The organism is Ruegeria hyattellae (assembly GCF_041537925.1).
Classification (GTDB): domain Bacteria; phylum Pseudomonadota; class Alphaproteobacteria; order Rhodobacterales; family Rhodobacteraceae; genus Ruegeria_C.
The window spans coordinates 398,447-454,256 of the sequence record NZ_JBGOSH010000002.1 but is presented as its reverse complement, the minus strand read 5'-3'; the positions used below and the strand labels follow the sequence as shown (position 1 = coordinate 454,256).

55 protein-coding genes (2 of these 55 cut by a window edge) are annotated in these 55,810 nt (G+C 59.5%); 26 read left to right on the top strand and 29 right to left on the bottom strand.

What is annotated here, in order from left to right; all coding sequences use genetic code 11:
- The 4 genes in view from AB1E33_RS06100 to AB1E33_RS06085 are tightly spaced (at most 4 nt apart) and all read left to right on the top strand, a layout consistent with a single transcriptional unit that may run on beyond the window.
- Positions 1 to 592: the 3' portion of a formate dehydrogenase subunit gamma gene (locus AB1E33_RS06100; RefSeq protein ID WP_372576366.1), read on the top strand. The gene continues 590 nt to the left of window position 1, outside the view; the window shows 592 of its 1,182 coding nt (coding positions 591-1,182); the start codon falls outside the window, past its left edge; it ends in the stop codon at positions 590 to 592.
- A complete protein-coding gene (locus AB1E33_RS06095) occupies positions 573 to 1,889 on the top strand; it encodes a c-type cytochrome (protein WP_372576365.1) in 1,317 nt (438 codons plus the stop codon). Before AB1E33_RS06100 ends, AB1E33_RS06095 begins: the two co-directional genes overlap by 20 nt.
- A 2-nt stretch (positions 1,890 to 1,891) precedes the next feature.
- On the top strand, positions 1,892 to 2,017 hold the full coding sequence (locus tag AB1E33_RS06090; protein ID WP_372576364.1) for a hypothetical protein: 126 nt from the start codon (positions 1,892 to 1,894) through the stop codon (positions 2,015 to 2,017).
- A 4-nt stretch (positions 2,018 to 2,021) separates the two neighbouring features.
- Complete coding sequence (locus AB1E33_RS06085; RefSeq protein ID WP_372576363.1) at positions 2,022 to 3,371, top strand: sigma-54-dependent transcriptional regulator; 1,350 nt, start codon at positions 2,022 to 2,024, stop codon at positions 3,369 to 3,371.
- 159 nt (positions 3,372 to 3,530) lie between these two features.
- On the opposite strand, the gene AB1E33_RS06080 is transcribed toward AB1E33_RS06085, so the two are convergent.
- Together AB1E33_RS06080 and AB1E33_RS06075 are read right to left on the bottom strand one after the other, a co-directional pair.
- On the bottom strand, positions 3,531 to 4,283 hold the full coding sequence (locus AB1E33_RS06080) for an amino acid ABC transporter permease (RefSeq protein ID WP_372576362.1): 753 nt from the start codon (positions 4,281 to 4,283) through the stop codon (positions 3,531 to 3,533).
- A gap of 17 nt (positions 4,284 to 4,300) precedes the next feature.
- Positions 4,301 to 5,047 (bottom strand): amino acid ABC transporter ATP-binding protein, encoded by a 747-nt coding sequence (locus AB1E33_RS06075; protein WP_372576361.1) that lies wholly within the window; start codon positions 5,045 to 5,047, stop codon positions 4,301 to 4,303.
- A gap of 110 nt (positions 5,048 to 5,157) precedes the next feature.
- On the opposite strand from AB1E33_RS06075, the gene AB1E33_RS06070 reads away from it, so the two are divergent.
- Both AB1E33_RS06070 and AB1E33_RS06065 read left to right on the top strand, forming a co-directional pair.
- The gene (locus AB1E33_RS06070; RefSeq protein WP_372576360.1) at positions 5,158 to 5,934 is read left to right on the top strand and encodes a transporter substrate-binding domain-containing protein; all 777 of its coding nucleotides are present in this window, start codon (positions 5,158 to 5,160) and stop codon (positions 5,932 to 5,934) included.
- A gap of 70 nt (positions 5,935 to 6,004) precedes the next feature.
- Positions 6,005 to 6,652, top strand: coding sequence for a glutathione S-transferase family protein (locus AB1E33_RS06065; RefSeq protein WP_372576359.1), 648 nt, complete (start codon positions 6,005 to 6,007; stop codon positions 6,650 to 6,652).
- 56 nt (positions 6,653 to 6,708) lie between these two features.
- Here AB1E33_RS06065 and AB1E33_RS06060 read toward each other — a convergent pair whose 3' ends face one another.
- From AB1E33_RS06060 to AB1E33_RS06025, 8 genes are all read right to left on the bottom strand, one after another.
- A complete protein-coding gene (locus AB1E33_RS06060) occupies positions 6,709 to 7,944 on the bottom strand; it encodes an MFS transporter (RefSeq protein WP_372576358.1) in 1,236 nt (411 codons plus the stop codon).
- A 2-nt stretch (positions 7,945 to 7,946) separates the two neighbouring features.
- Complete coding sequence (locus tag AB1E33_RS06055; protein ID WP_372576357.1) at positions 7,947 to 8,228, bottom strand: hypothetical protein; 282 nt, start codon at positions 8,226 to 8,228, stop codon at positions 7,947 to 7,949.
- A complete protein-coding gene (locus tag AB1E33_RS06050; RefSeq protein ID WP_372576356.1) occupies positions 8,225 to 11,821 on the bottom strand; it encodes a choice-of-anchor D domain-containing protein in 3,597 nt (1,198 codons plus the stop codon). Before AB1E33_RS06050 ends, AB1E33_RS06055 begins: the two co-directional genes overlap by 4 nt.
- Positions 11,818 to 12,159 (bottom strand): hypothetical protein, encoded by a 342-nt coding sequence (locus AB1E33_RS06045; RefSeq protein ID WP_372576355.1) that lies wholly within the window; start codon positions 12,157 to 12,159, stop codon positions 11,818 to 11,820. Before AB1E33_RS06045 ends, AB1E33_RS06050 begins: the two co-directional genes overlap by 4 nt.
- 643 nt (positions 12,160 to 12,802) lie before the next feature.
- Positions 12,803 to 13,453 carry a nucleoside/nucleotide kinase family protein gene (locus AB1E33_RS06040; protein WP_372576354.1) on the bottom strand — a complete coding sequence of 217 codons (651 nt, stop codon included), beginning with the start codon at positions 13,451 to 13,453 and terminating at the stop codon, positions 12,803 to 12,805.
- Positions 13,450 to 14,217, bottom strand: a complete 768-nt coding sequence (locus AB1E33_RS06035) for an ATP-binding cassette domain-containing protein (RefSeq protein ID WP_372576353.1) — start codon at positions 14,215 to 14,217, stop codon at positions 13,450 to 13,452. Before AB1E33_RS06035 ends, AB1E33_RS06040 begins: the two co-directional genes overlap by 4 nt.
- Positions 14,217 to 15,278 carry an ABC transporter permease gene (locus AB1E33_RS06030; RefSeq protein ID WP_372576352.1) on the bottom strand — a complete coding sequence of 354 codons (1,062 nt, stop codon included), beginning with the start codon at positions 15,276 to 15,278 and terminating at the stop codon, positions 14,217 to 14,219. The genes AB1E33_RS06035 and AB1E33_RS06030 overlap by 1 nt, the downstream gene beginning before the upstream one ends.
- 95 nt (positions 15,279 to 15,373) lie before the next feature.
- Entirely contained in the window at positions 15,374 to 16,387 is a 1,014-nt protein-coding gene (locus AB1E33_RS06025) for a sugar ABC transporter substrate-binding protein (RefSeq protein WP_372576351.1), read from the bottom strand.
- 190 nt (positions 16,388 to 16,577) lie between these two features.
- Here AB1E33_RS06025 and AB1E33_RS06020 point away from each other — a divergent pair, with 190 nt between their 5' ends.
- Both AB1E33_RS06020 and AB1E33_RS06015 read left to right on the top strand, forming a co-directional pair.
- Complete coding sequence (locus tag AB1E33_RS06020; RefSeq protein WP_372576625.1) at positions 16,578 to 17,777, top strand: ROK family transcriptional regulator; 1,200 nt, start codon at positions 16,578 to 16,580, stop codon at positions 17,775 to 17,777.
- A 436-nt stretch (positions 17,778 to 18,213) separates the two neighbouring features.
- Positions 18,214 to 18,366 carry a hypothetical protein gene (locus AB1E33_RS06015; protein WP_372576350.1) on the top strand — a complete coding sequence of 51 codons (153 nt, stop codon included), beginning with the start codon at positions 18,214 to 18,216 and terminating at the stop codon, positions 18,364 to 18,366.
- 28 nt (positions 18,367 to 18,394) lie between these two features.
- Here the strand turns inward: AB1E33_RS06015 and AB1E33_RS06010 are convergent, their stop codons facing one another.
- Positions 18,395 to 20,197: an NAD(P)-binding domain-containing protein gene (locus AB1E33_RS06010; RefSeq protein WP_372576349.1), complete on the bottom strand. Its 1,803-nt coding sequence runs from the start codon at positions 20,195 to 20,197 to the stop codon at positions 18,395 to 18,397.
- Positions 20,198 to 20,521: 324 nt separating this feature from the next.
- Here AB1E33_RS06010 and AB1E33_RS06005 point away from each other — a divergent pair, with 324 nt between their 5' ends.
- From AB1E33_RS06005 to AB1E33_RS05990, 4 genes are read left to right on the top strand one after another with little or no spacing between them, the layout of a single operon-like run.
- Entirely contained in the window at positions 20,522 to 20,974 is a 453-nt protein-coding gene (locus AB1E33_RS06005) for a c-type cytochrome (RefSeq protein ID WP_372576348.1), read from the top strand.
- A gap of 15 nt (positions 20,975 to 20,989) precedes the next feature.
- Positions 20,990 to 22,357: a cbb3-type cytochrome c oxidase subunit I gene (locus tag AB1E33_RS06000; protein ID WP_372576347.1), complete on the top strand. Its 1,368-nt coding sequence runs from the start codon at positions 20,990 to 20,992 to the stop codon at positions 22,355 to 22,357.
- On the top strand, positions 22,357 to 23,172 hold the full coding sequence (locus AB1E33_RS05995) for a CbbQ/NirQ/NorQ/GpvN family protein (protein ID WP_372576346.1): 816 nt from the start codon (positions 22,357 to 22,359) through the stop codon (positions 23,170 to 23,172). The genes AB1E33_RS06000 and AB1E33_RS05995 overlap by 1 nt, the downstream gene beginning before the upstream one ends.
- Positions 23,173 to 23,181: 9 nt before the next feature.
- Positions 23,182 to 25,095 carry a nitric oxide reductase activation protein NorD gene (locus AB1E33_RS05990; RefSeq protein ID WP_372576345.1) on the top strand — a complete coding sequence of 638 codons (1,914 nt, stop codon included), beginning with the start codon at positions 23,182 to 23,184 and terminating at the stop codon, positions 25,093 to 25,095.
- Between the two features lies 1 nt (position 25,096).
- Here the strand turns inward: AB1E33_RS05990 and AB1E33_RS05985 are convergent, their stop codons facing one another.
- Positions 25,097 to 25,801, bottom strand: a complete 705-nt coding sequence (locus AB1E33_RS05985; RefSeq protein ID WP_372576624.1) for a Crp/Fnr family transcriptional regulator — start codon at positions 25,799 to 25,801, stop codon at positions 25,097 to 25,099.
- A 168-nt stretch (positions 25,802 to 25,969) separates the two neighbouring features.
- Between AB1E33_RS05985 and AB1E33_RS05980 the strand changes: the two genes are divergently transcribed.
- Genes AB1E33_RS05980 through AB1E33_RS05945 form a run of 8 tightly spaced genes read left to right on the top strand, consistent with a single transcriptional unit; the run spans position 25,970 to position 34,884 of the window.
- Positions 25,970 to 26,422 (top strand): hypothetical protein, encoded by a 453-nt coding sequence (locus AB1E33_RS05980; protein WP_372576344.1) that lies wholly within the window; start codon positions 25,970 to 25,972, stop codon positions 26,420 to 26,422.
- Entirely contained in the window at positions 26,413 to 28,590 is a 2,178-nt protein-coding gene (locus AB1E33_RS05975; RefSeq protein WP_372576343.1) for a 4Fe-4S binding protein, read from the top strand. Before AB1E33_RS05980 ends, AB1E33_RS05975 begins: the two co-directional genes overlap by 10 nt.
- A gap of 14 nt (positions 28,591 to 28,604) precedes the next feature.
- Entirely contained in the window at positions 28,605 to 30,512 is a 1,908-nt protein-coding gene (nosZ, locus tag AB1E33_RS05970; RefSeq protein WP_372576342.1) for a TAT-dependent nitrous-oxide reductase, read from the top strand.
- Positions 30,513 to 30,515: 3 nt separating this feature from the next.
- Positions 30,516 to 31,769, top strand: coding sequence for a nitrous oxide reductase family maturation protein NosD (locus AB1E33_RS05965; protein ID WP_372576341.1), 1,254 nt, complete (start codon positions 30,516 to 30,518; stop codon positions 31,767 to 31,769).
- Positions 31,762 to 32,655, top strand: a complete 894-nt coding sequence (locus AB1E33_RS05960) for an ABC transporter ATP-binding protein (RefSeq protein WP_372576340.1) — start codon at positions 31,762 to 31,764, stop codon at positions 32,653 to 32,655. The genes AB1E33_RS05965 and AB1E33_RS05960 overlap by 8 nt, the downstream gene beginning before the upstream one ends.
- Entirely contained in the window at positions 32,652 to 33,473 is an 822-nt protein-coding gene (locus AB1E33_RS05955; protein WP_372576339.1) for an ABC transporter permease, read from the top strand. The genes AB1E33_RS05960 and AB1E33_RS05955 overlap by 4 nt, the downstream gene beginning before the upstream one ends.
- Entirely contained in the window at positions 33,470 to 33,988 is a 519-nt protein-coding gene (locus AB1E33_RS05950; protein ID WP_372576338.1) for a nitrous oxide reductase accessory protein NosL, read from the top strand. Before AB1E33_RS05955 ends, AB1E33_RS05950 begins: the two co-directional genes overlap by 4 nt.
- Positions 33,985 to 34,884: an FAD:protein FMN transferase gene (locus AB1E33_RS05945; protein WP_372576337.1), complete on the top strand. Its 900-nt coding sequence runs from the start codon at positions 33,985 to 33,987 to the stop codon at positions 34,882 to 34,884. Before AB1E33_RS05950 ends, AB1E33_RS05945 begins: the two co-directional genes overlap by 4 nt.
- A gap of 20 nt (positions 34,885 to 34,904) precedes the next feature.
- Here AB1E33_RS05945 and AB1E33_RS05940 read toward each other — a convergent pair whose 3' ends face one another.
- From AB1E33_RS05940 to AB1E33_RS05895, 10 genes are all read right to left on the bottom strand, one after another.
- Positions 34,905 to 35,168 (bottom strand): hypothetical protein, encoded by a 264-nt coding sequence (locus AB1E33_RS05940; RefSeq protein WP_372576336.1) that lies wholly within the window; start codon positions 35,166 to 35,168, stop codon positions 34,905 to 34,907.
- Positions 35,125 to 36,717, bottom strand: coding sequence for a cytochrome D1 domain-containing protein (locus AB1E33_RS05935; protein WP_372576335.1), 1,593 nt, complete (start codon positions 36,715 to 36,717; stop codon positions 35,125 to 35,127). The genes AB1E33_RS05940 and AB1E33_RS05935 overlap by 44 nt, the downstream gene beginning before the upstream one ends.
- The gene (gene nirJ, locus AB1E33_RS05930; RefSeq protein WP_372576334.1) at positions 36,692 to 37,906 is read right to left on the bottom strand and encodes a heme d1 biosynthesis radical SAM protein NirJ; all 1,215 of its coding nucleotides are present in this window, start codon (positions 37,904 to 37,906) and stop codon (positions 36,692 to 36,694) included. Before nirJ ends, AB1E33_RS05935 begins: the two co-directional genes overlap by 26 nt.
- A 1-nt stretch (position 37,907) precedes the next feature.
- Positions 37,908 to 38,393: a siroheme decarboxylase subunit beta gene (gene ahbB, locus AB1E33_RS05925; RefSeq protein WP_372576333.1), complete on the bottom strand. Its 486-nt coding sequence runs from the start codon at positions 38,391 to 38,393 to the stop codon at positions 37,908 to 37,910.
- The gene (locus tag AB1E33_RS05920) at positions 38,390 to 38,842 is read right to left on the bottom strand and encodes an Lrp/AsnC family transcriptional regulator (protein WP_372576332.1); all 453 of its coding nucleotides are present in this window, start codon (positions 38,840 to 38,842) and stop codon (positions 38,390 to 38,392) included. Before AB1E33_RS05920 ends, ahbB (AB1E33_RS05925) begins: the two co-directional genes overlap by 4 nt.
- Complete coding sequence (gene ahbB / locus AB1E33_RS05915; protein ID WP_372576331.1) at positions 38,839 to 39,828, bottom strand: siroheme decarboxylase subunit beta; 990 nt, start codon at positions 39,826 to 39,828, stop codon at positions 38,839 to 38,841. Before ahbB (AB1E33_RS05915) ends, AB1E33_RS05920 begins: the two co-directional genes overlap by 4 nt.
- A 3-nt stretch (positions 39,829 to 39,831) precedes the next feature.
- Entirely contained in the window at positions 39,832 to 40,977 is a 1,146-nt protein-coding gene (locus AB1E33_RS05910) for a cytochrome D1 domain-containing protein (protein ID WP_372576330.1), read from the bottom strand.
- Complete coding sequence (locus tag AB1E33_RS05905; RefSeq protein ID WP_372576329.1) at positions 40,974 to 41,315, bottom strand: c-type cytochrome; 342 nt, start codon at positions 41,313 to 41,315, stop codon at positions 40,974 to 40,976. Before AB1E33_RS05905 ends, AB1E33_RS05910 begins: the two co-directional genes overlap by 4 nt.
- Positions 41,308 to 42,081 carry a uroporphyrinogen-III C-methyltransferase gene (cobA, locus tag AB1E33_RS05900; RefSeq protein WP_372576328.1) on the bottom strand — a complete coding sequence of 258 codons (774 nt, stop codon included), beginning with the start codon at positions 42,079 to 42,081 and terminating at the stop codon, positions 41,308 to 41,310. Before cobA ends, AB1E33_RS05905 begins: the two co-directional genes overlap by 8 nt.
- Positions 42,082 to 42,172: 91 nt before the next feature.
- A complete protein-coding gene (locus AB1E33_RS05895; RefSeq protein WP_372576327.1) occupies positions 42,173 to 43,921 on the bottom strand; it encodes a cytochrome D1 domain-containing protein in 1,749 nt (582 codons plus the stop codon).
- Positions 43,922 to 44,089: 168 nt separating this feature from the next.
- Between AB1E33_RS05895 and AB1E33_RS05890 the strand changes: the two genes are divergently transcribed.
- Positions 44,090 to 45,271, top strand: a complete 1,182-nt coding sequence (locus tag AB1E33_RS05890) for an NnrS family protein (RefSeq protein ID WP_372576326.1) — start codon at positions 44,090 to 44,092, stop codon at positions 45,269 to 45,271.
- 152 nt (positions 45,272 to 45,423) lie between these two features.
- Positions 45,424 to 45,654, top strand: coding sequence for a hypothetical protein (locus AB1E33_RS05885; RefSeq protein WP_372576325.1), 231 nt, complete (start codon positions 45,424 to 45,426; stop codon positions 45,652 to 45,654).
- 17 nt (positions 45,655 to 45,671) lie between these two features.
- Here AB1E33_RS05885 and AB1E33_RS05880 read toward each other — a convergent pair whose 3' ends face one another.
- From AB1E33_RS05880 to msrP, 4 genes are all read right to left on the bottom strand, one after another.
- On the bottom strand, positions 45,672 to 45,815 hold the full coding sequence (locus AB1E33_RS05880) for a hypothetical protein (RefSeq protein ID WP_372576324.1): 144 nt from the start codon (positions 45,813 to 45,815) through the stop codon (positions 45,672 to 45,674).
- Between the two features lie 80 nt (positions 45,816 to 45,895).
- On the bottom strand, positions 45,896 to 46,189 hold the full coding sequence (locus AB1E33_RS05875; RefSeq protein ID WP_372576323.1) for a TetR/AcrR family transcriptional regulator: 294 nt from the start codon (positions 46,187 to 46,189) through the stop codon (positions 45,896 to 45,898).
- 157 nt (positions 46,190 to 46,346) lie between these two features.
- Entirely contained in the window at positions 46,347 to 46,976 is a 630-nt protein-coding gene (gene msrQ, locus AB1E33_RS05870) for a protein-methionine-sulfoxide reductase heme-binding subunit MsrQ (RefSeq protein ID WP_372576623.1), read from the bottom strand.
- A 4-nt stretch (positions 46,977 to 46,980) separates the two neighbouring features.
- On the bottom strand, positions 46,981 to 47,880 hold the full coding sequence (gene msrP / locus AB1E33_RS05865; protein WP_372576322.1) for a protein-methionine-sulfoxide reductase catalytic subunit MsrP: 900 nt from the start codon (positions 47,878 to 47,880) through the stop codon (positions 46,981 to 46,983).
- Positions 47,881 to 48,065: 185 nt separating this feature from the next.
- On the opposite strand from msrP, the gene ggt reads away from it, so the two are divergent.
- Positions 48,066 to 49,889: a gamma-glutamyltransferase gene (gene ggt, locus AB1E33_RS05860; RefSeq protein WP_372576321.1), complete on the top strand. Its 1,824-nt coding sequence runs from the start codon at positions 48,066 to 48,068 to the stop codon at positions 49,887 to 49,889.
- Positions 49,890 to 49,893: 4 nt separating this feature from the next.
- Here the strand turns inward: ggt and AB1E33_RS05855 are convergent, their stop codons facing one another.
- Positions 49,894 to 50,712: a sulfotransferase family protein gene (locus tag AB1E33_RS05855; protein WP_372576320.1), complete on the bottom strand. Its 819-nt coding sequence runs from the start codon at positions 50,710 to 50,712 to the stop codon at positions 49,894 to 49,896.
- 143 nt (positions 50,713 to 50,855) lie between these two features.
- On the opposite strand from AB1E33_RS05855, the gene AB1E33_RS05850 reads away from it, so the two are divergent.
- The gene (locus AB1E33_RS05850) at positions 50,856 to 52,433 is read left to right on the top strand and encodes a DUF5928 domain-containing protein (protein WP_372576319.1); all 1,578 of its coding nucleotides are present in this window, start codon (positions 50,856 to 50,858) and stop codon (positions 52,431 to 52,433) included.
- A gap of 482 nt (positions 52,434 to 52,915) precedes the next feature.
- Entirely contained in the window at positions 52,916 to 53,383 is a 468-nt protein-coding gene (locus tag AB1E33_RS05845) for a class I SAM-dependent methyltransferase (protein WP_372576318.1), read from the top strand.
- A 129-nt stretch (positions 53,384 to 53,512) separates the two neighbouring features.
- Here AB1E33_RS05845 and AB1E33_RS05840 read toward each other — a convergent pair whose 3' ends face one another.
- Both AB1E33_RS05840 and AB1E33_RS05835 read right to left on the bottom strand, forming a co-directional pair.
- Positions 53,513 to 54,148: a DUF1523 family protein gene (locus AB1E33_RS05840; RefSeq protein ID WP_372576317.1), complete on the bottom strand. Its 636-nt coding sequence runs from the start codon at positions 54,146 to 54,148 to the stop codon at positions 53,513 to 53,515.
- 9 nt (positions 54,149 to 54,157) lie between these two features.
- A complete protein-coding gene (locus AB1E33_RS05835; RefSeq protein WP_372576316.1) occupies positions 54,158 to 54,424 on the bottom strand; it encodes a hypothetical protein in 267 nt (88 codons plus the stop codon).
- A 209-nt stretch (positions 54,425 to 54,633) separates the two neighbouring features.
- On the opposite strand from AB1E33_RS05835, the gene AB1E33_RS05830 reads away from it, so the two are divergent.
- Positions 54,634 to 55,810 carry the 5' portion of an NAD-dependent succinate-semialdehyde dehydrogenase gene (locus tag AB1E33_RS05830; protein ID WP_372576315.1) on the top strand. 299 nt of this gene lie beyond the right edge of the window, so the window shows 1,177 of its 1,476 coding nt (coding positions 1-1,177); the start codon lies at positions 54,634 to 54,636; its stop codon lies beyond the right edge, outside the window.

Sequence of the window (55,810 nt, the reverse complement as noted above, 5' to 3'; positions counted from 1 at the left end):
AACACTGCTGATGGGGTCGAAACTCATCCACAACAATGTGGCTTGGGCCTTTATCGTTGCTCTGGTCACCGTGTTCTTCCTATGGGTCTGGCACAACATTCCCAACCGTACAGACCTGACCTGGTTTGCCCAGGCCGGTGGCATCGTCGGGTCCAACCACCCGCCCGCAAAGAAGTTCAATGGCGGGCAGAAGATCATCTTCTGGAGCGTGATCCTGCTGGGGGCGTCGATCGCGCTTTCGGGCGTGTCGCTGCTGTTTCCCTTCGAATTCCCGATGTTTCTGAAGACCTTCGACATTCTGCGCAGTGTCGGGATCACCGAACTGCCGATCTATGGCCCGCTGCCCACCGCCCTCGCCCCGCAGGAAGAGATGCAATATGCTCAGGCCTGGCACGCCATCGTCGCCTTTGTCCTGATGGCGATCATCATTGCCCATATCTATATCGGTTCAATCGGGATGGAGGGCGCCTATGACGCCATGGGGTCCGGCGAGGTGGACGAGGCCTGGGCCCGGCAGCACCATTCACTGTGGTTGGAAGAGCTGGAAGAAGAAGGCAAAGCGGCACCCAAAGATGCGACGCCTGCTGAATAGCCTGTGCCTGTGCCTGGCGCTGCCCGCGGCAGCACAGGACTTTACCACTTACAAGGGTCATGGTGGGCCGATCATGGCGCTTGACGTGTCTCCCGAGGGGCGGCTTGCGTCGGCAAGTTTTGACAACTCGTTAGGACTTTGGCCGGGGCCGGAATGGTTGGAGGGCCACGATGCGGCGGTGACTGCCCTGAATTACGACGCTGCACCTGTGTTGCTGTCGGGGGGCGATGACTTTCGTGTTCTTCTCTGGCATCCTCAGCTGAGCGACCCTTTCGAGGTAACAGAACTCAAGGGCAAGATCAGCGCCATCGCCATTCACGCCGATCCCGATTCCGATCGTATTGCAGTCGCGAGCTGGGATGGATCTATTCGCCTGCTGCACTTTGTTGATCTGCTGCGCACGAATGCGTCGGACCCTTTGACCTTTGTGAACTCTGACTTACTGGACCACCGTTCAAACGTGACGGATGTCGCGTTCTCGCCGGATGGCACTCTTTATTCGTCTTCATCAGATGGGACGCTGCGGGTTTGGGAGGGATCGGACAGCCAGTTGACCTCGCGCGTGATCGCCAATCACGGCTTTGGGATCAACCGGGTTGTCGTGCACGATGACTGGATCGCCTATGGCGCTGTTGACGGCGCCACGCGCGTGATCGACCCAGAGACGGGTGTGCAACTGGCCGACTATACGCTTGATCGCCGCCCGATCCTGTCGATGGAGCACCACCCGCAGACCGGCCAGCTTGCCATCGGCGATGGCCAGGGACATATCATGATCGTGGACACCAACAACTGGCAGATCACCCGCGATTTCCGCGCCATGCGCGAGGGGCCGGTCTGGGCGCTGGCCTTTTCCACCGACGGCACCGTGATTCATGCGGGCGGGATCGACGACGTGATCTATGCTTGGCCCGTCGCGTTACTGGGCTCTTACGACCCTGCCGCAGGCGGGAGTCGCAGCTTCCTGCGCGATGTTTCCACCATGGGCAACGGCGAGCGGCAATTCATGCGCAAATGTTCAATCTGCCACAGTCTAAATGCTGGTCCATCACGCAAGGCGGGGCCGACGCTGCACGGGCTGTTTGGGCGCAGGGCCGGGAACGTGCCGGGCTATCGCTACTCGCCAAGTCTCAATGGCTCTGCGATTATCTGGGGCGACACAACCATCGACTCGCTGTTTGACGAGGGACCGGACCACTATATTCCCGGCTCGAAGATGCCGATGCAGGTGATTGCCGGTGCGCAAGACAGGGCCGACCTGATCGCGTTCTTGCGCCGCGCGACAAAGGAGGACTGACCATGAAGGCCATGATGATGGGCTTTGCCGCGTTGATCGTCATTTCGGTGGGCGCGTATTTCGGCTTGCAGGAATTGGGCTATGCGACCGAGGCGCGCAGATCGGGCGACACTGTGAGGCTTGATTGATATTATGAACGCGCCGCCAAGCCACTCGCTGGACATGTACGGCACCTCGCTGGCGGGGGCGTCGATCCTGGTGATTGATGACGAGCCGGGGATGCGCCACTTTCTGACAAAAACGCTGGAGACACGGGTAAAGCGCGTGGATGCCGTGGGCTCGCCGGCACAGGCGACCAAAGCGCTGGATGAGGCGCAGTATGACCTGGTGATCCTCGATAACCTGATGCCGGGAGGGACGGGCCTCGATTGGTTGACCGAGCAGAAGCGCAAGGGGTTCTTTGCCGACGCAATTCTGATCACCGCCTATGCCGATCTGGAAACGGCCATCGCTGCGCTGCGGGCGGGGGTGAGTGACTTTGTCCTTAAACCCTTCCGCGCGAACCAGATCCTGAGCGCCGTCGCCCGGACGCTCGACCGCAAGTACCTGGAACGCGACAACACGCTGCTGCGGCGCGAACTGTCCTCGGGAAGCGGGCATGGGAAGTTGTTGGGCAATTCCGAACCGATGGAAGAGGTTCGTGCCATGCTGGCGCGCCTTGCGCCGCTGCCCACGTCGGTTCTGTTCACAGGTGGCAGCGGCACCGGCAAGGAGCTGGCCGCGCGGCATTTGCATGACGCCTCAGACCGGGCCGTGGCACCCTTTGTCCCGGTCAACTGCGCCACGATCCAGCCCGACCGCTTTGCCGAAGAACTGTTCGGTATCGTCGGTGCCGAGGACCGGCTGAAGCCGGGCCTGTTGCTGCTGGCTGATCGCGGGACGCTGCTGCTGGATGAGATCGCGCAGATGCCCGAAACGGTTCAGGCAGCGCTTTTGCGTGTGCTCGAGGACAAGAAAGTGCGCCCGGTGGGGGCCGAGCGTGAGATACCGCTGAATGTCCGCTTCCTGTTTGCTACCAATGACGACATCGAAGCTGCTGTCTCGGCTGGGCGCTTTCGCGCCGATCTCTATCATCGCATCCATGTGGTGAAGATCGACATGCCGCCGCTCAGGGACCGGATGGATGATATCGTCGAACTTGCCGCCTATTTCATGGCGCAGTTTTCGGCGGCCCTTGCCATGCCGTCGCTAGAACTGGACGAAGAGACGTTGCTGAAGCTGCGCCGCTATGACTGGCCAGGAAACGTGCGAGAGTTGCGCAACCTGATCGAACGATCTGTGATTCTGGGCGGCTTCCCAGAGGAGTTTTCCGGTGGCGGTAGTGTCATCGGGACACAGGCGATTGAAAATCTGGATCTCGTTGTGCAGCGGCATATCCTGCGCATGCTTGACTTGTGCGGCGGAAACCGCGCCGAAGCAGCCCGCCGTTTGGGCGTGTCCCGCAAGACCATCGACCGCAAGATGCAGGCTTGGTCTGAGTGACCGGTATGTTGCAACAGTTGCAACACAACGAGTCACAGGGTTTCGCCCTGTTCCTGGCCTTGTAATGACGTAATTTCGATTCTCCGAGGATTGTCTTACCTTAGCAACTCGACCTTCCTGCTGATCCAGTCTTGTTGATGTCACAGTGGTCATTGTTCATTAACGCTCATCTGTCTTCATCCTTCGCTCCAACCAACGGACACCGGCGGATACGATCAGGATCAGAACCAGGTATTCCAGCACGAGAATCGTATAGATCTCCAGGGGTCTGTATTCGGACACAACCAACTCGTTTGCTTTGCGGGTCAGTTCCTGCATCCCAATCACGGAGACCAGAGAGGACATCTTCAGCATATAGACCAGTTGATTGCCCAATGCAGGCAGAATGCGTTTGATCGCCTGCGGCAGGATCACAAATCGCATCATGTCGGTATAGCTCAACGAGATGCTGTGCGAGGCCTCATATTGCCCCTTGTCGATGGATTGGATGCCAGCCCGGAAAATCTCGGCCTGAAAGGCACTGTCGGACAATGCGAGTGCAATCACCCCGGCCCAAAACACCCCGATGGACAAGCCGGTTACCTGTGGTAAGCCATAATAGACCCACAAGATCAGAACCAGAATGGGGATCGCGCGGACCAGTTCGACATAGACCCTATTGATCCGTCGCAAATAGGTCTTTTGTGACAGTCCTGGCAGGGCGATCAACAGGCCCACAAAAACCGAAATCAAGATCGCAATCAGCGAGAGGGAAACCGTATAGTAAAGCCCGCTGAGCAGAAACTTAAGGTTGGTCAGACCGGTTTTGGTTGTCGGATTGACCACGTACCAACCCCAGTCCGCAGCACAGCCAGACAGCAGAACCGGAAGCAGCAAGACCAGGATTATGTTTAACGGGCGCTTCACCAACATCCCAATCTCCAATGCAGTCAGTGTTGCAGGATTTTTTCCAGAAAGTCCTGGCAGCGTTGACTTTCCGGGGCCGCGAAGAACTTCTTGGGCGTTGCTTCCTCGACAATTTCGCCATGATCCATGAAGACCATCTTGTCCGCGACCTTCTTGGCAAAGCCCATCTCATGGGTCACGCAGATCATTGTCATCCCGCTGTCTGCAAGTTCAACCATCACATCCAGGACCTCATTGATCATCTCGGGATCAAGCGCGGAGGTCGGCTCGTCGAATAGCAGTATCTCCGGCTCCATGCACAAAGAGCGCGCGATCGCAACGCGCTGCTGCTGACCGCCGGACAATTGTCGCGGGTACTTGTCCGCCTGTTCGGGAATCCGCACGCGCCCCAGATATGTCAGGGCAGTTTCACGTGCCTTGTCAGAGGACAGCTTTCGCGCCCGGACCGGTCCCAGCATCAGGTTTTCCAGAACGGTCAGGTGTGGAAATAGATTGAACTGCTGAAAGACCATCCCAACCTTGGACCTGATCTTTCTCATGTTTTGCGGATTTTCATCTAGCTCGATGCCATCAATGACAATTGTGCCGCTTTCGTGTGCTTCCAGGCTGTTCACGCAACGGATCAGCGTGGATTTCCCGGACCCGGACGGCCCGCAGATCACAACCTTTTCACCGCGCTTCACCTCAAGCGACACTTGTTTCAGCGCCTGGAACTCTCCAAAGTGCTTCGAAACGGCGTCCAGCTTGATAAGTGGGCTAGCGGACTGCATGCCTGCGACCTCCTCCTGCTAAAGATAGGGGTAGTAATTTGTTGACCTAAATGCAATAAATTAATCTTGAAGCAATGCTTTCTCAGGCAGGTGTACGGGAGGACCCAATAATGAAACGCATTAAGCCGCTCCTTGGATTTGTTCTGCTGATGTTGTTCGCGGTGCCGGCAACAGCGCAATCCGCTTTGAATGATATCCTGAGTACTGGGGTCTTGAAGGTCGGCACAACGGGTGACTGGAACCCGATGACAATGAAAGATCCGGCGACCAACAGCTACACCGGCTATGATATCGACGTGATGACAGCGCTTGCCGCCGATCTGGGGGTTGAGGTGGAGTTCGTTCCGACCGATTGGAAAACGCTGGTCAACGGCGTCAGCTCGGGTAAATACCACATTACGGGCTCTGCGTCGGTTTCGGCGGCACGGGCCAAGGCGGCAGGGTATTCCGACAGCTATTTCTCGCTCGCCACGGTTCCGTTGATCCTGTCCAAGAACGCCGATCGCTTCGCGGGTTGGGCCGATTTGAACACGCCGGAAACAACTGTGGCCGCCACACTTGGCACCACTCAGGAAAAGCAGGTCAAACAGTATTTCCCAGATGCCAAGCACCAGATCGTGGAGGCACCAGCACGAGATTTCCAGGAAGTGCTTTCTGGCCGCGCTGACGCCCATATCACCTCCAATGTCGAGGCCATCAAGCTGGTCGAAAAATACCCGCAGATGATGATCGTGCCTGTATCGGAGCCGCGCTCGCCAACGCCAATTGCCATGTTGTTGCCGCAGTCGGACCAGGTGTGGATCAACTATGTGAACACTTGGATCGCGCTGAAATCAGAGCAAGATTTATTTGAAGATCTTGCCCTGAAATGGAAACTTACCCAGTAGGATATGGTTCACGATTTGAGATCTGACTGCCAGTCAAGACGGGTGTTCAGACGGTTTGACGGTTGGATGAATGCTGACGATCTACGCGATTCCTCACAGTCTGTACTGCGCAAAGCTGCGCATAGCCCTGCGGCACAAGCAGCTGGATTGGAAAGAGGAGCCGCCACCGAGCGGTGTCGGTTCTGACAAATACAGGTCAATCATCCCTTCCGGCAACCTGCCGACACTGAAAGACGGCGAGTTTGTCCTGGGAGATTCCGAGGCGATCATCGAATATCTGGAAGAGGCTTATCCAGACAATCCGCTGATGCCGGAAAACCCGCGACAACGGGCCAGGTATCGTGAGATGAGCAGGTTTCACGATACCCGCCTGGAGCCCGCGCTCAGGCAGTTCTTTCCCTTGGTCGATCCGGCCACAAGAGATCATGACATTATTGGCGCCGCGATCATTGCTATGAATGCCAGACTCGAACAACTCGGAACGATGCTCTCGGGGTTTGACAATGGGCAATTGCGGCTGTTCGACTGCGGCTACCCGATTACCTTTATTTGGCTGCGTGTCATCACGGACCGGCTTGGAACGGCAGTTCAATGGCCCGAGAACGTTGTTGCCTATGACAACTGGCTCAGCAGCACCCCCTCTGTTGCAGAAGAAATCGCGCATTACATGCCACATGTCGAAGCTTGGTTGGCGACCAAGCTCGGGACGACGCAATAGAACTGTCTGTGCTGCAATATAGACAGAAACACCGCGTGCTGTTTTTGGACTGCGCTCTAGCGCCCTCTCCGGGGTGCCTTCACCCTTTGGACGCGCATGGCCTCACTGGCAGGTATCGCCAACGAGGTTCCGGATAGACACAGTATCCACAGCGCGATCATCAAGGGAATCGCCGCGATGCTTGCGAATGAGGCCTGGTAGGACATCGTGCTGACCAGCGCACCGGCCACGATCGGGCCGGCGATCTTGCCCGCGTTCCGGATGGCGCCGATGCTGCCAAAGGCAAGGCCGAGATGCTGCACCGGTGTCGCGCCCGCGACAAGCGACAATGTTGCCGGGCCGAACGCGCCCTGTCCCCCCCCGATGAGCAGCGCTGCCGTCAGCATTGCGAACCGAGTTGGACCCATAGCCGACAGCACCAGCAGCCCTGCGGCAAGGGCTCCAAGACCAAGCAGAAGCGGCACAACGGGGCGGGTTCGATCGGCGAGCCGCCCCATGGGCGGGCGCAACACGGCATTTGCAGCCTCCTGGATCGCAAGGAATGTGCCAATCTCGAGAGGCTGGTGACCGGCAACAAGGGCCATGACAGGCATGAAGGCCTTGACCGCGTAGATCGCCACGTAGGTCGTACCCTCGATCACGGCCAGAACGATGAGTGGGCGGCTGGACGAGATTGACCGTACAGCGCCAGTCACCGACCACGTTTGCGGGATCGCGATGTGATCCGCGTTTCTTAGGTACAATGTCGGAATGAATGCAAGCGCGGAAAGGAAACAGGTCGCAGCATAGATCGTTTCAGGCGCAGCGAACGTCAAGGCGACACCACCGACAAGCGGGCCAAGGATGTAGGACGCGGTGCGCGCCAGCCCGAACCAGCCAAAGGCTTCGGCCGCTTTTTCGCTGCGCCAGGCGGCGATATAGGCCATGGTCACCGGACCATAGATTGCCGTCGAAAGCCCGTGCACCAACCGCAACATGAACAGGTCCGAGGGTCGTTCGACAAACAGGTAAAGGCATGGGATGACAGTAAACAGAGTGGTTCCTGTCAGCAGCCAGATCCACCGACCGCGATAATCCGAAAGCAGCCCGAAAAGGGGTTTGAGAAATAGCCCGGTTGCGGTCGATACCGATATGATGGCGCCGAGCAGCAACGGCGAGGCACCAAGACCGTGCGCAAGGACCGGCAGCACTGGCGCCTTGCCGATCTGATAGCTTGTCCGCACGATAAGGTCGGCGAGAAACAGCGCGACAAGCGCTGCCCCTCCGGCCGGGACGTTCTCACGGGGCAGCAAACTTAACCTCTGCCCGTGTCATGAGGCGCCCGCCGCCGGGTCGGACCGCGACGGCGAACAAGCAAATGCCTGCCAAATCCGAAGGCAAACATACCCAGAACCAACACTATGATTGCCAGGATAAACACACTCATGATCAACATGGCGGCCACCGCCCCGGCCAGAAAGGCCGAGAGGAGCACCGCGAGCCCGGGTGACAGTGCAAGCAGCTTTTTTCCAGCGAAACGCTGCCGCACCACCGGCAAGTCGCCTTTGTAACGGATGATCGGGCGGCGATAGGTCAACAGGATTTTCCCGCCTTGATCATGTCGCTCAGCTCTTGCCCGGCCCAACACTTCAGGGCCGAATGCAACGTGCGTTTCAGATGACCTGTCACGAAGATCGACACCTTCTTATTGTTCGGATCGTCGGTCTTGACCACGAGCTTGCAACAAGCAGAGTTGTTGCAGGTCGGCGTGTATTTCACGATCAGGTCAAGGCAGGAGCCAGGCTTGACCGTCGCCGGGAACGGGTTGCTGACGATCTTGAAGTTCAGACATTTCTGATCGCAATGCCGCCTTTTTCCCTTGTGTTTGCCATAGCCGTCGTCCTGGCATCCGCAATTGCAGTCGCATCCGCAATCACAATCGCATCCACAGCTGTCGCAGTGAGAGAGCTCTTCGCAGCGGCTGGGTGGCTTGAAGCCGACCTTGGTCACATGAAGATCGCAATCGCCGGTATTGCAGATGGCAAAGGTGGTCAGAGCGTGGGTCCCAAGTTCGACCCCGCCGAAGCACCCCGTGCCGGTGATCGACAGTTTGCCACTTGGGGCAAATCCGGTGAGATCGATGGTTGCCGGGCTTGCCGGGTCATCGCTGACCACCGTGATGGTGCCTGCTTTCGGGCCGAAGGATATCGGCTGGAACCGAATAGTCACCGGCACCGCAGCGCCCGGGGCGATCACGATCGGGAAGGTCAGGACCTGTGGCACGATGAACTCCGCCGAATTCGACGAGATTGCCATGATCGTCAGCGGGCATTTGCCACTGTTGGACAGCACCAACGGCTTGTCGCTGAAATGATCGACACAGACGTTTCCGAAATCGCCGTCATCGGCGAATGACAGCACCAACCGCGGAGGCGGCGCGGTTCCACGCACTTCAAGCTGTGCCGGGCTGTCCGGGTCATTGCTGCTGACGGTGATCACCGACAGGTCACTGCCGAACGCCGTAGGCTGATAGCGCAGCGGCAGGGTCATGCTTGCACCGGGTGCGATCTTCAGCGGGAAGGACACGGTAATGGGCACGAAGAATTCCGGCGCGGAAGACGCTATACCGCTGACCAGCAGCGGGCAGTGGCCGGAATTGTTGATCACAAGCCCCTGATCGCGGAATTTGCCGACACAGACCTCGCCAAAATCGCCACTATCTGCAATCGACAGCTCGGCTGCCGCGGTACCGCCCTCGCCGCTTGCAAGCAGATCGACGGTTGGCGATTCCGGGTCGTTGCTTGCGATCCGGATAGTTGCCAGATCCGCCGCGCCCGGTGCCGAAGGCGTATAGGTCAGCGTGAAATCGACCTCTCCTCCGGGTGCGATCGACAGGGGTGTGGAGGGGAATGCCTCGACGCTGAACGCGGTCGAGCCAAGGATACGCTGCACGCTTTTGATGATCAGGTCATCTGTGCCGACATTGAAAATCTGCAACGTCAGCGACACAGGGCCATCGCAAACTCTGCCGAATTCAAACCTGTCCTCGAGGTTGACGGCGATGACCGGGCCTTCGGGCGCGGCAAATTCGAACACGCCACGCCCGTAGGTCGCAGCCCGCAGAACGTTCGATCCGCGCCCGACAACGATATCGGTCACTGGCGCGTTGGGGAAGTGCAGGTCGTCCAGCACATACCATGTATTGCCCCGGTCGACCGAACGCAGCACGCCCAGGTCGCAGCCTGCATATATGGTCGAAGGCGTCTCGTCCCCGTCCAGTGCAATGGCGCCAAACGGCACGTTCACGTTGGGCGATATGTCGGCCCACTGGGTGCCGCCAATCGTCGTGCGAAAAACGTGCCCCGGCGCGCCAGCCGTGGCGAAACCGCCAAGCACGCTGAAGATCGCCGTTTCATCGTTGGGATCGAAGGCCGACCGGGTGACATTTCGGCCCGGCAGGTTCCGTGTGATATTGGCGAAAGTGACGCCATTCGGAAGCCCGACCGTCGCTGCCATCGCGTTTGTCGACACAAAAACCTGCCCACCGGCTGAAACGACTACGTTGTTGCCGTTGGTCGGCGATACCGCGATCCTCGGGGTGATAAAGCCCGACCCGATGGGAAAGATCGTGCGCCAGGTGACGCCGCCATCGAGGCTCTGCCAAATATTCGCGTTGCTCGCGACGTAGAATATCCCGTCATTGCCGGGATCAGCGGCAAGGCTCGCCAGATAGAAGGCATCTTCGGCGCTGCCTCCAGCCCACGGCGTCACGTCGTTGTTGCTGCCGCCATCATCGGTTGAACGCCGCACCCGGGTTGCCGGGTTGCCACCGTTCCGCGTGAACAGCATGCGGTCCGCGGTCACACCGTCATAGACGATGTCCCAGCCATCCGCGCCGCCGATCGACGTCCATCCCAGCGCGCCGTTGGTGCGCTTGTGCCCGTTATCCTGAAAGCCCGCGACGGTCACGTCGCCGGTGGCGCCGGGTTTGATGTCCATGTTGTAGATGAGCGTGGTCTGGAAGCCGCCGGAATTAAGCGCCGTCCAGTTCGCGCCGTCATCCGTCGACCGAAAAATACCGCCGTCATTGCCACAATAGATCGTGGTCGTCGCCGGTGCTGGTGGCTGGAAAAAGCCCCAGGCATGGGTATCGGCATGCAGACCGTTCGAGACATTGGAGAAATTTGAGCCTGAATCGGACGACCGCACCTGGTTCTGAGTGCCCCAATACAAGATATCGTTGGCACCATCCCCCGGCGAGGCCGGATCAACCGCCAGCGTCATGCAATAGCCCGCAAAGGTCGTCGCGGCGGCTGCGCCTGCTGCGGCCTGCTGGGTCCATGTCGCACCCTGATCCGTGCTCATGAACAGACCGATTGGATCGGGGTTGGAGCCCCGAACGTTATGGGCGATGACCGCATAGATAACCTGGATTCCACCCGCCACAGGAGGCGAGGTCGGTGGCGCAAGCCGCGCAAGGACCTGGCCCATCACAACGCCGCCGCCTAGAACAGCCGCGACCGCCGGGGTGGCCGCAGTCATGATCGGCGCCCAGTTGGCACCGCCATCGGTCGACTGGAACACGCCTTGACGGCTCATACCCGTATAAAGGATGCGCGCACCTGCCGGTGAGGTGGTGTCAAGCTCCAGCGAGCGGGCGTCGAAATTGGCCGTACCAATACCCTGAACCCAGTTCTGGCCACCATCGTTCGAGACCCAGACACCACGGTTCGTCGCGGCATAGACGATCTGCGAGTTTGCCGGATCCACAATGATCGAATTGACATTGCGGTTCGCGAAATCATCCGCATTTCCATCATTGCCCTCGGGATAGCCCGAACCGAGCAGAATCCAGCTCGAACCACCGTCACGAGATTTGAATATGCCGACCCTCTGCTGCACCGAGACTGCGCCTCGCGTGCTCGTGCCGACATAGATCACATCGGTGTCGCCGGGGTCGATGGCCACGCAATTGGGCTCTCCGATCGCCAGACACAGTTCTTCGTCAAAAAGGGCCAACCAATTGTCGCCCCCGTCCCCTGTTTTCCAGATACCGCCATCGGCAGTGCCGACATAAACAATGTCCGGATCGCTGGGATGCGTCGCGATGGATGTGATCAGACCATTATCTTCGCGCCCCCCCGTGATCGGGCTGGGGCCGATGGGTTTCCAAACTGTTCCTGGTATCATTTCTTGCCCTCCGCTCCGCCACTGCTATCGCCGTCGTCTCCGTCATCGTCGTCCGGAGGGGTGGGTGGGATGAAGGCAGGCTTGCCACGGATGGCGCCGGGAAGTTTCTTGAATTGTTCGACGGCGCGGGCATAGGCTTGCGAAGAGGGTTCTTCACCCCCTTCGAGCCGGTGTTTCAGAAAGGCCTCGTGAACATCGAGGTTTTCGGGCACTTCGCCGGTAGGCTCGTCATCACCTCCGCCGTCGCCGTATCCCCGGCCGTTACCACCGCCGGAGCCGTCCGAGCCCTTTTTCCTTGGTTTTCGTGTCTTTGGTTTCGTCGATTTAGAATTCGCCATGATCAGACGCTCCCCTGAAATTGAGGTTCTGAATAATGAGCGACACTGTCCGGCTTCCGTACGACCGACACTAAAGTATTGAGATCACGAGACCTGTTAAACGTTTGATGTCACGTCGATTTGTTGGGGCCAGCCTTCGAAAGTTGCTGTCACTCATTAACTTGAAATTGCGCAGTAAAAATTGCGCAGTAAAAATTGCAGTAACTTAGAAATATATGGCGAAATGGTACCATCCGGCCCCGATTCCGTCAAACGCCTCAATATGAACTGCGCGAGGTATCGCCCATCTGAGCCTTATGGTCTGGCTTCAAGCGCATTAAGCACGTTAGTTATTGGGGCAATGATCCAGCCTTCGCTGAAGGCTCTGCACTGGCCATCCAGATGACTGCGTATCGACGGTAAATTCTTGGTGCTGCGGCGGATTGGTGGCAAGATCAATCGCGCGGCTACTGAAACATTCCTGACGCATTTCGACGTACCTGACTCAGCTGGCACTAATACGGTGAAACTTTCGTTTCTTTGGTTTTTCTATAGGAATTTGTGCTTCTTCGCGTGGGGCAACAGAGCCGTCCAACTCTTTGGATGCGTAGGACAGAACCCTATTCCTGAAGGGTGCGCATCGATCCAGAGTTTGCGAAACAACTTAGCCTGCGGGGCCTGCGTAACCTGTCGTGACAGTCACGTCGGCAGCCAACATGGCCCCTGCGATGCTGCGGGCGTTTGCAATGTCGTTTCGGGTTGCGCGAGTTGTGGCATCCTCTTCGGACAACCCGTGATCTAGCCACCTGTCGATCAACCGCTTTTCGAGAGTCTCCAACGGGACATCCAGGCGAACCGAGAGGTCCCAATGCTTGCTCAGGTCGCGCCATTGGGGGGCGTCGAACAGCAAGTAGTTGCCCTCGACAATGATCGTGTCGCATAGCGGGCCTATCAGCCCGCCACCAGCAATGGCGATGTCCCGAGTACGGTCGAATGTCGGGTAAAAGACTTCATCTTCATCCTGCAGCCGGGCTACCAGATGGGCAAATCCCATGACATCGAAGGTCGCGGGCGCGCCTTTGCGGTCGAGCAAGCCGCGCTCGATCAGGGTTGGGTTGTGGAGGTGAAACCCGTCCATGGGCACCACTTTTGTGTTACACCCGCGGGCGTTGAGCCCCTCTGCAAGCGCTTCGGCCAACGTTGATTTGCCACTGGCAGGCGCCCCGGCCAGTGCCACAAGGCGCCGCCGGCCCGCACGGGATGCGGCGAGGATGGTATCGATCAGAGTAGTGATCGGTGGATCCAGTGCCATCATGCGGCAACGGGCGCCTCTTTTGCGCCGGTCATGAAGGCCACGGCGTCGGACATGGTGTAATCTTTTGGATCGATCACGCAGAGGCGCTTGCCCAGCCGATGCACATGGATACGGTCGGCGACCTCGAAGACATGAGGCATGTTATGGCTGATCAGAATGATCGGGATGCCGCGCGATTTCACATCCTGGATCAACTCCAGCACCTTGCGGCTTTCCTTTACCCCCAGCGCGGCGGTGGGCTCGTCAAGAATGATGACCTTCGACCCGAATGCAGCGGCGCGGGCCACCGCGACGCCCTGTCGTTGCCCGCCCGACAGCGTTTCCACCGCCTGGTTGATGTTCTGGATCGTCATTAGCCCAAGTTCGGTCAGCTTGTCGCGGGCGAACTTTTCCATCGCCCTGCGATCCAGTTGCCGCAGGTACTTGCCACGCCAGCCGGGTTTGCGGATTTCGCGGCCCATGAACATGTTGTCGGCTATCGACAGGGCGGGGGACATGGCGAGGGTCTGGTACACGGTCTCGATCCCCGCCTCGCGCGCTTCGATCGGAGACGTAAACTGCACGTCCTGACCTTCAAGCGTCACGGTGCCTTCATCCGGGATAACAGCGCCCGACACCGCCTTGATCAAAGAACTTTTGCCCGCACCGTTGTCGCCAATCACGGCCAAAATCTCTCCGGGCATCAGGTCGAAATCGCATTTGTCGAGCGCAGTTACCTTGCCATAACGCTTCACCAGGCCACGGCCTTTCAGGATCGGTTCCATTACGCTGCCACCTTTCTGATCCACTGGTCCACGGCGACAGCCGCGATGATGAGCGCGCCGATCAGCAGGAAGGTCCATTGCGCATCCGCGCCCAGCAGGCGCAGGCCCAGCGTGAAGACCCCGACGATCAGCGCCCCGAAAAACGTGCCCAGGATCGAACCGCGCCCGCCGAAAAGCGAGATGCCCCCGATCACCACGGCGGTGATGCTTTCGATATTCAAAAGCTGGCCCGAGGTAGGCGACACCGATCCAATGCGGCCGATCAGGGCCCAGCCCGCGAAGGCACAGATCAAACCGGCCAATGCGTAGACCGAGATCAGCGTCCGGCGGACGTCAACCCCCGACAGCTCGGCCGCTTCGGGGTCGTCGCCCACCGCATAGACATGCCGCCCCCAGGCGGTGTGGCGCAGCACATAGGCCAGCACCAGAACAAGACAGATCAGGAAGATCACACCCACCGTAAACACCGCTCCGCCGATATTCACCTTGGCGCCGAGCACCTGCAGCAGGGGCGCGTTGTCTTCGATATCCTGGCTGCGGATAGTTTCGTTGGCGGAATAGAGGAAGTTTGCCGCAAGCACGATCTGCCACATGCCAAGTGTCACGATGAAGGGTGGCAATTTCATCACCGCGATCAGCCAGCCATTGGCGTACCCGATCGCAGTGCCGCAGAGCAGGCCGCAGATCACTGAAATCTCGACCGGCAAACCGTAGCGGAAGGTGAACTGCCCCATCACCACCGAAGAAATCACGGCAATGGCTCCGACGCTCAGGTCAATGCCCGCAGTCAGGATCACCAGACTTTGGGCCGCAGCCACGATGCCCACGATCTGCACCTGCTGCAGGATCAGGGTCAGCGCGAAAGGCGAGAAGAACTTGCTGCCCAGCAGCAGTCCAAAGATCACGATCGCTGCAAGCAGCACGATCAGCGGAACAAGCGCCGGTGTAGTATGAAGCGCATGGTGAAACCGTCCAACCAGCCCTTTCTCTGTATCGTCAAAAGAGGCGATCTCGGGTTCTGCGCTTGTGGCGACAGACTCGTAATTGTCTGATGAGGGCATTGGTTTACTTTCGGCAGAAGCGTAGAAAAGGATGGCTGGAAAGAGCGGGGCGGGTCCCGCTCTTTCCTTGTGTGTTTAGGTGGCGCGAGGGCGGGTCAGCCCCAGCACAGCTCGGTTCCCTTGGCAGTGTCAATACTGTCCACACCATCGACAGGTTTGTCGGTGACCAGCGACACGCCGGTATCAAAGAAATCCTTGCCATCGGTGGCTTGCGGCTTGGTGCCATCGTTGGCCCAGGCGGCAATTGCCTCGATCCCCTTGGAAGCCATCAGCAGCGGGTATTGCTGAGATGTGGCTCCGATCACTCCATCCTTTACGTTGTCCACTCCGGGGCAACCGCCATCGACCGATACGATCAGAACGTCGTTCTCGCGCCCGATATCCTTGAGCGCCTCATAGGCGCCGGCGGCAGCGGGTTCGTTGATGGTGTATACCACATTTATTTCCGGATCTTTGGCCAAAAGGTTCTCCATCGCCTTGCGGCCACCTTCTTCGTTACCTGCCGTGATGTCATTTCCGACAATGCGCGGATCAGTCTCATCGCCCCATTTGTTGGGATCGCCCAGATCAATGCCGAACCCTTGCAGGAAACCCTGATCGCGCAGCACGCCCACTGTCGGTTGGCTGACGGCCAGATCAAGCATCGCAATTTTGGCGTTGGCCGCTTCATCTCCTAGAGCTGCGGCAGCCCATTGACCGATCAGTTCACCTGCCAGAAAATTATCAGTAGCAAATGTCATGTCTGCGGCGTCAATCGGTTCAAGCGGGGTGTCCAGCGCGATGACCAGCAACCCGGCCTCGCGGGCCTGTTCGACAGCAGGAACGATCGAACTGGTGTCCGACGCCGTCAGCAGGATGCCCTTGGCACCGCTTGCAATGCAGGTTTCGATGGCGGCGACCTGAGTTTCGTGGTCCCCGTCGACCTTGCCGGCATAGCTGTTCAGGCTCACGCCCAGCTCGGCAGCCTTTGCTTCGGCGCCTTCGCGCATCTTGACGAAGAAGGGGTTGGTGTCCGTCTTGGTGATGAGGCAGGCGGCAACCTCATCCGCCGAGGCGGTTCCGGCCAGCGCGGTCAAAGCCAATGCCGACGAAGTCAAAAGTCTTTTCATGATGTCCTCCCAAGGAATTTTCCTGACACCGGGACAAACTCGCCCGGCCTGCACCTGAGCGCTCTCCCGGCTTCAGGTTGCCTTCTAGCAAGCCTGATTCCCTGCGACCTGTCAATAAATAAATAAACTTGATTTATTAAACGCTGATTGGCATCTTTTCTGTGAACAGGAGATGAGTATGGTCGGCGTTATGGATGGCCAGGATGTCAGAGGGCGTGTCGGAGGCGTGAACCAGAGCGGGGTTCGCGACTACAACGAACGTCTGCTTCTATCCATGTTGCAGCGTAACGGTGCGTTGCCGGGTATCGACATGGCGCGCCGCGCCGGGCTGTCACCGCAGACGGTCTCGGTGATCCTGCGCAAGCTTGAGAAAGACGGGTTCGTCACGCGCGGCCAGCCGATCCGGGGCAAGGTCGGAAAACCGTCGATTCCGATGAAGTTGAACCCAGATGGCGTATTGTCTTTGGGGTTGAAGATCGGGCGCCGCAGCGCGGATCTGTTGTTGCTCGATTTCGCGGGCAGGGTACGCAACCAACTGCATACGTCATTTCCCTATCCTCTGCCCGATATGCTGTTGGGTTTTCTTGAACAGGGCATCGAAACCCTGTGCCGGGGCATGGACGAGGCCACGCGCGCCCGTCTTTGCGGCATTGGGATAGCAGTGCCGTTCCAGCTGTGGAAATGGCACGATCTGGTGGGCGCTCCTACCGGAAGGCTCGAAGTTTGGAAAGATCTGAGCTTTGCGACGCGGGTGGCGGACTTCAGCGACTTGCCGGTTTTTGTGATCAATGACGCGACCGCGGCCTGCCGCGCCGAGCATCTCTATGGCAGCGCCAAGAAATACCGCGACTACGCCTATTTCTTCATTGGATCGTTTATTGGCGGTGGCGTTGTGCTGAATGACACTGTATTCGAGGGTAACCAGGGTAATGCCGGAGCACTTGGATCAATGCGCAGCACCGGTCCCATGGGGGAAAGTCGGCAACTGATCGACGTTGCCTCGATCCACCTGCTCGAAGCCCGCCTGCTCGAGGCCGGGTTGGACCCGCAGTTGCTATGGCAGCAACCACAAGACTGGAGCGCCCTGTCACGCTATGTCGACCCGTGGATCGGCGAGACGGCGCAAGAACTTGCCAAGGCGTCCTTGTCGATCTGCTCGGTGATCGATTTCGAGGCCATCCTGATCGACGGCGCCTTTCCCGAACCCGTTCGCAACGAACTGGTAGAGCGGGTGCGGCGCTACCTGGTCAACCAGGACACGCGTGGATTGGTGGTCCCCGGGATCGAACCGGGCAACATCGGTGGTAACGCCCGTGGGATCGGCGCGGCAAGCACTCCGTTCTTCTCGCAATATCTGCTGAACACAAATGCCGGGCTTTCCGCGATCTAGCCGTTCGCGCTGGCAGCGCAGATTTGTTTCAGCGACGTCTTCCTGCGGTCAACGTCTTGGGTACTGGCCCCGTCGCCGCGTCCTTTGTCGCCTTAGCCGCATTCCATGACACTCGCGTGATAAGGCCGCTCTTGTCTGGAAATCTCAAAAAGTGCTGTTGGGCCAGTCGATACTGATCGCGACGGAATGTCAATTCTTCTGCATTGCAGACAATATGAGATATTATCACAGGTCCTTCGCTAGAAAAGCACCCAGATTATGAACCTGTCTCAATCCCGCGATGCAATGGCGACACGCCTGTTGCATCGCTATGTCCGGCCACGAACTGTGCCCTGAAGGGGGTACCGGTGTTGTCGGTGCACTCTAGGTCTCAGTGCCGGGAGGCGCTGACAGTGGCACTGTGCGGTCACGCCGCGATTGCACAAACCGCAAAATTATGACGGCGACACAGAAAATCTCGGCGCATTGGCACTGCAAGCTGGCCCGCCCGACATTGCAGAACGCCTGGCGGACCGGCCTGCATTGCTTTCGCGTGGCGGGTTTGCCGGGTTTGGTGATGAACCTGCGCGGGCCAAACCCGATGCCCTGACCTCCGGTTCAATTCTGAACACGTGGCGTCAACGCCCCAGGTGATGCACCTTCTGACGGCCATAGACCGGGGTGTCGATCCCCTCCATGCGCGCCTTCAATTGTAGCGACAAGAATTGCGAGTAGTGGCGGGACTGGTGCAGGTTGCCGCCATGGAACCACAGTGCCTCTTGCTGGGTAGGTTTCCACATGTTGCGCTGTTCACCTTCCCAAGGACCCGGGTCTTTGGTGGTGTCCGAGCCAAGGCCCCAGACCTTACCGACTTTGTCGGCCATGTCCTGCCCCATCAGATCCGCGACCCAGCCATTCATCGAGCCATAGCCCGTGGCATAAACGATCAGGTCGGCGTCCAGCTTTTCGCCGGTATCCAGAAGCACCCCGTCTTCGACCACCTCGATGACCTGACCGCGCTTGAGCTTGATTTCACCGTCGATGATCAACTGGCTTGCACCGATATCGATGTAATAGCCTGACCCGCGGCGCAGGTACTTCATGAACAGCCCAGACTCGTCATCACCCCAGTCCAGCCAGAACCCGGCCTTTTCCAGGCCGTCATAGAAGTCCGCGTCTCGCTTTTTCATCTCTGCATAAGCTGGAATTTGGAATTGGTGCAGAATCCGGTAGGGCAAGGAGGCAAAGATCAGATCGGCTTTTTCGGTGGTCACACCCGCCGCGACAGCCTCTTCCGAATAGAGCGCGCCAAGGCCCAGATCCATCAACGTGTCAGAGCGCACAATATGGGTCGATGAGCGCTGCACCATGGTCACATCGACATCATTTTCCCAAAGCGCCGCGCAGATGTCATGGGCCGAGTTGTTGGACCCAACTACCACGGCCTTTTTGCCTTTGTAAGCGTCCGGTCCGGGATGCTTCGAGGAATGATGCTGATCGCCCTTGAACCTGTCCATGCCAGGAAAATCGGGCACATTGGCCTTGCCCGACATGCCGGTGGCCATAACAAGCTGCTTGGGTTTCAGCACCACCTCTTCACCATCACGGTCCACGACCACTGTCCACTCTCCGGCAGCGGCATCATAGCTTGCGGATTTCGCGGTGGTTCGGGTCCAGTAGTTCAGTTCCATCACCTTGGTGTACATTTCCAGCCAGTCGCCGATCTTGTCCTTGGGCGAAAATATGGGCCAGTTCTCGGGGAACTTGATGTAGGGCAGGTGGTCGTACCAGACCGGGTCATGCAGGCAGAGTGATTTGTAGCGTTTGCGCCAGCTGTCACCGGGCCGCTCATTGCGCTCGACAATGACAGTGGGGACACCAAGCTGCTGCAGCCGCGCGCCGAGCGCAATGGCACCCTGACCGCCGCCGATGATCAGGCAATAGGGCTGGGTATGATAACCAATTTCTGCCTCTTCCTTTTCGCGCTCTTCTTTCCAGGTGGTGCGGTGTTTGCCTGCTCCATGTTTGGCGCCAAGCGGTCTAGCAAATCCTTTGGGTTCCTCATGGCCTTTCAATTCAACCATCGTGGTCAGCAAGGTCCAGATTTTGCCACCCACCAACCGGATCAGACCGTATCCGCGTGCGAGTTCAGTCTCGAAACTGATCCAGGCGGTAACGACGCCGTCTTCTTCGGTCGGGACCTCGCCTTCGGCGATGGACCAACCCGAGGGCTTCGTCGTGGCCAACTGGTGCGAAAGCATGTCGGCAACCTCGTCCTTGCCCTCCACCGTTTTGAAGTTCCATGTAAACGTCACAAGATCGCGCCAGTAGCATTCCTCCGCAAACATGTCGGTTGCCTTGGCGATGTCACCCTCCGCAAGCACCAGTCCGAAGTCGTCCAAAAATGCCTGGGTCTGGTCGGCAAGTGTTGTATCGAGCATTCTGTCCTCCCTAATTGTTTTTCTATCAGTTACCGGCTGGTTCGGAACGCTAGAATTTATTGGCCAAAGAGCCGGTATGATGCAGCGGTTCCGCACAAGCCGCTTTTCCCTATCGGTTTGGATTTCTTCTTGAAGTTCACCGGGACCCTAACATCAAAACCGGTTCAAAGTGGATTGCCACTTTGGTAGCCAACTTGCCCGGATCCAATTCCCAGCACACCGTTCAAGTAGCTTAATCCCGCAGGCTTGACTTTCGTTAAGGTCCCGGTCGCACGCAATCGACATGTTCGTTCTCATCACCAACGCGGCGCAAAGGAGAGCGCAATGCGCGAAGTCATGACCAAAAGCATGGCCCGCAATATTTTCTATGGCGGGTCACTGTTCTTCATCCTCATCTTTGTGGGGCTGACATTTCACTCACACCGTTACATCGTAAACACCTCGACCGCGTCCCAGCCGCTGACCGAAAGCGTCGCAGCCGGCAAACGCGTATGGGAGGACAACGCCTGCATCAACTGCCACACCTTGTTGGGCGAGGGCGCCTATTTCGCCCCCGAATTGGCTAATGTGATGACTCGCTGGGGCGTATTGGACGACCCGGAATCAGCCTTCGATTCGCTCAAGGGCTGGATGGAAAGCCAGCCGACCGGGATCGAAGGGCGGCGGCAAATGCCGAATTTCGACCTGAGCGATGAAGAGATGCAGAACCTCACCGATTTCCTCATCTGGACAGACCATATCGACGCCCAGCAATGGCCGCCGAATGACGCAGGTTAAGGAGGGCTTAACCCAATGAAATATCAATCCCAGAAAATTGCGCTGGCCTATTTCGCCGTGGCCATGGCGCTGTTTGCGATCCAGGTGCTTGGCGGGTTGCTGGCCGGCTGGATCTATGTCTCTCCGAATACGCTGTCGGAGTCGCTGCCGTTCAACATCGTGCGGATGCTGCACACCAACTCGCTGATCGTCTGGCTGATCACCGGCTTCTTTGGTGCAGCCTATTTCCTGATCCCGGAAGAGACAGAGCGCGAGATCCATTCGACCAAGCTGGCCTACATCCAGTTGGCCATTCTGGTGATCGGCACACTCGGCGTCGTGGTCACTTATGTCTTCAACTTGTTCGAGGGGAACTTCTTTCTCGGCAAGGAAGGCCGCGAATTCCTTGAGCAACCCAAGTGGGTCAAGGCCGGGATTGTCGTTGCGGCGCTGATCTTCCTCTACAACGTCACCATGACGGTGCTGAAGGGTCGCAAGACCGCGATCAGCAACATTCTGATCCTGGGCCTCTGGGGTCTGGCATTGCTGTTCCTATTTGCCTTCTACAACCCCGAAAACCTCGGGCTGGACAAGCTTTACTGGTGGTATGTTGTCCACCTGTGGGTTGAAGGCGTGTGGGAGCTGATCATGGCCTCGATTCTCGCCTATCTGATGCTGAAACTGACTGGCGTGGACCGCGAGATCGTCGAGAAATGGCTCTATGTAATCGTAGCTGCCGCGCTGTTCTCGGGCATCCTGGGCACTGGGCACCACTATTACTGGATTGGTACGCCGGGCTATTGGCAGTGGATCGGATCGATCTTCAGCTCGCTTGAGGTGGTCCCGTTTTTTGCGATGATGGCCTTTGCCTTTGTGATGGTCTGGAAGGGTCGTCGCGACCATCCCAACAAAGCCGCGCTGCTGTGGTCGCTGGGCTGTGCAACACTGGCCTTCTTCGGCGCGGGTGTCTGGGGCTTCCTGCATACGTTGCACGGGGTGAACTATTATACACACGGCACGCAGATCACCGCAGCCCATGGCCACCTTGCCTTCTTCGGGGCCTATGTCTCTCTGAACCTTGCGATCTTCACCTATGCGATGCCGATCCTGAAAGGGCGCGATCCCTATAACCAGGTGCTGAATATGGTGTCGTTCTGGCTAATGTCTGGTGGCATGGTCTTCATGACCTTCGTGCTGACCTTCGCGGGAACCATTCAAACCCATATGCAGCGGGTACTGGGCGACTATTACATGGACGTTCAGGATCAGGTCGAAATCTTCTACTGGATGCGCTTTGGCTCGGGTACAGTGGTGGTGATCGGCGCGCTGCTGTTCATCTACGCCATCTGGGTGCCCCGCAAAGAGGTCATTGAACCCGGCGCAGCCGAAACACCTGCGGAGTGATGGTTATGGATGGATCCGTGCACCTCGAGAAGGGGGCGGCAGACGCCCCCTTCTATCTTACCCAAGGCGATGAATGCGATGTTTTCACTGCGGCTTATACCAACAAGTTACCGGTGCTTCTAAAAGGACCGACAGGCTGCGGCAAAACCCGGTTCGTGGCGCATATGGCGGCGCAATTGGGCCGGCCGCTTTACACCGTGGCTTGTCATGACGACCTAGCGGCTGCCGATCTGATCGGGCGCTATCTGCTGAAAGGTGGCGAGACCGTTTGGGTCGACGGCCCGCTGACCCGCGCGGTACGCGAAGGCGCTATCTGTTATCTCGACGAAGTGGTCGAGGCACGCAAGGATGTGACGGTGGTTTTGCACCCGCTGACCGACGACCGCCGCATGCTGCCGATCGACCGCACCGGCGAAGAGCTGGAGGCCGCGCCCGGCTTCATGCTCGTGGCTTCCTACAACCCCGGCTACCAAAACATCCTCAAGACGCTTAAACCGTCGACCCGCCAGCGCTTCATCTCGATGGAGTTCGATTTTCCCGCCGCAGCTGTCGAAGCGCAGATTGTGGCGCAGGAAAGCGGGCTCGATCCGGATCGTTGTGCGGCACTGGTGCGGCTTGCGGGCAAGCTGCGTGGACTCAAAGGCCAGGATCTGGAAGAAGGGGTATCGACCCGGCTCGTGGTCTATGCGGCGACGCTGATCGCGCAAGGCATGTCAACCGACCGCGCCATTCTGGCGGCGATGGTCGAACCTCTGACCGATGATGAGGATATCAAACGCGGCCTCCTCGATCTTGTCACTGCCGTCTTTGGGTGAGGCCGGCACATGGGCAGGATCGAGTTTGAGCCATGGGAACCCGAAGAAACCATCGGGAAACTGTGGCACAGTCTTGCCAGCCGTCTGGATGCGCCACTAGCGCATGACGAGGCCGCGGTAGACCTCTCTGAGGTCGCCGGGCGGCTGGCCGTTCTTTTTCGCGGGCTTGGCGGCGGGGCGACCGTAGAGTTGCGCCCGGTTTCGCCCGAAGTCTCGCGCCACCGGCTGGGTTGGCGGCGGCGGCTTGGCACCGAAGCCGAAACGCTGCCGCGCACCAGTTTCGACGGTGAGGTTCTGCGCTTGCCGGACCGGCTGGCGGTCTATCCGGTGCGCGAAGCCAATGCTGCGCTTTATGTCTGGCTGGCTGCCGTCTCGGCCAATGCCGGAACGCAGATCGAAGAGTCGGATCCACTGCGCGCCGATTTGAGCACTTTGGATGCAGCACGCGAAATGGTCATCCGGACCTTGGAAAACGCCCCCGGTCTGCGCCCGCTTTATGAAGAGTTGTGCAAAGGGCTGCTGCATCAGCGCACCGTGCCAAATCTGCCCCCTATCGAGATGGCAATGGAGGAACTGATCCGCCACATGCTGGGCGATCCCCGCCCGCTTTCAGAACTGGCAAAGCGACTTGATACCGACGTGAGCGCCCCGCGCGGCTATCAGCCCTTTCGCCCGGTGCCGCTCTGGCCCGAGTTGCGAAAGGTGGCGTTTTCCGATGCCCATGAGGTCGAAAACCGCGAAACCGAGGGACCGCCGGAAGACTCCGGTGAGAAGACCCATCGCGCACGGCGCCGCAAATCCGATCAGGCCGCCCGCAGCGACAGTTTCATCCTGCACAAGTTCGAGGCGATCCTTAGCTGGACCGAGTTCCTCAATCTCAATCGCCGGGTGGATGATGATGATCCCGACAACGCCAAGAAGGCCGCAGACGATCAGGATGAGATCGGATTGGGTCAGATTTCCAAGGCACCGCCGACACGCTTGAAGTTGCATCTCGATCTAGCGCCGGAAGACGTGGATCGTGAGCGGTTGTCGGGCCGTGTGCTGTACCCCGAGTGGGATGTTCGGTCGGGCCAGTACCTGCCAGATCATGTGAATGTCCTGACCTCCGACGCCGATGTCCGGGACGAGGCTGAGGCCTTTGGCAAGGACCCCGCAACTGCGCGCCGCATCCGCGCGGTCAAGCGCCAGTTCGAGGCACTGCGCCCCGGACGCGTGATGACGCGGGGCCATCTAGACGGCGATCAATTGGATATCGATGCGGCGGTCCGTGCCGAATCCGACCGCGCTGTCAGTGGTCAGGGCAATGACCGGGTCTGGATGCAATCGCGACCCGAGGCGCGCGATCTGGCGGTGTCGATCCTGCTCGATGTCAGCCGCTCTACCGAAAGCGCAGTTTCTGGGCGAGCGGTTATCGACGTTGAACGAGAGGCGCTGGCGGCGCTGGCTTGGGGTCTGAATGCCTGCGGCGACGATTTTGCGATCCACGCGTTTTCATCGCTCAAGCGCGACCGAGTCTATGTGCAGCGCTGCAAAGGGTTCGAAGAAGCGATGGGACCAATCGTGGAACAGCGCATCGCCTCGCTGCGTCCTGGCTTTTACACGAGGCTCGGCGCGGCGATCCGCCATGTCTCTGCCGAACTTACAGAGCAGAGCCGCAAACGCCGACTGTTGCTGGTCATCACCGACGGCAAACCCAACGATCTGGACCATTACGAAGGCCGTCACGGAATCGAGGACACCGCCATGGCGGTGCGCGAGGCACGCCGCGCGGGGCAATCGGTCTTTGGCGTCACCGTGGACAAAACCGGCAAAAGCTGGTTCCCGCGCATGTTCGGGCAAGGGGGCTTTGCCGTCATTCCCGATCCTGCGCGCCTGACATTGACCCTGCCGCAGATATACCGACAGTTGGTTGGCGCCTGATCTAATTTTTGTGCCAGCTATCGGCGCGATCGGTTTCGGCATACTCGCGCAAGGCTTCGATATCGGCGATCTCGGCGTGGTTGCGACTGACACTCACTCCGGCCGCTTTCAACCGGGAAAAGGCGCGCGACAGGCTTTCGGGCTTCATGCCCAGACGCCCCGCGATCAGCATCTTGTCATAGGGCAGCGTGACTTCGCAGCCACCGGCGCTGTTCTGGCACAGGGTCAGCAGGAACTCGGCCACCCGCTGCGCACCGGTCTGTGCCTTGAGCTGCTCAAGCTGTGCCACCAGCCCGTGCAGATGGCTGAAGGTCGCGGCTAGGATCGAGATCCCGATCTCGGGGTCCTGTCGCATCAGCGAGATCAGGACATTTGCGGGAATATGCATCACCTCGCAGGCGGTCACCGCCTCGGCGGACACCGGGTAGGGGCGGTTGTGCAGGGCCACCGCCTCGCCAAAACTTTCGCCGCGGGTAAAGACGCTGACGACCGCCTCGGCGCCGGTCGGCGAGACCCGGTAAAGCTTGACCCAACCGTCCAGAACCACATGGATCGCCTGTGCGCTCTCTTCCTGTAGGAACAGCGTTTCACCCCGGCCATAGCTGCGCCACAAGGCATGGCTCAGCACATTCTCGATATGCTTTTCTGGAAGCGACCGCACCAGCAGCGATTTGCGGGCCACGAGTTTATGGGCGTCATGCGTCACGTCTGGCACCTTTGCTAGAGCAGAAGCCGATAGACCCGGAGCAATCACGCCCGTCACCCGTTTTGTCAACCGGCTCCTTTCCTTAAAACCGCTGCGACATGATCTATGTCAAGAGGTGCGGGAACGGTTTGGCGTAGAAGTCGCGCGTCACATTACTGAACCGGATTCATGAACCACCTCGCAAAAACTCTCAGGGCTTTTCCCAAAAGCGCTTCAGCGTTTTTCGGAATTGTGCTGATTTTGTTGCAGGTGATGGCACCGTCGCTGCCCAGCGCGGGTGTTGGCGACTGGATCGAGATCTGCTCAGATGGTGCGGCGGTCTGGATCCAGGTCGACAGCGATGGCGAAAAGCGAGAAAGCGATCCCTGCCCGAAATGCCAGAACTGCACGCTTTGCGCGGTCAGTTCCTGCGCCCCGTTGGTCTCGGAAACGGTCCTGAAAATGGCGTCCGAGCCATTGAGCGTAGAAATGCGTCATGCGGCCCAAAGCGATGTCCGAAATCCGGCGCAGTTCTGGCCGGACAACCGGGGACCTCCGCACGCGGCCCTGAATATTGCTGAGCGCGCCCTGCGCGCGTCCATGGCGTCCAACCCCATAACCGGAGGTGCGCCGTGGTCGTAAGTCGCGCAACCCAACTGATTTTGGCCTTTGTCCTGTCCTGCCTGCTGGCGCTTGGCGCGCGGGCCGACAGTCTGGCCAGCTTCCTGCCCGACATTTCCCCTGCCGAACTTTCGCCAGATGCCGATGCTTTTGGCCCGGTGCGCAAGGATGTGCCCGTTGCGCCCGTGCTGCGCAGTGGCGAGACCGTGGCCTGGGCATTTCTCACCTCTGACTTCGTGGGAACGACGGGCTATTCCGGCAAGCCGATCCACGTGGTGGCCGCCATCGATGCCGACGCGGTTTTGACCGGTGTGAAACTGGTCAAACACTCCGAGCCCATCGTGCTGATCGGCATCCCGAATTCCCGCATGGTCGAACTGACCGAAGGCTATGCCGGGCTTGACCTGAAACGCGAGGCCGAGCCCGGCGGCGAGGGTCACGATCTGGACATCATCTCGGGCGCAACGGTCACGATTATGGTGATTGATGACAGCCTAGTGCGCGGTGGCATCAAGGTGGCGCGGGCGCTGGGGTTGGGCGGGCTGTCACCGGTGCAGCCCGACGGGCCGAAACGCGAGATCGACATGGCGCAGGATGCCGTATCGGACTGGACCACCCTGTCGGGCGATGGCTCGATCCGGCGGCTGACGCTGGATATCGGCCAGATCAACGCGGCGTTCGAGGCCACCGGTGATGCGCGCGCCAGCAAACGGCCCGAGCCGGGCGAAACCGATGACACCTATATCGACATGCATATGGCTCTGGTCTCGGTGCCTTCGATTGGCAAATCCCTGCTGGGAGAGGCCGAATACAGGAACCTGACCGGGTGGCTGGAACCGGGCGAGCACGCCATTCTGGTGCTGGGGCGGGGAGCCTATAGTTTCAAGGGCTCGGGCTATGTGCGCGGCGGGATCTTCGACCGTATCCAGCTGATTCAAGGCGACCAGTCGGTGCGGTTTTTTGACAAGCAGCAGCGACGCCTGGGCGAAGTTGCCGCCCCCGACGCGCCCAGCTTCTCCGAGCTGGACATCTTCAAGATCCCCGCCGACGCAGAATTCGACCCCGCAGCCCCCTTCCGGCTGCAGCTGCTCGCGCAACGGGCCGTGGGCGCGGTCGAAAAAACCTTTCTGACTTTCGATCTGGGTTACAAGCTGCCCGAGCACTACCTATTGCCTGTTGCCGCCCCCACCGTCGTGAATGATGCCAGCGATGAGGCCGCCGCCAAGGCCGCCCTATGGCAGCGCATCTGGAAGGATCGGAAAGTTGAGATCGCGGCCTTGGGCGGTATGTTGCTGCTGCTGACCGCTGCGTTCTTCTTTCAGTTCCAGGTCACTGCAAATGCGCAGGTTTTTTACTGGTTCCGCATCGCCTTCCTGACCGCCACTCTGTTCTTCGTGGGCTGGTATGCGAATGCGCAACTGAGCGTTGTCAACTTGATGGCGCTGGCGGGCAGCTTGCGAACCGGATTCACCTGGGACGCCTTCCTGCTGGACCCGCTGGTCTTCATCCAATGGTTTGCTGTCGCCGCCGCTCTACTGTTCTGGGGCAGGGGGGCCTATTGCGGCTGGCTCTGCCCGTTTGGTGCTCTGCAGGAACTGACCAACAAGATCGCACGGGCCTGCCGCGTGCCGCAATGGACGCTGCCCTGGGGTTTGAACGAGCGCCTCTGGCCACTTAAATATATGATCTTTCTCGGGCTCTTTGGCCTCAGCATGGTGTCGATTCCACTGGCGGAAAAATATGCCGAGATCGAGCCGTTCAAGACCGCGATCATTCTTAAGTTCATGCGTGACTGGCCCTTTGTCGTCTTTGCGCTGTCACTACTGGCGGTCGGGCTTTTCGTTGAACGGTTCTATTGTCGCTATCTCTGCCCTCTGGGTGCAGCGCTGGCAATTCCGGCACGGGTACGCATGTTTGACTGGCTCAAGCGCTACAAGGAATGCGGCAGCCCCTGCCAGACCTGCCGAAATGAATGCCCGGTGCAGGCGATCCACCCGACCGGTGAGATCAACCCGAACGAATGTGTCACCTGCCTGCATTGTCAGGTGCTCTACCAGTCCGAAACTAAATGCCCGGTGGTTATCCGCCAGCTCAAACGCCGCGAGAAGGTGGGGAGTGCCCCGCTGAAAATGCCGCTCGGCCAACCGCCGGTGAACCACCCGAACGCTAAACCACAAACTGCTTCCTGAAAGGGGGAATGACGATGTCGGATCAAGACAAAAAACTGAACATCACACGCCGGGGCCTGATGGGGGCCACCGCAACCGGGGCCGCCCTGGCTGCAACCGGGCTTGGCACCACGATGATGACCGCGCGCCAAGCAAGCGCTGCCGCCAAGGTCAATCTGGAGCCCGGCGAGCTGGACGAGTATTACGGTTTCTGGTCTTCGGGTCAGACCGGCGAATTGCGCATCTTGGGCTTCCCATCCATGCGCGAGTTGATGCGGGTGCCGGTGTTCAACCGCTGCTCGGCCACCGGCTGGGGTCAGACCAACGAGTCGCTGAAGATCATGAGTGATGGCCTGCTACCTGAAACCAAAGAGTTTCTCGCCAAGCGTGGCCTTAAAACTTATGACAACGGCGACCTGCACCATCCGCATATGTCATTCACCGACGGCACCTATGATGGGCGCTACCTGTTCATGAACGACAAGGCCAACACCCGTGTCGCCCGCGTGCGCTGCGATGTAATGAAATGCGACAAGATCACCGAGATCCCGAACGCCAAGGCAATCCACGGTCTTCGCCCGCAGAAATTCCCGCGTACCGGATACGTCTTTGCCAATGGCGAGGATGAAACCCCGCTGGTCAATGACGGCACCGTGCTGGACGATCCATCGCAATACGTGAACATCTTCACCGCGCTGGACGGCGACACCATGGAAGTGGCGTGGCAGGTGATCGTGTCGGGCAACCTCGACAATACCGACTGCGACTATCAGGGCAAATACGCCTATTCGACCTCGTACAACTCGGAAATGGGCATGAACCTCGCTGAGATGACCGAGAACGAGCTGGACCACGTTGTCGTCTTCAACCTTGCAGAAATCGAAGCGGGGATCGAAGCCGGGGATTATCAGGAACTGAAGGGCGTCAAGGTTCTTGATGGGCGTAAGGGCCAGAACAAGAACTACACCCGTTACATCCCGATCCCGAACTCGCCGCACGGCATCAATACTGCGCCTGACGGCAAGCATGTCTGCATTAACGGCAAGCTGTCGCCCACCGTGTCGATCATGGACGTGACCAAGCTAGACGCCCTGTTCGACAGCGATGCCGACCCGCGGTCCTGCATCGTGGGTGAACCTCAGCTGGGCCTTGGCCCGCTTCACACCGCCTATGATGGTCAGGGCAATGCGTTCACCACGCTGTTCCTCGATAGCCAGATTGTGAAGTGGAACATCGACAAAGCGATCGAAGCTTACGCGGGTTCTGATGTTGACCCGATCATCTCGAAGGTAGATGTGCACTATCAGCCGGGCCACAATTCCACCACCATGGGGGAAACCAAGGAAGCCGACGGCAAATGGCTGATTTCGATGAACAAGTTTTCGAAAGACCGGTTCCTGAACGTGGGCCCGCTCAAGCCCGAGAACGAACAGCTCATCGACATTTCGACCAACGAGATGAAAGTGGTCCACGATGGCCCGACCTTTGCCGAGCCGCACGACTCGATCATGGTTCGCCGGGATATCGTCAACCCGGTCAATATCTGGGACCGCAATGACGTCACTTGGGAAGATGCGCGCAAACAGGCCGAGGCCGATGGCATCGAACTGGAGGATGGCGCCGAGGAGCCAATCCGCGACGGCAACAAGGTGCGGGTCTACATGACATCGCAGGCACCGACCTTCAGCCTCGAAAAGTTCACTGTCAAACAAGGCGACGAGGTGACGGTTTACATCACCAATCTCGATGACGTGGATGACGTGACGCACGGCTTCTGCCTGGGCAACTATGGCATCGCAATGGAAGTTGCGCCGATGGCGACCGCCTCGGTCACCTTTACGGCTGATCGTCCGGGCGTGCACTGGTTCTATTGCCAGTGGTTCTGCCACGCGCTGCACATGGAAATGCGCGGTCGGATGCTGGTCGAGCCGCAGGGGGCATAAGCCATGCGCTGGCTCCGGCTGATACCACTCCTGCTCGCCGCACCCCTTTGTGCGGGCGAGTGGGACGTGCCCAATCGGGCCGGGGCCATCGCCGAGACATTGGCGCAGGCGGAGGAGGGCGACACCCTCCGCCTGTCGCCGGGCCTCTATGCTGAGACACTGGTTCTGGACCGTCCCGTCACCATCGACGGGATGGGACATGCGACCATTGACGGGCAGGGCACGGGCACTGTCATCACCGTTACGGGACCGGGCGTGGTATTGCGCGGCTTGACCGTGGTGGGCTCGGGTTCGGATCACGAAGGGATCGACAGCGGCATCAAGCTGACCAAGACTGCAACTGCGCCGCAAATCCTGAACAATGTGCTGATCGACAATCTCTACGGGGTCGATATCCACGGGGCGAAGGAAAGCCTCGTGAAAGGCAACCGGATCGAAGGGCGAAAGGACCGTCGCATGAATGCGCGTGGCAACGGTGTTTATGTCTGGAACGCGCCGGGTGCCGTGGTCGAGGATAACGACATACAATATGGCCGCGACGGGGTTTTCGTGAACTCCTCGAAGAAAAACGCGTTCCGAAACAACCTGTTCCGCGATCTTCGCTTTGCCGTGCATTATATGTATGCCGACAATTCCGAGGTCTCGGGCAATGTCTCGATCGGCAATGATTTGGGTTATGCGGTGATGTTCACCAAACGGGTGCGCGTCACGGACAACGTCTCGATCAATGACCGTGAACACGGGGTCATGTTGAACTATGCCAACCAGAGCGTGATCTCGGGCAATGTCGTGGTAGGTGCGCGGGAAAAATGCACTTTCCTCTACAACGCCAACAAGAACGAATTCACCAACAACTGGTTCGAGGGCTGCGGAATCGGTATCCATTTCACCGCCGGCTCTGACCGCAACCGGATCGTCGGCAATGCCTTTGTCGGCAATCGCACACAAGTCAAATACGTCTCGACCAAATGGGTCGAGTGGTCGGAGGATGGGCGCGGCAATTACTGGTCTGACTTCGCCGCCTATGATGTGGACGGAAACGGCATCGCCGATGCGCCTTACCGACCCAATGACAGTATGGACCATGTGCTGTGGACCCAGCCTTCGGCCAAGCTGCTGCTGGGCTCACCCGCGGTGCAGCTCGTGCGCTGGTCGCAATCGGCGTTCCCGGCATTACTGCCTGGCGGTGTGATGGACAGCCATCCGTTGATGACCGCCCCGAAACCCCTAGCAATCGAAAAGGTGCCGCATGAGTGACAAGGCCCTGACCATCCACCGTGTCAGCAAGGCACGAGGCAAGTTGCGGGTGCTGGACGACGTTGACCTGAGCCTCGCACCGGGCGAGCGCGTGGCGCTGCTGGGCCACAACGGCGCAGGCAAATCCACCTTGATCAAATGCATCCTCGGACTAACGCCATTCCAAAACGGCGCGATCCATGTAGGGACCGCGCATCCCGGCAGCGCAGACGCGCGCCGCGATACGGCCTACCTGCCCGAGGCGGTCTCGTTCCATCCGGCTTTGACCGGGCGCGAGCAGTTGACGCTGTTTGCACGGCTCTCAGGCGCTGCGGCGGAGGTGCCGGCGCTGTTGGACCGCGTCGGTTTGGCAGATGCGATGGATCGCCGGATCGGCGCCTATTCCAAAGGGATGCGACAGCGTCTGGGGCTGGCGCAGGTACTTCTGGGGCGGCCAAAACTGGCGCTCTTGGACGAGCCGACCAGCGGGCTCGACCCGATCTCGCGCCAGGATCTTTATGCCATCATTGATGAACTGGCAGGGCAGGGTACGGCGGTGCTGATTGCCAGCCACGCCCTGACCGAGGTCGAGGCTCGCACCGACCGGATCGCGATCCTGCGCAAGGGCGAGAAGGTGGCCGATGACACGCTGGCGAACCTGTCGGATCTGGCGGGGCTGCCGATCCGGCTACGGGTGCGTGCGCGCGAAAATCCCGAGGCGCTGGCTGCGCATCTGGGTGGCAATCGGGTCAACGGGGCCTCGGTCGAGTTGCTCTGCTCGCCTGCCGACAAGATGCAGGCCCTGCGCCGTATCGCGGCCATGGGCGAGGCGGTGGTCGACCTTGAAATGACGCCCCCCCGGCTCGAGGACCTCTATAGGCATTACGCGAAGGAGGCTTTGCAATGACCCGTTTCCTGGCCATAACAAGGGCCGAGCTACTGATCCTGCGTCGCAATCGCTGGCTGCTGGTGGCAACGCTTATCATGGTGCTGTTTGCGCTGGCCCTGACATTTGCGGGCAGTGCGCCCACCGGCACGCTCGGGGTCGACATGCTGACCGTCTCAGTCGCGTCGATGACCACGCTCTCGGTCTATCTTGCGCCGCTTCTGGCGCTGATGATCGCATTTGATGCCGTCGCAGGCGACGTGGATCGGGGCAGTCTGGCGCTTTTGCTGTCCTATCCAGCGGGCCGTGGCGAGATCCTGCTGGGCAAATTCACCGCTCATCTGGCGGCGCTGGCCTTTGCCATGACGGTCGGTTTCGGCACCGCCGGGGCGCTGGCCGCGTGGTTCGGCGGGGCCGGTCCCGAGAGCCTCATGGCGCTGTGCCGCCTCATCCTCACTTCAATCCTGCTGGGCGCCGTGTTTCTGGCGCTGGGATACCTGCTGTCTGCGTGTGCCGGGGGAAGCACCACGGCAGCGGGTATGTCGGCCGGGCTTTGGCTGATCTTTGTCGTCCTTTATGACCTTGGCCTTCTGGGCGCCGTGGTCATGGACCAAAGCGGGACCTTCACCCAGACCTTTTTTCCTTGGGTGATGGTGGCCAACCCGGCCGACGCATTTCGTCTTTGGAACATCGCCGCAACCGAGGGCGTGGCGATGGCCAGCGGTATGTCAGGGGCTGCGCAGGCGCTGCCGGTCTGGGCTGCACCTGCCTCGTTGCTGATCTGGCCGGTGCTGGCATTGCTGTTGGCGCGCGCCGCATTCCGGAGGGTTGAGCCATGAGATATTTGATCCTGATCGGGATGGTGGCGCTGGCGGGCTGCAAGGAGGAGCAGGCCGCTGCACCGCCACCGCCCGCTGATTTGACCGAAACCGCGCTCAGCTATTTCTGCCAGATGCATATATCCGAACATGGCGGGCCCAAGGGGCAGGTACACCTCAAGGGACACGAACAACCGCTGTTTTTCGCGCAGGTGCGCGACATGGTAGCTTATCTGAAAAGCCCTGAGCGCGAGGCCGACATCTCCGGCGCCTATGTCAGCGACATGGCAATGGCGCTAAGCTGGGAGGTGCCCGGCGCAGGCAATTGGGTTCCAGCCGATACGGCCGTCTATGTGGTCGGTGCGGGCGTCGCAGGCGGCATGGGGGCGCCCGAGATCGTGCCATTTGCTGACGCGGAAGGGGCGGAGGGTTTCATCACCACCTATGGCGGCAAGGCTGTGTCGCTGCAGGATATTCCCGATGAGGCTGCCATCGGTCCCGTCGATCTGGATCAGTCCCTGGAGACCCCGGCATGACTTATCTGACCCGCCGCCACTTCCTGACCATCTCTGCCAGCGCCGCAGCACTGCCCGGTTTCGCGGGTCCTTCGGTCTCGGCCCGTTGGCGGGGTGTGGCGCTTGGCGCGCCTGCCAGTATGCGGCTGGAGGGTCTCTCGCAGACCGAGGCCGACCCGATCTTTGCCAGTGTAGAGCGCGAGTTGCTACGATTGGAGAACATTTTCAGCCTCTATCGACCGGACTCGGAGATCAGACGGCTGAACGATGCCGGGCGGATCAATGCACCGTCCGTAGAGCTGCTTGAGGTTCTCAGTCTGTCGGCGTCGATACATCGTGCCAGCGGTGGAGCTTTTGATCCGACGGTTCAACCGCTCTGGACCGCGCTTGCCATGGGGCGGTCGCCCGAGGAAATCGCTGCTGCGCGGGCCAGGGTCGGGTGGCGGAATGTGGCGTTCGATTCCGGGCAGGTTGCGCTGCGGACCCCCGGCATGGCGCTGACACTGAATGGGATCGCACAGGGGATGGTGAGTGATCGCGTCCATGCGATGCTTGCCGAGCGAGGGTTGAAGCACCTGCTGATCGACATGGGCGAACTTGTTGCGCGCGGATCGCGGGGGGATGGCCAACCGTGGAAAGTGGGTGTCGCCGACCCCGCGGGCAAGCTGCGGCACAGCGTGCGCCTGAGCGACCGGGCACTCGCCACATCGGCCACGGGGGGCACTCTGCTGAACGACACAACTGGGCATATCCTGCATCCTGATGGCCGGGACGCGGAGCCAAAGCTGGTCGCGGTTTCGGCGCCGCGTGCCGTGGTCGCCGATGGGTTGTCCACCGCGCTGTGCCTGTGCGCGCCGGAACAGGTGACGCGTATCATTGGCCAGTTCCCGGGCGCGAGGCTTGAAGTCGTGGCCTGATACTCCGCACTGATTGCGCCTTACTCCGCTTCATCCATAAGCGCGCGGACCCAACGACCGGCTAGCCATGTGGCGGGCAGGCCCAACGGAATTGCCCAGAGCACAGACCGGACCGGGTCAATCGCCTGCCAGCCCAATGCGACGCCGATCAGGCCGAGCATGAACAGATTGATGGCAACCGCCGCCATCGCAAAAGGGTAAAGCAGCAGCGCCAGTTTCCAGACCGGCCAGCGGCCGTCCTCAGTGGCTGGTGCCTTCCGAGAATGTGATCTTGTTCCAGACATTGTATTTCCCCGAGGGTTTGCGCATCGGCAGACGGCGGAGTTCCTCCAGCGTTTGCGCATCATAGACGATAACTGCGCCCTCATCCTCCCAGACCGAAACAAGGGCATATTTGCCGTCGCGCGTGAACTCCACATGGGCCACAGTGGCACCGGGCACGGGACGCAGGGTTTGGACGATCTCAAGGCTCTGCTTGTCGATCACATGCATGGCGTCCTTGTTGGGGCCAAAGAAAACATCGGCCCAGAAATAGGGCGTATTCTCATGGCTGCGCAGAAAAAAACCCGGCCCCTCAGTCGGGATCGTGGTGATCCGCTGCCAGCTTTCGGTATCGATGATCGACAGCTTGCCTTCCTTCAGATGTGGCGTCGCCATTACCCGTGTGCCGTCGCGCATCCAACTGATGCCCGAGCCCAGATGCGGCATCCCCTGCAACGGCAACTCCGCAATTTCGCGGCCCACATTCAGGTTGACCACCACGCCCCTGACCCCGTCCCGCGCCGCGCCGATCAGATTGCGGTAGTCATCGTCGAAAAAGAAATCGTCCAGCGGCTCGCTCACCTCGATCCTGCGGCGGGCGAACAGGCCTTCGCTTGAGGGCAGAGCTTCAACCATGCCTTTCTCGTGCGAATGCACAAAACCTTCATAGACCGGGTCGGCATTCGGGTCGGTCGCCACTTCCCAGATCTCGGGCGCGTCTTTCAACGCAAGGATGAAGCTCTGCCGTTGCGGGGCCTGATAAACCGCTGACACGCGCGATGGCGTGTCATCCTTTGCCACCACATCCATGACACGGGCCACCGACAGGTCCTCGGTCGACAGCAGCGTCAGGCTCATCGGCAGGTAATTGGCGACGGCCAGCCATTTGCCGTCATGGCTGATGGCGATGTTGCGGCTGTTGAGGCCCGCACGCACGCGACCGACCTCGGCCAGTGACCACAGATCGTATTTCTGCACCCAACCGTCGCGCGACATGATGAACACGTAACGCCCGTCGGGGCTGAATTTCGGCCCGCCATGCACGGCAAAGGGCGTGGCGAAGCGGTCAAGCACCTCGAACGTGTCGCCATCCAGAACCGAGACATGGTGGTCGCCTGTTTCCACCACCAGCGTGATGTTCATCGGGTCGCTGTCCCAGAGCGGCGCGGAAGCCGACGCATAGTCGGTCGCCAGATCGCGGCTTGCAATGATCTCAGCCTCACCCCAGGGTGGGATGTAGGTTAGCGGTTCCTTGAGATAGGTGGTCAGCGCTTCAATTGACGCGGCCTCCAGCACATCATCAAAGGCAGGCATTTGCGTTGCGGAACGCCCGTCGCGGATCACCGCCGCCACCTTCGGTCCACGCATCCGGCGCAGGGTTTCGGGAATCAGGGCGGGGCCCAGCCCACCCAGCCGGTCTGCGCCATGGCAGGATGCACAATGTGCGGCGTAATCCGCAGCGGGGTCCGCCTGTGCCTCGACATGGGAAACGACCAGCGTGAGAGCCACCAGAGCCAACGCAAACCTTGCCGATCGCCTTGGGCTGTCAAAAGAACTGATGCGCCGGATCATGACGTTTTCCCCGGAATGGTTTGACTTCGAGCCGCTCGGCACTGGTGACACCGATCTCGGTATCGCTCAGGTAACAAGCCGGGTCCTCGGCCCAAGGATCGCCGGTCAGTTGCAGCGCACGAATGCGGGTGTTTCCTCCGCAGACATCTTGTAGCGAGCACGCCCCACAGCGGCCCTTCAGCGGGCGTGGCCGAGTGCGCAGCTGCGCCAGCATCGGATCATCGCCGGTCCAAAGCTGGGAAAACGGCGTGGTTTTGACGTTGCCCACGGTGTAGTCCGACCAATATGTGTCGGGATGGACGCGGCCCAGATTGTCGATATTGGCAACCCCCAGTCCTGAGGAATTGCCGCCCCAGGCTGCCAGATGTTTACGCAGATGCGCCACGTGGTCGGCATCGAAATTGCGTGCGACCCAGCCCAGGAAATACCCTGCATCGGCGTCATTGTTGCCTGTCACGATATCCAACGGCGCATCCCCGGACGCCGCCTCCCAGGCACGCTCTAGCAGCAGGTCCAGCGCGTGGCGGGTGCGTTTATGGGCGGCGTCCTCAGCCCGGTGCTTGTCACCACGCCCGGCATAGACCAGATGGCTGAGATAGAATTTATCGACCCCCTCGTCGTCGCAGAGTTTCAGCAGATCGGGCAGGTGGTGTTGTGTCCCTTCGGTCAGGCAGAAACGCAGGCCAACCTTGATGCCGCGCTTCTTACAGGCGCGCACGCCGCGCAGGGCGTTACCAAAGGCGCCCTCGACCCCCCTAAACCAATCATTGGTGGCGCCGATCCCGTCCAGTGAGATGCCGACATAGTCAAACCCGATCTCGGCGATCCGGTCGGCGGTCGCGCCATGGATTTTGGTGCCGTTGGTCGACAGCGCCAGCATCCTCACCAGTTGCCGCGCACGTGTTGCGATCTGAAACAGGTCCTTTCGGTCCAGCGGTTCGCCGCCCGACAGGATCAGGGCAGGGACCTTGAAGCGGCCGAGATCCTCGAGCGTGCCCATCGCCTGTTCATGGCTCAGCTCGCCGGGGAAATTCACATCCGCCGAAACGGTATAGCAATGGCGGCATTTCAGGTTGCAGCGGCGGGTGAGGTTCCAGATCACCACCGGTTTGACGGGACCCGATCCGCGCCGTTTGCGCACTGGGGTCGGATCGACAAGCTGGTGCATGTATTCTGTCAGTCGGAACATATCAGGTCCTTTCCTTCAGACGCAAACCGGTCTTTTTCAGGATGCGCGTGGAATAAAGGATGTCGCTGGATTGGCAGGCATCGCCAAGGATCACCGCGATCTGCGCGCGCTTCTCGGACACCTCGTCTCGGGATGCACCATGTACCATGGCAAACAGATTGTAGGGCCAGTCCGGCAGCGCGCGCGGGCGCTCATAGCAATGGGTAACGAAAGGCAGCGCGCCGATCTGTGCGCCTAGAGCGGCGATATGCGCGTCGTCGACGTCCCAGACGGTCATGCCATTGGCGACCATCCCCAACTTATAGTGGTTTGGTGCAGCAGCGATACGACGGATCACGCCGCTGGCCTTCAGCGCGGCGATCCGGTCGATCAGCGCAGCTTCGTCGATGTCGAGACCTTCGGCGACCTGCGCGAAGGGTGCGGGCACCAGAGGCAGCCCGTCTTGCAGCGCTTGGATGATCTGCCGGTCCGTGTTCGTGATACTCATGCCGCCACCCGGAATCCGATGAAGAATTCTTGCAGTTTCGGAAACCGGAGCACCTTCAGCCCGGTTTCCCGCTCAATCGCATCGGCTGTGGCACCGATCCCCTCAGGTGTCTCGGTGGCCAGCACGAACCACATGTTCAGGTGATGCGTGCGTTCATAATTATGCGCGACCTCTGGGTGCGCATTGACTTTGATCAGGACGGGTTCGAAGTCGTGCTCGGGCACCGCCAGGGCACAGAGGCAAAACGCGCCCCCCATGGCAGCGGCATCGAAAAACGGGCCGAACCGGGTGATCACACGATCACCTTTCAGACGGCTCAGGCGCGCCAGCAGATCGGCCTCGGTCAGGTTCAGATCGGCGGCAACCATAGCATAAGGGTTCGCGACCAGCGGCAGGTCATCCTGCATATGGTTCAGGATGCGGCGGTCGGTGTCGTCAAGTGGGGTCATGCGGCGGCCTCCTTCGGTTTGATCAGCGCGCCGGTCTGTTTGAAGCACCGGGTTGAAAACAGCACCTTGTGGGCGACGCCACGCAGCACTGGCAGGTCAGCAGCCCGGGCCAGCACCTCGCGCGCCTCGGGGCGCGATCTGGCATGGATCATGGAATAAAGACTGTAGGGCCAGACGCCCTCCACCGGGCGGCGCTCATAACACAGCGTCACACCCGGCACCCCGGCCAGCGCCGGTCCGGCTTGGTCGATCTGGGCTTCGGGCACCTGCCAGACGACCATCGCGTTCGAAGTCCATCCAAGCGCCCGGTGGCGCACGATCACGCCCAGCCGAGAGATGATACCCGCGCTGAGCAGAGTGCTTATCCGCCCCTTGACCTCCTCTGCATCCAAGCCAAGCTGGAGGGCCAGATCGTGGTAGGGGCGCGGGGTCAGGGACAGGCCGCTGCTCAGCTTTTGCAACAGGTCTCGGTCACCCTTTTGCAGGGCGTTCAGATCGACCGGGCGGGGTCCGGGCACAGCGCTGTGACCGGCGCCCATGCGGAAGCCCAGATCGACATTGAATGGCCGCAGCAACGGCAGGTTCAGCACCTGCAGCCCCGTGTCGCGGGAAATGCGATCCAGCGTACCCTGCACATGATCACGATCCGGCCCGGTGGCGACAAACCAGAGGTTCCAGTGATCCTCGCGCAGGTAATTGTGGTTGACGCCCGGTTCGACATCAATGCGGGCGGCAACTTCGTCGATCCGGTCTTCGGGAGCCGCGATGGCGGCCAATGTGCTAGCCGAGATGGTGCCCGGCGCGATGGTGCCGCCGACGCGGGTGATCCGTCCACTGGCCCGCATCTGACGCAGTCGGGCGATCACTTCACCCTCGGACAGGGTGAGCGCGCGGGCCAGTTCGGCAAAGGGTTGCTCGGTGATCGGAAACCCGCGCTGCCAATTATCCAAAAGTTGGCGATCGATGGGGTCGGTAACGTGTTGCATAGCTTATAGCCCCGTCTTGTGCGCACGCGCTGTAAAGAAGATGCCCGAGGGGCTTTCGGCGTCGATCTCGCGCAGCTTCTCGAAGCTCTGCGTATCGTAGACCATCACCTTGTTGGCATCGCGAACGCTGATCCAGACTTCATGCCCGCGCGGCGTGAATTCCATATGCAGCACGGCGGGGCCGGGTTGGAACTGGTGGATCACCTGTTTGCTGAGCGTATCGATCACCTGAATGGTGTCGTTCAGGGGATGAGCGAAATTGACCCAGACATGCCGCCCGTCAGGCCGTGCCATGGCAAAGACGGGCTGGCCATGGGTTTGGGTGCGTGCGGTTTCTTCCAGTGTTGTTGCGTCGATCCACAGCACTTCGTGGTGACCGATGGCGGGTAGCACAAATTCGCCGCCCGCATCGGCCCAACCCTCCAGATGGGGCATCTTGTAGACGGGCATCTCTTTCTGGCCGCGGCCATAACCGAGCAGTACGCGGATGGGTTGCGGGTCGTCAGACCAGAGGTCCAGCGCGGTCAACCCGTCCTCGCCAAACAGTCCGGTGATATAGGTGCGGCCATTGGCGGTGATCAGCGCGTCATAGGGGTTGCGGCCCATGTCAGAGATCTTGGTGATCTGGGGTTCTGGGCCCAAGAAATCGGCAATCCAGGTCTCGCCACTGTCCCAGATGGTGAAGACAAAGCGGCGGCCCGGCGCGTCGACCAGACCGATGGTTTTGCCGCCGGTGGGAATGTCTGCAACCATTTCCAGTGTGTCGGCATCAAAGACGCGCACGCCGCCGGGTTCGTAATTCGACACGGCCACCAGTTGACCGTCATCCGAGATCGCGCCGCCAATGGCGTTGCCCGACTGCACCACCCGGTCCGCGATCTGGCGGGTGACGATGTCGAGCTTGGTCAAACCGCCATCACGGCCAAAGACATAGGCAAAGCGCTGATCGGGAGAATAGACCAGTGAGGCATGGCTGAGATCGCCCAGCCCGTCGATCCGCGCCAGCGCGGCCCGGTCGGACTGGTCGACCAGCAATACCGAACCTGTCGCACGTTCAATCACCAGCCCCAGATCGCCAGTGGCGGTGGGCTGTGACTGCACCGGTAAGGCCAGCAGCGCTGCAATCAGGCAAAAGACAAGCTGTTTCATTGCTCAGGCTCCAACAGATAACGGGCGACCCATTCGGCCTCTTCCTCGCTCATCAGCGGACGCCAGCCGGGCATGGCGGTGTCGGGGATGCCGTCCAGTATGACGCTGCTGAGGGTCACCGGATCATAGTGCTGCAGGTTCTTCGCGCGCAGGTCCGGACCGAGACCTCCCTTGAGCGTCAGCCCGTGGCACGACCCGCAATCTTGATGCACCAGACGTTTCAAAGCGCCGGGATCTATCGTTTCGGCGGCAAAGGCCGAGCTTGCCACAAGCGCAACCATTGCGGCAGCAAGGCGGGAGCCTGATGCGATGCGCTGCGGGCAGACGCTTTCAGCCATGGGCCGTCACCTGTTCGACAAGATCGGCGACAGGATGACCTTCGCAAAGCGATACAACCTTGCCGATGATGAAAAGGGTGGGGGCTTTGAACCCCTTATCGCGCACATCCGCCGCGATCCGGTCGAGGCGCGAGACCAGCCTACGCTCGTCCGGTGTGGTGGCGCGGCTGACGGCAAGGACAGGAGTGGCGCCGGACAGGTTCTCGGTCATCAGACCCATGGCGATCTGGCCAATATTGGCCACGCCCATATAGACCACCAGCGTGGTGTCAGGATCGGCCAGCCGCTTCCAGTCGAGATCCAGCACATTGCCGGCCTGACGGTGCCCGGTTACATATTGCACCGAGGTCGCCAGCCCCCGATGGGTCAGCGGCACGCCGGTGACGCAGCTTGCGCCCTGCGCAGCGGTGATGCCGGGTGCGTAGGCCACCTTAATTCCGCATTCCGCCAGATACGCGGCCTCTTCCGAGCCACGCCCGAAAATCATCGGATCACCGCCCTTGAGCCGCGCGACGGTATGGCCCGCGCGCGCCTCGGAGACCAGAATGTCGTTGATCTGCTCTTGCGGCACCGGGTGGCACCTAGGGGATTTCCCGACCGCGATCATCCGGCAGCCGGGTGCGACCATGGCAAGAATCTCGGGGCTGACCAGCTTGTCGTAAACCACGACATCCGCGGCTTCGAGCATCCTGAGCGCCCTGAGCGTGATCAGGTCGGGGTCGCCCGGACCGGCACCGATCAGAAAGACTTTTCCGGGCTGGGTCATGGCGGGCTCCGTTTGGTGGGACAGGTGCTGGCGAGGATGAATTGGCGGGCGGGCCCAAAGGAACGAGAAATGGCCCGCCCGATGGGCTGCGTCAGTAAACGTCAGCCCGTGTGTTGTAGACGTTGAACTTGCCGGTCGGGGTCACAAGGCGCTCGTCCTTGATCACATGCTTCAGCTCAAGCGTCTTGTCGTCGATCACTACAATGGCACTGGTCAGGTCCTTGGCATTCCAGACCGAGAACCAGATCTCGTTGCCTTCTTGGTTGAACTCACCCTGCACCACACGGGGCTGCCCCTCGGTGATCCCGGCCCATTCCACGATCGGCAGAACGGTGTATTCCGGCTCCTCCTGGGTCAGTTCGTCGATCTTGAAGACCGCGATCGTCCCGGTGATCTCGGCATCGGGGTTCAGCGGAGCATCCACGTAGAGGTGGTTCGAGGTAGGGTGCGATTTCACGAACAGTGACCCGCCGCCCATGCTGTAAAGCGTCTGAACCACGGTCCAGGCCTGATCGGGGTGGCCTTCGGGATCGGTGCCAATCAGCGCCACCGTTTCGTCGCCCAGATGCGAGGTCACCCAAACCGGTCCATGGGTCGGGTGCGTGATGTTTGCACCACGGCCCGGATGCGGGGTTTCGCCGCCGGTTTCGATCAATGCGGTCAGCTTGCTGTCCTTGGTATCGACCACGGCCACTTTGCCACGGGCGTTTGCAGCAACTAGGAAGTAGCGCTTGGTACTGTCCAGCCCGCCATCATGCAAGAAGCGTTCAGCTTCGATCTCGGTCACTTTCAGGTTCTTGATATCCGAGTAATCGACCATCAGGATCTTGCCGGTTTCCTTCACGTTGACGATGAATTCCGGCTTGTAATGCGAACCGAGGATCGAGGCCACGCGCGGTTCAGGGTGATATTCCTGATCGTCATAGATCATCCCCCGGGTCGACTTGATCTTGAGCGGCTCCAACGTGTCGCCATCCATGATCACGTATTGCGGCGGCCAGTAGGACCCGGCAATCGCGTATTTGTCCTCGAAGCCTTCGAATTTCGATGTCTCAACTGAACGCGCCTCGGATCCGACCTTGATCTCGGCCACGGTTGCGGGTTCTTCCATCCACAGGTCGATCATGTTGACCCTGGCATCGCGCCCGATCACGAACAGATAGCGACCCGATGCGGAAATCCGGCTGATATGCACGGCATAACCGGTGTCGATCACGGCTTTGATTTCATAAGAAGCCCCGTCGATCAGCGCAATCTGACCCGCGTCGCGCAGCGTCACCGAGAAGAGGTTGTCGATATCAATATCGTTCATCTTCTCGCTAGGACGGTCCTCAGGCGGGATGACCAGCTGCCAGCTGTCACGCATCTCGGCCATGCCAAATTCCGGCGGCGAGGCCGGTTCCAGCAGGATGTAGCGCGCCATCAGATCGATCTGTTCTTCGCTCAAATCACCTGAAGTCCCCCAGTTGGGCATCCCGGCGGGCGAACCGTAGGTGATGAAATCGCGCAGGTATTCGAACCCGTTTTCGCGGGTCAGGTCGGTGGTCAGCGGTTTGCCGGTCGCCCCTTTGCGCAGCACGCCGTGGCAGCCAGCGCAGCGTTCGAAATAGATCTTATTCCCTATATTGTACTCTTCTTGCGTCATCACCGGATCGCCTTCCTTGCGGCCGGGAATCTCGAGATTTAACTCTCCGAGTGTGGTCATGCTTGGCTGATAAGAAGCCGTCGCGTCATCGCCATGATCTTGCTCTTGTGCGGAAACCATGGGTGCGGCCAGACCCAGCGCCAGGGAAGCGCTGGTCAGAAGCAATGTTCTGCGAATGGCTGTGGTCGTTCTCATAACGGTATCTCCGTCGGTGGCTGGTGAGGCCCCCTGAGTCTGTCAGCCGGGCGCGTGCCTCGCCTTGACTTAAGTTAAGGTCCCCCGGTCATTGCCCCGCTACCTCTGGACGGACGACAAGCGAGCAGATCCGCGCAGCTTTTGGCCAATGCGGACAGGAGTTAAGATATGGGTGCCGTGAACCGCCTGTTTTCCGAAGGATTCCGCGTGTTTTTTCTGGCGGCCGGGCTTTATGCCCTGTTCACCGGACTGGTCTGGGAACTGTTTCTGAGCGGGCTTGACGCGGGACCCGATCTGGGACCGCCACCGGTGATGTGGCATGCGCATGAGATGATTTTCGGCTATGCCAGCGCCGCGATTGGCGGGTTCTTTCTGACGGCGGTACCAAGCTGGACCAACGCGCAAGGCGCGCGTCAGGGATTCATCGCGCTTGCCGCGGGGCTATGGCTGGCGGGTCGTCTGGCCATCTGGTACGCCGCCGCCCTGCCGCCATTGCTGATCGCGGTGGTTGATCTGGCCTTCCTGCCGATTCTGTCGCTGAAAATTCTCACCCAGCTGCTGAAACGCCCCAAACCGCAGAACGTGATGTTTCTGCTATTTCTCGTCTATCTCTGGGTTGCGAACCTGCTGGTGCATCTGGAGTGGCTGGGCCTCGCTGATGACACTGCCGCTGCGGGTTTGCGCGGCGGGCTGATGACACTTTGTGCGCTAATCGCGGTCCTTGGCGGGCGCGTGACACCCGCCTTTACCCGCAATGCGATGAAACGGGCTGGGGTGCCAGAGTCAAGCTGGCCTCGCAGCCACAAAGTGGTCGAAAGACTGTCGCTTGTCTCTGCACTTGCCCTGCCGCCTTTGACCATGCTGCCCGCACCGGATTGGCTGCTTGGTTCGGTTGCCCTTCTGTTCGGTGGCGTGCAGGCGGTTCGCATCATGAGGTGGGGCGGAAATTGGTGCTGGAACCAACCGATCCTGTTGGCGTTGCATCTTGGCATGGCAATGCTGGCGCTTGGCATGATCCTGACGGGACTTGCCCGGTTCGGGATCGGCAATGAACTGGCCGGGCTACATGTTCTGGGCATTGGCTGCGTCGGGGGCATGACGCTTGCAGTTATGAGCCGTGCCGCGCTGGGTCATACAGGGCGCGCCCTGATCGCCCCGCGCCCGATGGCGGTGGGGTACGCACTGATCGCGCTGGCGGCTTTCACCAGATGGGCAGGGATCGAGTTGGATATGTTCTATTTGCCAGCACTTCTGGTGACGGGGGGGCTGTGGATTGCGGCCTTTGGCCTGTTCCTCTTTGCGCTCTGGCCAGCCCTGACCGGGCCGCCTGTGCGAATTCCTGCCCGGTAGCACATTGGGACGACAGGGGCGCCTGGTCAAAAAACAATTCGGTAACGCAATATTTCAAGCCCAAGACCTTAAGGTTTGTCAGTTTTGAATCACGCAGAGCCCAGTCACTCCTAAAGCTGATAATAAATCAGGCTAAGAGAAGGGTGCTTCTCATGGAGACCATAGATACAGCCGGATCGCTGCTTTCCGGCGTCATTGCCGCGTCATTGCTTAATGAGACCGTATTGATGCCATTCAGGTACGTCGTTGCCATCGGGTTTGCCGCTGTTTTGCTCTATCTCTGTTCGGCTTATGCGGCGTTTTCCGTCGACCGCTGTCCTCAGCACGGCGATCGAAGTCTGTGCGGCCCGGCGCGGATGTCGGATATTACGCTGACTCGATAATCGCTTTTTTGGATGCCTCAGATGTCTCGCTCAAGGGGCAGGATCGAGACAGCCCAGGCCGCCAGTAGCATCTCGACGGCGTCATCGAGAATTCTGCGGCCCTCTTCTTCGTCATGTTGCAGCGCCGTGACAATTGCCGCACTGCCAAGCGAGATGATCATCTGCAGCGCCCGGTTCGCCGCAGATGCGTTCCTTCGCGAAACAGATGCTTTGACGCCGCAAAAACGGCGTCCCCGTTGCGCTACGTGTCATTTGCATCGATTGTCTGCATTTCCTTGTCGGTCGCATAGCCCAGCCAGATATCGCTTGCGACTGGGTCTTTGCGGCCAAGATCGTAATACCGGTTCAAAAGCTTGACGGTGGTGTGCGACCACTCGATCAGAGACTTGGGCTGATCGCTCAGAATCTCCTGGTTCTTTCTAGTGTTGTCGTCGAGATAGGCGGTTGTCAATTCAGCAACGATGGCGCATTTGTTGGGGAAATACTGGTAGATCGACCCCATGGTAACACCGGCAATCTTAGCGATGTCCCTCATTTTCACCCGGCGGTGCCTTTTCCCTCGATCAGTTTCTTGGCAGCATTGAGTATCTGCTCGAACCGCTTCTGACTTCTTTTCTGAATGGGAGCCCGCACTGGTTCCCGTCGGGGTAATGATCGTGCCACGTCAAGCGCATGCTGTCGGGGCGTGCCTGTCACACCTCCTTTAGACCATTACGTGGCCCTGGCAATCCCGGCTGTCTCTTGCGCTGCTTCTGAAGGCGCAGCAACAGCAGCACGCCGATTATCGTCAGGTAGATCAGCGGCTCGATCTGGAATCCTTTGGCAAGCATCAAGTAATGCAACCCGCCCAGCACGACGCCCGCATAGACCAGCCGATGCACTGACCGCCATTTGGGTCCCAGACGGCGGACCGAGAAATTGTTGGAGGTCAGCGCCGGTGGCAGCAGCAGCAGAAAACCGGCCATGCCAACAGTGATATAGGGGCGTTTCACGATATCGGCCCAGATCTGTTGCGGGATCTGAACGTCGAGAACCAGCCAGACCAACAGGTGCATGGACAAGTAGGAAAAGGCCAGAACGCCGATGGCGCGACGGAATTTCATCAGGTTCAGACCCAGATAACGCCGCAGCGGCGTCACCGCGAGGCCCAGGATCAGCAATTGCAGCGCCGCCTCACCCAGCTTGTGCTCCAGCGCGCTGATCGGTTCGACCCCCAACCGCCCCGTCACACCCATCCAGAGCCAAACCATCGGCGGCAAAACGCCCGACAGGTAGATCGCCCAGACGGGCAGCTTTCTGAGATATGGATTCAGGCGGTCCAGCACGTTAGTAATTCTTGGCCAAATCCATGCCATCGTACAGGCTGGCCACCTCATCTTCATAGCCATTGAACATCAGCGTGGGTTGGCGTTTCGAAAACAGCCCGCCCCCGATCCGGCGCTCGCTGGCCTGCGACCAGCGCGGATGGTCCACCTTCGGGTTCACATTGCTGTAGAACCCGTATTCGCCCGGGATCAACGTACTCCAGCTTGTGGGCGGCTCATTGTCGGTGAGAGTGATGCGCACGATCGATTTGATCGACTTGAAGCCGTATTTCCAGGGCACGACCAGCCGCAGTGGCGCGCCGTTCTGGTTCGGGATCGGCTTGCCGTAAATCCCGGTCGCTATGATCGTCAGCGGGTGCATCGCCTCGTCCAAGCGCAGGCCTTCGCGATAGGGCCAGTCAATGGTGCGATAGGCGGTACCCGGCATCTCGGAGGGGCGCAGTAAGGTCTCGAATGCAACGTATTTTGCGCCGTCCTGAACCCCCGCCATGGCCAGCAGATCGGCCAGTTCGAAACCGTTCCAGGGCACGATCATTGACCATGCCTCGACACAACGGAAGCGGTAGATGCGCTCTTCGACCGTCATTTCGGACAGGATGTCCTGAAAGTTGTAATCCCCCGGCTTGTCGACCAGGCCGTCGATCTTGACACTCCAGGGATCGGTTTCCATCAAATGAGCGTACTTGGCCGGATCTTCCTTGCCGGTGCCAAATTCGTAGAAGTTGTTGTAGGTGGTGATCTCTTCCCAGCTATTGGGTTCCAACGTCTCGGCCGAAAGGGGATCAGCTGCCACTGCAAGGCCTGCCCCGGTAAGGCCTGCGATCACCTGGCGCCGGTTCAGATAGACATGCTCCGGCGTCACGTCCCCGTGGCTCAGGTCATTTTTCCAGCGATGCGCCATCAGTGTCTCCGTACCGGTTTGTTTCCTGTCACATAGCCATAGACCGCTAGAGGTAAAAGAAAACTGTTCTCACGATTGAGCGACGGAATTGTAACGTGGCGGGCGGCAATCGGCGAGAGTAGTGTTTGCACTGCAAATTCAGGTGGCTTTGCAGAATGGTCGCGTTAGGCTTGGGAGTGAGTCTCATGCCGCCTCGCAACCTCTGGTGGCTTCGGGTCACGGTGATCGCGGCCTCACATGCGCAGGAGAAACCCACAATGCACAGATATTCGTTGATCGCAGCTATGGTACCCGGACTTGCGCTGGCCAGCGCGCTACAGGCACAGGACCCCGCGCCCGAGGTCGGCTATGGGTGGGAAGAAAAGCACTCGGTCACCGGGCAGGAGTTCATGGTGTCTGCGGCAAACCCGCTGGCGGTGCAGGCAGGTTTTGACGTGCTTGCCGAAGGCGGCACAGCAGTCGACGCGATGATCGCCGTGCAGCTCATGCTTAATCTGGTCGAGCCGCAATCATCGGGCATCGGTGGCGGGGCGTTCATGCTGTATTGGGATGCCTCTACCGGATTGCTGAGCACGTTCGACGCCCGCGAAACCGCACCTGCCGCCGCCACGCCGGAGCGCTTTCTGGATGAGAATGGTGAGAAAATGCCGTTCAAACAGGCGATCTCGGGCGGGCAGGCAGTTGGCGTGCCAGGTATCCTGCGGCTGATGGAGGTGACCCATAATCTCTATGGCAAGCTGCCCTGGTCCGCGTTGTTCCAATCCACTATCGAGACCGCCGAGGCAGGCTTCGAAGTGTCTCCGCGCATGGCAAGCTCTTTGCAAAGCACTATTGATTTCGAAATGCCGCTGGATGCGCATCCGGGGGCGGATACCTATTTCTTCGACGAAGCGGGTGCGCCCCTGACCGAAGGCACGCTGCTGAAGAACCCTGAATTTGCCGAAACCCTGCGCATTCTGGCCGCTGAGGGCGCGGATGCGTTCTATTCCGGCCCTATCGCGGAGGATATCGTGGCTGCCGTTGCCGGGACCTCGAAGGTGGAAAACAACATCACCCTGCAGGACATGGCCGACTACCGGGTCAAGATCCGCCCGGCGGTCTGCGCGCCCTACCGCGCATATGATGTCTGCGGGATGGGGCCGCCCACGTCAGGCGGGCTAACGGTTGGACAAATCCTGGGGATACTCAACAAGTTCGACATCAAGGATATGGGCTGGTCGCCTGAATTTGTGCATCTCTATGCCGAGGCCGCCAAGCTCGCCTATGCCGATCGCGGGCTTTACATGGCCGATAGCGACTATGTCGATGTTCCCGTCAAGGGATTGCTGGACGCGGCCTATCTGGCTGAGCGGGCCAAACTAATCGACCAGATAAATGCCAGCGAAAAACGCGAGGCCGGTAACCCGCCCTATCAGGAAAGCGCGCTGGATCTGGCACCCTCCAAGAACCCCGGACGGCCCGGAACCAGTCATGTCGTGATCCGCGACGCCTATGGCAACGCGCTGTCGATGACAACGACGATCGAGACTTTTTTCGGGAGCCGGGTCTTTGCGCGCGGCTTCCTGCTGAACAATCAGTTGACCGATTTCGACCGCGCGCCAAAGGATGGCGACCGGCTGGTAGCAAACCGCGTCGAGGGTGGCAAGCGCCCGCGCAGTTCGATGGCCCCGACAATCGTGATGAAGGATGGCGCACCATACCTGCTGATCGGCTCACCCGGCGGTAGCCGGATCATCAACTATGTCGCCAAGACGATCATCGCCGTTCTGGATTGGGACATGGACCCCCAGGACGCCATCGAGACCGGACATTTCGTACATCGCAACACCGGCGCGGTTGACCTGGAAGAGGGTACAAGTGCGACTGGCTTTACTGAGGCGCTTGGTGGCAAGGGCCATGAGGTGAACCCGCGCGACCTCAATAGCGGGCTGCACGCGATCCTGATCAAGGATGGCAAATTGATCGGCGCAGCAGACCCGCGCCGCGAAGGTGTCGCGATGGGGCGCTGAAACGCTACCCGCCTAGCTTGGCGTGCACCTCGTCCAAATCGATCTCACCGGTCGGCATCTTGTTGGCCGGGTTCTCGAAATCGTATTTAAACAGATCGAAATCGCGTTTGTAGATTTCATAGACCATGTGCATCGAAAGGTCGTCGAAGTAGTCTTCGACCGGGTGCTGTCGCTTGGGCCCGTGCCCTTCGGATTCGTTGAACCTTGGTACCGCCTGCAGATCGACCTGATGCGGGGTGTCGATGGCATCAACGACCTGCTGCATGCCGTCATTGAATGCCTCGGTCCAGAAGATATGGTCGTACTGTCCGCCATTGCCAATGAAAGTCGAGACATGGCCCGACATGGCGGACCAATGAATGTCCGGGTCCATCGGCCGTCGCCAGCGGATCGTATCACGGGCGAATAGCAGAAAGCGACGAAAGCTTTCGATTTGGTCGAACTCCTGCTTGCCGTCGTCGCCACCGACCTCGACCCCGTATTTATAAACCAGCATCGGCACCATGTTGCCGCGATAGCGGCTGCCATTGCGTTGAATGCCGCAAATCTTGTCAAAAAACGAACTCAGAATGCGGGTATAGGGGTTGCGGACGCAGGTGAACGCATAAGATTTATGCGTCTGCACATTGTGGGCTATTTGCTGCTGGCTGGCCTCCAGAGCCCATTTGTGCAGGCCGGACTTCGCGTCGTGGATATCGCCATCGAAGAACCGCCCATGATCCGAAAAATACATGATCTGACCGATGGTCGAACAGGCGCATTTGGGCACCACGCGATAGACCACGCTTTCGCTTTCAGTCATCCAGGTTCCTGGAAAGCCCATCTGCCTTGCCTCCTGTCCCCGCTTCGTCATAATTGACCGCAGGCGTCTTGACCTTAAACCAAGCAAAAATATTCCGTTTGTTCAATCGGTCTTAGCGACGAATGAACCAAATGGCGGGCAGAAACAGGGGCTGATCGTTCAAAATGGCAAAAATCGCCTATATCCTTCTTTGTCACAAGGATCCCGATGCGATCATTTTGCAGGCTGAGCGGCTGACAGCGGCAGGTGACTATATGTCGATCCATTTCGACGCGCGCGCCAAGCCCGAGCATTTCCAGAAGATCCAAAAAGTTCTGCGCGACAACCCGAATGTCACCTTCGCCCGCAAGCGCATCAAATGTGGCTGGGGGGAATGGTCGCTGGTGCAGGCCTCACTTAACGCCGTCAAAGCCGCAGTCGAGGCGTTTCCCAGTGCGACGCATTTCTACATGTTGTCAGGCGATTGCATGGCGATCAAGACCGCCGAATATGCCCATGGCTTTTTGGATGAGCATGACAAGGATTTTGTCGAAAGCGTCGATTTCTTCGAAAGCTACTGGATCAAGACCGGCATGCGGGAAGAGCGGCTCATCTATCGCCACTATTTCAACGAACGCAAGCACAAGCATCTGTTCTATGCATCGTTCAACCTGCAAAAGAAGCTGGGAGTGATTCGACAGATCCCGGCAGACCTTCAGATGATGATTGGTAGTCAGTGGTGGTGCCTGCGGCGACGCACCATTGAGGCGATCCTGGACTTCACCCGTCAGCGCCGTGACGTGATGCGATTTTTCCGCACCACTTGGATCCCGGACGAGACGTTTTTCCAGACGCTCGTCCGCCATCTGATCCCGGAAGAAGAGATCGAAAGCCGCACGCTGACGTTTCTGATGTTTTCCGACTATGGCATGCCGGTCACCTTCTACAACGATCACTATGACCTGCTGCTGAGCCAGAATTTCCTGTTCGCGCGCAAGATCAGCCCCGAGGCGAAAGAGCTTAAGCTTCGCTTGGGCCGGCTCTATGCCACGCGCGGGGCTGATTTCCAGATTTCGAACGAGGGACGCAGTCTTTACAAGTTCTTGACCGGGCGCGGCCGTATCGGACGCCGGTTCGCGACGCGGTTCTGGGAGACCGAAAGCTCGCTGGGTCGCGAACGCGAGCTGATGATCGTAGTCTGCAAAAAGTGGCATGTGGCTAAGCGCCTGCTGGAGCAGATCCGCCAGGTCACCAACCTGCCCGCCATCGACTATCTCTTCGACGAAGAGGCCACCGCACTGCCCGATCTGGGCGGCATTCAGGCGACGCTTGGCAAACGCACCCGCCACCGCCGCGCATTGATGCGGATGCTGTTCGAGTTTTTTGACACCGACCGGCTTGTCGTCTGCATGGACCCTTCGAACATCGACCTTTTGAACGATTTCTATTCCGACCGCTCAAAGACGCGCATATTGGAGATCGAGTGCCAGTTCAGCGACAACTACCTGATCGGCCATGCCCGCCGGGTCGGTCTGGCGGGTGAGCGCACGTCGCATGCAACGCTGGAGCGACTGCTGCCCACTATCCGAAATGACTTGACCTATGAGGCCGACCAAATACGTGATGCAGGGTTTTCCCGCTATGTGCGTATTCGCGAAAGCGCGACAGCGGAAGAGAACGCAACCAAACTCGCGGAGTTTCTGTCTCTGCAGCAAGAACAGGCGCTGGGAATTGCACAGACCAAACATCTGTTCGCAGATTGAAGATAATCCCCGGAAGCGGACCGGCGGATCGGCACCATGAGTTTCCGTACGTCACTTTTTTCGCGTCTATCTTTCGCGCGTTTCTCGGATGTCCCGAATTCAAAAAAAGCGCATGAGTTGTGTAATTTCTCAACAAGAAATTCCAACAAAAGGATCCCATCAATTCGATTCTCTGGCGGCTCGGTTCAATCCGCGCTGGAAGCCGAAAATGGGTGCCATTGACGGGCACGACGTCGCGCTCATGTCGGCGCTGCTCGATTGGTACCAGCAACAACAACCGTTGAAGTAGGCTGCGCCGGTGGATTGTCGACGTCCGTAATGGCGATGTTGATTCAAAAGATCGGACCCGCGACTTTGCCCAGCTTCGATGTTGCTGAAAGGTTCTAGGCCGATCCCGAAAGCCGCTTGGCTTTCTTCTGGAAGAAGCGCTGCCGCACCTGGATGTTTCAGTACGGCTTTATTCTGTTCGCAATTGCCTGGATGTGGTCGACAAGATCAAGGAGCCAATCGATCTGTGCTTCATCGATGCCATGCACAACCATCCGTGGCCTTTGGCCGATACACTGGCGGTGCTGCCTTTGATGAAACCGGATGGGATAATTGTTCATCATGACCTGCAGATGTTTCATGGCAGCGATCTTTATGCCACGGGTCCAAAGGTTTTGCGCGATCAGGTGCCAAAGGACCTGTTGCTGAGCTTTGGTGATTTTGTCGACCGCAACGCACATGGTTCTCTGGTCACCCGGCAAATTAGCGACAATATCTACGCCATCCGAGTGTCCGAAGATCTGGGCGGCCTTGCCGAGACCTTGTCGCTGGGGTTCTGCATCGGTTGGGATGTGGATGAGCCAGGCAAATGGCTACCTCACCGATTCTCGTCGCGTTTGTGCAGCGTAAACGAACAAAAAAATATAGCCCCAGAACCCTTCGGCACTTCGAACTCGGGTTAGGTCGGTATCGACCGCAAGGCCCTGTTCCGGAACCTCAGCAGCCGCAGGCAACGCAGGAACCGCAATCCCCCCGGCATCTCTGCCTCGGCGTGTATTGCGCAAACTTCGCCGCTCGATCCAAGGCTAACATCAGCGCCCCGAGAACCACTTACGAAGACGCCCGCCCCGTTCGGAAAGGGCGTCACCCGCCGCGTAGAAGCTGTCTTCAACATCTTCCAGCATCGGGTCGATCCGGCGCTGGCGAAAGCGTCGCCAACGCACATAAAGCGCCCAGAGCAGGGCGAAGAAGACCGTCAGGAAGACAATGTTGAACCAGTTGACGGCCTTGTAGTCTGGCCCGTCGATCGGCCTGATCGACACCGCGTTGGGAAAGATCGACAGGAATTCGTTGCGCCAGCCATAATGGCGCATCAGCACCCATTTGGGATTGTCGGAGGTCGATTTCATATCCACTGCCTCGGCCTGCAGGTTCGAGGAATGCACCTTAAAATAGGGCGGCCAGCCCCAGCCGGTATCTTCGTTGCGATAGACCATGACCTTGCCATCCGCCTTGCGGGTCTGGATGAAGAACACGTCCCGGTTCGGCGTCGTTGTGTCGCTGCCCACATCGGCGCGCGACCAGAACAGGCTGTTCTCGCCGGGATCGATGCGCTTTTCATAGGTATCGGTGATCCGCACCACGTCATATTGCGGCAAGGTGTAATGCAGCACCGCCGCGACCGTGCCCCAGAAGAGAAGGATGAATGCCCATTTGACATAGACCATGGTGGGTCCTCACATGAAATTCGTTATATAGATCAGCAGCCCGATCAGCCCGAGCGGCACCACAAAGACCCCAAGAATAAGCTTGCGGCGGAATGAGGCATCATATCTCTTCAGACCCCGCCTCACAAAGGCATCCCTGTCGCCCGTCATGCCTTTTTCCTGCCACCGTGCCTCGAGCTTGCCGCGCCGCACATGCCGGGAATAGAGCGACAAGCAGACATAGACAACCGTCAGAACAACAAGCAGCGGAATCAGAAATCTCAACGCCGCGATCATTTTGGTACCCTTCGGCCGGTTCGGGGTTCGCTGGCAAATGTGGCAAATGGGTCGGCCAGTGTCGAGCAAACTGTTCCGGCCAAATGTCGCAACCCCGCCGATCTGGATCGTTCGGCAGGCAAAATTGGCCCTTTCACAGGCGCGCGGGCTCAACTAGCGTTGCGTCAACGATCCGCGATGCCGGATTCCAAAACCTTCGGAGACCCACTATGCTCGACACTGCCACCGATCTGAAATCGATGCTGAAAGACCCCTCGTTACTGGTCACGCAAGCCTATATCAACGGGCAATGGGTAGATGGCGCCAAGGGCACATTCGCGGTTTCCAACCCGGCGCGCGGGGATGTGATTGCAGAGGTTGCCGATCTGAGCCGGACACAGGTGGCGGACGCCATCGCCGCTGCGGAAGCCGCGCAAAAGGACTGGGCCAAACTGACAGGCAAGGAACGCGCGGTGATCCTGCGCCGCTGGTTCGAGTTGATGATCGAAAACGCCGATGACCTTGGCAAGATTCTGAGCGCCGAACAGGGCAAACCGCTGGCCGAGGCGGTGGGCGAGATCGGCTATGGTGCGTCCTTCATCGAGTTCTTCGGAGAAGAGGCAAAGCGGATCTATGGCGAGACGATCCCCGGACACCAGCGCGACAAGCGGATCATGTTGCTGAAACAGCCCATCGGCGTGGCGGCTTCGATCACACCGTGGAACTTTCCCAACGCAATGATCACCCGCAAGGCGGGCCCGGCGCTGGCGGCGGGCTGCGCCTTTGTTGCGCGCCCGGCCTCGGAAACCCCGCTATCGGCACTGGTGCTGGGCGTGCTGGCGGAACGTGCGGGTATTCCTGCGGGGGTGTTGAACATCGTTCCGTCATCCTCAGCCAGCGAGATCGGCAAGGAATTCTGCGAGAACCCAGTCGTGCGGAAACTGACCTTCACCGGTTCAACCGAAGTCGGCCGCATCCTGCTTCGGCAAGCTGCCGATCAGGTCATGAAATGCTCGATGGAATTGGGCGGCAACGCGCCGTTCATTGTTTTTGACGACGCTGATCTGGACGCCGCCGTCGAAGGCGCGATGCTGTGCAAGTTCCGCAACAATGGCCAGACATGTGTCTGCGCCAACCGGATCTATGTACAGGGCGGTGTCTATGATGCCTTTGCCGGCAAGCTGAAAGCGGCGGTCGAAAAGCTGAACGTGGGCGATGGCCTGACCGAAGGCGTCACCACCGGCCCGCTGATCAGCGATGAGGCGGTGACCAAGGTGCAGGAACACCTTGAGGATGTGACTGCCCATGGCGGGCAGGTTCTGACCGGCGGCCATCGGCATGCCCTGGGCGGCACGTTTTTCGAACCCACCGTGGTCACCGGCGTGACACAGGACATGAAGGTCGCGC

Excerpts from the sequence above, each read along its gene's own strand:
- AB1E33_RS05945 (WP_372576337.1), top strand. The coding sequence starts at position 33,985 with ATGACTTATCTGACCCGCCGCCACTTCCTGACCATCTCTGCCAGCGCC.
- ggt (WP_372576321.1), top strand. The coding sequence starts at position 48,066 with ATGCCGCCTCGCAACCTCTGGTGGCTTCGGGTCACGGTGATCGCGGCC.
- AB1E33_RS05890 (WP_372576326.1), top strand. The coding sequence starts at position 44,090 with ATGGGTGCCGTGAACCGCCTGTTTTCCGAAGGATTCCGCGTGTTTTTT.
- nosZ (WP_372576342.1), top strand. The coding sequence starts at position 28,605 with ATGTCGGATCAAGACAAAAAACTGAACATCACACGCCGGGGCCTGATG.
- AB1E33_RS06095 (WP_372576365.1), top strand. The coding sequence starts at position 573 with ATGCGACGCCTGCTGAATAGCCTGTGCCTGTGCCTGGCGCTGCCCGCG.
- AB1E33_RS05995 (WP_372576346.1), top strand. The coding sequence starts at position 22,357 with ATGGTTATGGATGGATCCGTGCACCTCGAGAAGGGGGCGGCAGACGCC.
- AB1E33_RS06085 (WP_372576363.1), top strand. The coding sequence starts at position 2,022 with ATGAACGCGCCGCCAAGCCACTCGCTGGACATGTACGGCACCTCGCTG.
- AB1E33_RS05880 (WP_372576324.1), bottom strand. The coding sequence starts at position 45,815 with ATGATCATCTCGCTTGGCAGTGCGGCAATTGTCACGGCGCTGCAACAT.
- AB1E33_RS05980 (WP_372576344.1), top strand. The coding sequence starts at position 25,970 with ATGAACCACCTCGCAAAAACTCTCAGGGCTTTTCCCAAAAGCGCTTCA.
- AB1E33_RS05885 (WP_372576325.1), top strand. The coding sequence starts at position 45,424 with ATGGAGACCATAGATACAGCCGGATCGCTGCTTTCCGGCGTCATTGCC.
- AB1E33_RS05905 (WP_372576329.1), bottom strand. The coding sequence starts at position 41,315 with ATGGCTGAAAGCGTCTGCCCGCAGCGCATCGCATCAGGCTCCCGCCTT.
- AB1E33_RS05855 (WP_372576320.1), bottom strand. The coding sequence starts at position 50,712 with ATGGGCTTTCCAGGAACCTGGATGACTGAAAGCGAAAGCGTGGTCTAT.
- AB1E33_RS05910 (WP_372576330.1), bottom strand. The coding sequence starts at position 40,977 with ATGAAACAGCTTGTCTTTTGCCTGATTGCAGCGCTGCTGGCCTTACCG.
- AB1E33_RS05850 (WP_372576319.1), top strand. The coding sequence starts at position 50,856 with ATGGCAAAAATCGCCTATATCCTTCTTTGTCACAAGGATCCCGATGCG.
- AB1E33_RS06025 (WP_372576351.1), bottom strand. The coding sequence starts at position 16,387 with ATGAAAAGACTTTTGACTTCGTCGGCATTGGCTTTGACCGCGCTGGCC.
- AB1E33_RS06065 (WP_372576359.1), top strand. The coding sequence starts at position 6,005 with ATGCTGACGATCTACGCGATTCCTCACAGTCTGTACTGCGCAAAGCTG.
- AB1E33_RS05990 (WP_372576345.1), top strand. The coding sequence starts at position 23,182 with ATGGGCAGGATCGAGTTTGAGCCATGGGAACCCGAAGAAACCATCGGG.
- AB1E33_RS06080 (WP_372576362.1), bottom strand. The coding sequence starts at position 4,283 with ATGTTGGTGAAGCGCCCGTTAAACATAATCCTGGTCTTGCTGCTTCCG.
- AB1E33_RS06040 (WP_372576354.1), bottom strand. The coding sequence starts at position 13,453 with ATGATGGCACTGGATCCACCGATCACTACTCTGATCGATACCATCCTC.
- nirJ (WP_372576334.1), bottom strand. The coding sequence starts at position 37,906 with ATGTTCCGACTGACAGAATACATGCACCAGCTTGTCGATCCGACCCCA.
- AB1E33_RS05935 (WP_372576335.1), bottom strand. The coding sequence starts at position 36,717 with ATGATCCGGCGCATCAGTTCTTTTGACAGCCCAAGGCGATCGGCAAGG.
- AB1E33_RS06075 (WP_372576361.1), bottom strand. The coding sequence starts at position 5,047 with ATGCAGTCCGCTAGCCCACTTATCAAGCTGGACGCCGTTTCGAAGCAC.
- AB1E33_RS05955 (WP_372576339.1), top strand. The coding sequence starts at position 32,652 with ATGACCCGTTTCCTGGCCATAACAAGGGCCGAGCTACTGATCCTGCGT.
- ahbB (WP_372576331.1), bottom strand. The coding sequence starts at position 39,828 with ATGCAACACGTTACCGACCCCATCGATCGCCAACTTTTGGATAATTGG.
- msrP (WP_372576322.1), bottom strand. The coding sequence starts at position 47,880 with ATGGCGCATCGCTGGAAAAATGACCTGAGCCACGGGGACGTGACGCCG.
- AB1E33_RS06035 (WP_372576353.1), bottom strand. The coding sequence starts at position 14,217 with ATGGAACCGATCCTGAAAGGCCGTGGCCTGGTGAAGCGTTATGGCAAG.
- AB1E33_RS06090 (WP_372576364.1), top strand. The coding sequence starts at position 1,892 with ATGAAGGCCATGATGATGGGCTTTGCCGCGTTGATCGTCATTTCGGTG.
- AB1E33_RS06050 (WP_372576356.1), bottom strand. The coding sequence starts at position 11,821 with ATGATACCAGGAACAGTTTGGAAACCCATCGGCCCCAGCCCGATCACG.
- AB1E33_RS05840 (WP_372576317.1), bottom strand. The coding sequence starts at position 54,148 with ATGGTCTATGTCAAATGGGCATTCATCCTTCTCTTCTGGGGCACGGTC.
- ahbB (WP_372576333.1), bottom strand. The coding sequence starts at position 38,393 with ATGAGTATCACGAACACGGACCGGCAGATCATCCAAGCGCTGCAAGAC.
- AB1E33_RS06010 (WP_372576349.1), bottom strand. The coding sequence starts at position 20,197 with ATGCTCGATACAACACTTGCCGACCAGACCCAGGCATTTTTGGACGAC.
- AB1E33_RS05920 (WP_372576332.1), bottom strand. The coding sequence starts at position 38,842 with ATGACCCCACTTGACGACACCGACCGCCGCATCCTGAACCATATGCAG.
- AB1E33_RS06015 (WP_372576350.1), top strand. The coding sequence starts at position 18,214 with ATGACGGCGACACAGAAAATCTCGGCGCATTGGCACTGCAAGCTGGCC.
- AB1E33_RS05940 (WP_372576336.1), bottom strand. The coding sequence starts at position 35,168 with ATGTCTGGAACAAGATCACATTCTCGGAAGGCACCAGCCACTGAGGAC.
- AB1E33_RS05875 (WP_372576323.1), bottom strand. The coding sequence starts at position 46,189 with ATGAGGGACATCGCTAAGATTGCCGGTGTTACCATGGGGTCGATCTAC.
- AB1E33_RS05895 (WP_372576327.1), bottom strand. The coding sequence starts at position 43,921 with ATGAGAACGACCACAGCCATTCGCAGAACATTGCTTCTGACCAGCGCT.
- AB1E33_RS06070 (WP_372576360.1), top strand. The coding sequence starts at position 5,158 with ATGAAACGCATTAAGCCGCTCCTTGGATTTGTTCTGCTGATGTTGTTC.
- AB1E33_RS06000 (WP_372576347.1), top strand. The coding sequence starts at position 20,990 with ATGAAATATCAATCCCAGAAAATTGCGCTGGCCTATTTCGCCGTGGCC.
- AB1E33_RS06020 (WP_372576625.1), top strand. The coding sequence starts at position 16,578 with ATGGATGGCCAGGATGTCAGAGGGCGTGTCGGAGGCGTGAACCAGAGC.
- AB1E33_RS06030 (WP_372576352.1), bottom strand. The coding sequence starts at position 15,278 with ATGCCCTCATCAGACAATTACGAGTCTGTCGCCACAAGCGCAGAACCC.
- AB1E33_RS05835 (WP_372576316.1), bottom strand. The coding sequence starts at position 54,424 with ATGATCGCGGCGTTGAGATTTCTGATTCCGCTGCTTGTTGTTCTGACG.
- AB1E33_RS05965 (WP_372576341.1), top strand. The coding sequence starts at position 30,516 with ATGCGCTGGCTCCGGCTGATACCACTCCTGCTCGCCGCACCCCTTTGT.
- AB1E33_RS05960 (WP_372576340.1), top strand. The coding sequence starts at position 31,762 with ATGAGTGACAAGGCCCTGACCATCCACCGTGTCAGCAAGGCACGAGGC.
- AB1E33_RS06005 (WP_372576348.1), top strand. The coding sequence starts at position 20,522 with ATGCGCGAAGTCATGACCAAAAGCATGGCCCGCAATATTTTCTATGGC.
- AB1E33_RS06045 (WP_372576355.1), bottom strand. The coding sequence starts at position 12,159 with ATGGCGAATTCTAAATCGACGAAACCAAAGACACGAAAACCAAGGAAA.
- cobA (WP_372576328.1), bottom strand. The coding sequence starts at position 42,081 with ATGACCCAGCCCGGAAAAGTCTTTCTGATCGGTGCCGGTCCGGGCGAC.
- AB1E33_RS05950 (WP_372576338.1), top strand. The coding sequence starts at position 33,470 with ATGAGATATTTGATCCTGATCGGGATGGTGGCGCTGGCGGGCTGCAAG.